Source organism: Noviherbaspirillum aridicola (assembly GCF_019656455.1).
Taxonomy (GTDB): domain Bacteria; phylum Pseudomonadota; class Gammaproteobacteria; order Burkholderiales; family Burkholderiaceae_D; genus Noviherbaspirillum; species Noviherbaspirillum aridicola.
Genome location: NZ_BPMK01000014.1, coordinates 1 through 55,662 on the forward strand (window position 1 = coordinate 1; position 55,662 = coordinate 55,662).

Genomic DNA, 55,662 nt, shown 5'->3' on the forward strand with positions numbered 1-55,662 from the left:
TCAATCGGGCATTCTTATGGATGTTCATTCGGTTGGCTTCTTTGAGAACTGGGGGTTTGGCGATTTCCAGTTTCTCAAATCCAATCCGAATGAACCAGAACAACCTATTGAAACATCACAGCTAGGCGGCGCCGCGCGTCACCGCGCGCAGCAGGTCGACCGAGACGCCGGTCAGCTCCCGCAGCCGTCCCACCCGCTCCTGCTCGATCGCGCGCAGCACGAGTTCATTGATGCCGCCGACCACGGCGAGCGCGAGGTCGGGCGAGAGCGGCTTGCGCTTGCCTTGTCCGTTCACCGTCTGCAGCATGAAGTCGGCCAGCTCGCGGTTGACCCGGCGGCGGGCGGCCAGTCCCTCGGCGCCGAGGCCGAGAATTTCCACGAACAGGGTGCGCATCAGCACCGGATTGCGCGACAGGCAGTCGAAATACGCCCCGAGCGCCGCCTCGGCCTGCTCCTCCCAGTCATGCGCCGGATCGATCGCCTGCCGCAGCACGTCGAGCGCGTTGCGGCTGGCGGCCTCGTACAGCGCCACGAGGCAGTCGGCCTTGGCGGGGAAATGCTCATAGAAAGTGCGGCGCGACACCGCCGCCGCGCGCACGATGTCGGCAATGGTGGTCTCGGCATAGCCTTTTTCGGCGACCGCCTGCGCCATGCCCTCGAGCAGGCGGTGGCGATGCAGCCGCTCGCTGGCGGAAATGTCTTGTTCTTGCTTCATGTCATCTCGCGTCTGGTACTTGACAGTACCATAAAGCGACCCCACACTGCGGTACTACTTCGTACCAAGGAGCTTACGATGACCGAACTCGTGGTCCGCCGCCTGCTGATCGACCTGGAAACTCCCTTCGACCGCCACTGGTGCGGCGGCGACGCCTTCCGCAGCGCGCTGTTCAATGCGCTGTCGATGAGCTTCCCGGTGGGGGAGCAGTTCTTCATCGACTCGGTGCGCAACGGCTTCAAGGCGCTGCCGGCGGAGAAGCAGGCGCAGTTCAAGGCCGAGGTGCAGGGCTTCGTCGGCCAGGAAGCGACGCATCGCCGCATCCACGGACTGTTCAATGCCCATCTCGAAAAGCAGGGACTGGTCAACGAGTGGGAGCCGCGCGCCCGGGAGCGGCTCAGGCTGATGGAAGGTCAGGATGCGCGGCACTGGCTGGCGATCACCGCGGCCAATGAGCATTTCACCGCGATCTTCGCGGACTGGATGCTGCGCAACCATCAATGGCTCGACGGTAGCGAAGCGCGGCTCAAGACCATGTGGCTGTGGCACAGCGCGGAAGAGTCCGAGCACAAGAGCACGGCCTTCGACCTGTATGTGGCGCTGGGCGGCGATTACGAGTGGCGCATCAAGTGGTTCCGCCGCGTGACCGTGATCTTCCTGAGCGACACGCTGCGCCAGACGCTCAGGAACCTCCAGCGCGACGGCACGCTGTGGAAGCTCGGCACCTGGAAAAGCGCCGCCAGCTACCTGTTCGGCCGGAATGGCCTGGTGCGGCAGACGTACAAGCCGTGGCGTGAATACCTGCGGCGCGATTTCCATCCCTCGCAGCAGGAGACCGGGCTGTCGGAGCGCTGGCTGCGGGATAACCGGGATGCCTATACGCCGGTTGGGGCCTGAGCGGCGGGGATATCGGCGGGGGCGGGAGGTCGGTCGGTTTGACCGTTGATTTCTGCGTAATTTCGGTCGTGCGGGCTCCGCTGGACCGGCACGGAGGCCGGCCCTACTTACGCTGAGTCGGTGGGGCCGGCGTCCCTGCCGGCCCGGACTGCGTGGGTCCGGAGAACGGTTGATGCGCGGGTCGCGCCGGGCAATACAGCTTGTGCCACCTCCGCTGGACCGGCACGGAGGCCGGCCCTACTTACGCCGGGTCGGTGGGGCCGGCGTCCCTGCCGGCCCGGACTACGTCGGTCCGGAGAATGGTTGATGCGCGGGTCGCGCCGGGCAATACAGCTTGTGCCGCCTCCGCTGAGCCGGCACGGAGGCCGGCCCTACTCACGCCGGGTCGGTGGGGCCGGCGTCCCTGCCGGCCCGGACTGCGTGGGTCCGGAGAACGGTTGATGCGCGGGCCGCGCCGGGCAATACAGCTTGTGCCGCCTCCGCTGGGCCGGCACGGAGGCCGGCCCTACTCACGCCAGGTCGGTGGGGCCGGCGTCCCTGCCGGCCCGGACTACGTGGGTCCGGAGAATGGTTGATGCGCGGGTCGCGCCGGGCAATACAGCTTGTGCCGCCTCCGCTGAGCCGGCACGGAGGCCGGCCCTGCTCGGGCTGGGTCGCCAACCCCGACTCGAACCACACCGCAAGTATTCTTTGGTAAAGTGTCCCGGCGCCATCCCGCGCATCGCATAAAACCGGGCCCGCCCATGCAGCGGCCGATACCCACCAAAGGAGCACATCTTGCGCAAGTCCCTCTTTGCCCTCGCGATCGGCGCTGCAATCGCCATCGCCGCACCCGTCCACGCCCAGCAGAAATACCAGCCCGAGTACCGGCTCTCGACCGTGCTCGGCACCGCCTTCCCGTGGGGGAAAGGCGGCGAGCGCTGGGCGGAGCTGGTGAAGGAGAAGACCCAGGGCCGCATCAACATCAAGATGTATCCCGGCACCTCGCTGGTCGCGGGCGACCAGACGCGCGAGTTCACCGCGATCCGCCAGGGCGTGATCGATCTCGCGGTCGGCTCCTCGATCAACTGGTCGCCGCAGGTGAAGGAACTGAACCTGTTCTCGCTGCCCTTCCTGCAGCCCGACTACAAGTCGGCCGACGCGCTGATGAACGGCGAGACCGGCAAGCTGATCTTCAAGGCGATCGAAAAGAACGGCGTGGTGCCGCTGGCCTGGGGCGAGAACGGCTTCCGCGAGATCAGCAACTCCAAGCGCGAGATCCGCACCCCGGCCGACATGAAGGGCATGAAATTCCGCGTGGTCGGTTCGCCGCTGTTCAACGACACCTTCACCGCGCTCGGCGCCAATCCGACGCAGATGAGCTGGGCCGACGCGCAACCGGCGCTGGCCTCCGGCGCGGTCGACGGACAGGAAAACCCGATCTCGGTCTTCCTCGGCGCGAAGATCAGCACCGTCGGCCAGAAGTACCTGACCCAGTGGGGCTACATGAACGATCCGCTGATCTTCGTGGTGAACCGCAAGGTCTGGGACAGCTGGAGCAAGGAAGACCAGGAAGCGGTGCGCGCCGCCGCCACCCAGGCCGGCAAGGAAGAAATCGCGCTCGCACGCAAGGGACTCACCGGCGGCGACAACGCGCTGTGGAAGGAAGTCGAGGCCCAGGGCGTGAAAGTGACCCGCCCGGGCGCGGCCGAGCTCGAAGAGTTCAGGAAACTGACCCGGCCGGTCTATGAGAAGTGGTCGAAGACCATCGGCGTGGACCTGGTGAAGAAAGCGGAAGCGGAAATCGCCGCCCGCAAGTAAGTCATCCGCCTCACGACCTCCCGCGCCGGCCGGCGCGGGAGCCCGCGTACGTTTTCTGCCCCATCATGAGCGACCTCCCCGACAGCGCCGAGTCCCGCGGCGAAGCCCCTCCACGCATACCCGTCAAGATCGAGGAAGCCTGCGCCGCGCTGGCGATGGCCCTGATCTGCTGCATCACCTTCGCCAATGTGATCGTCCGCTATTTCACCGACGTCTCGTTTGCCTTCACCGAGGAATTCTCGATCTTCCTGATGGTAGTGCTGACGCTGTTCGGCGCCGCCGCCGCCTTCGTGCGCGACACCCACATCCGCATGACTTTCCTCACCGAGCGCATGCCGCCCGCGCTGGCGCGCAAGGTCGAATACCTGGTGATGGCGCTGTCGGTGCTGATGTTCGCCATCATCGCCTGGTACGGCAGCTTCCTGTTCTGGGATGACTGGCAGTACGACACCACTTCGCCCGGCATCGGCATTCCGCAGTGGATCTACACGATCTGGCTGCCGCTGCTGTCGCTGGTGATCTGCCTGCGCGTCATCGGCCGCCTGGTCCGCCTCGTTCGCAACGCGCCCGGGAGGCAGGCATGATCGCGGAAGGCAGTGTCATCCTGTTTCTCGGCTTTGCGCTGCTGCTGGCGCTGGGCACGCCGCTGGCGGTGGCGCTCGGCATCGCCGGCAGCGCGGTGATCCTGATCGAGGGGCTCGGCATCATGTCGGTGCCCACCAATGCCTACAACGGCATCGCCAAGTATCCGCTGCTGGCGCTGCCGGTCTTCGTGCTGGCGGGGATGATGTTCGAGCGCGCGGGCGTGGCGCTGCGCATCGTGCGCTTCGCCTCGGCCGTGGTCGGCAGGCGGCGCGGCGCGCAGGGCATCGTCGCCATCCTGGTCTGCATGTTCCTCGGCGGGATTTCCGGCTCCGGGCCGGCCGATGCGGCGGCGGTGGCGATGGTGATGATTCCGGGCATGCTCAGGCAGGGCTATCCGAAGGAATTCTCGGCCACGCTGATCGCGGCCGCGGGCTCCACCGCGATTCTGATTCCGCCCTCGGTGGCGCTGATCGTCTACAGCGTGCTGGTGCCCGCCGCGTCGGTGCCGGCATTGTTCGCCGGCGGCGTCATCCCCGGCATCCTCGCCGGCCTGTCGCTGATCCTGCCGACGCTCTACTTCTCCTGGAAGAACGGCTGGGGCCAGAGCGACGGCGAACCCACGCCGCGCTTCTGGGACAGCTTCAGGGAAGCGATCTGGGGCCTGCTGGCGCCGGTGATCATTCTCGGCGGCCTGCGCACCGGCATCTTCACGCCGACCGAGGCGGCGGTGGTGGCGGCCTTCTATGGCCTGATCGTCGGCGTCTTCGTCTACCGCACGCTGTCGCTGCGCGACATCTACCGGGTGCTGGTGGAATCGGCCGAGATTTCGGCAGTGGTGATGATCATCATTTCGCTCGCCGGCGTGTTCGCCCATGCCGGTTCGACGCTCGGCGCCTTCGATGCCTTCGCCGCGATGCTGCTCGGCTTCACGTCGAGCGAGGCGGTGATGCTGGCGATGATCACCCTGATGCTGCTCATCGCCGGCATGCTGCTCGACGCGGTCTCGGTGTACCTGGTGTTCCTGCCCATCCTGCTGCCCATCATGGCGATCTACAAGTGGGATCCGGTCTGGTTCGGCATCATCATGACGATGAACATGGCGATCGGCCAGTTCACGCCGCCGATGGCGGTCAACCTGATGGTCACCACGCGCGTGGCCGGCATCACGATGGAATCCACGGTACGCTGGGCGCTGTGGATGGTGGCGTCGATGCTCGGCGCGCTGATCCTGGTGACCGCATTCCCGTCGCTGGCGATGTGGCTGCCGCGCACGCTGGGGTACTGACATGGATGACGACATTTTCTATCTCGACGCGGTGGACATGGCCGCCGGCATCCGCGCCGGGCGCTTTTCCGCGCGCGACCTGATGCAGGCCCACCTCGCCCGCATCGAACAGGTCAATCCGCGCCTCAACGCCATCGTCACCCTGCATGCGGAGCAGGCGATGGCCGCCGCCGCCGCCGCCGACAAGGCGCAGGCGCGCGGCGAGACGCTCGGCCCGCTGCACGGCCTGCCGGTGGCGCACAAGGACCTGATGCTGACGAAAGGCATGCGCACCACCTTCGGATCGAAGGTGCACGAGCATTACGTCCCGAGCCGCAACGCGCTGATCGTCGAGCGCCAGCAGCAGGCGGGCGCGATCAGCATCGGCAAGACCAACACGCCGGAATTCGGCGCCGGTTCGCAGACCTTCAATGAAGTGTTCGGCGCGACCCGCAATCCCTATGACCTGAGCAAGACCTGCGGCGGCTCCAGCGGCGGCTCGGCGGTGGCGCTGGCGGCCGGCATGGTGCCGCTGGCCGACGGTACGGACATGGGCGGCTCGCTGCGCTGTCCGGCGAACTTCTGCAATGTGGTCGGGCTGCGCCCGTCTGCCGGCCGCGTGCCGCAGCTGCCCTCGGCCGACGGCTGGAGCACGCTGTCGGTGAGCGGCCCGATGGCGCGCTCGGCGCGCGACCTCGCGCTCTATCTGTCGGTGATGGCCGGCCCCGACGCACGCGACCCGATCGCCATCGCCGAGGACGGCGCCCGCTTCCGCGAGACGCTGGCGCGCGATTTCAGGGGAGCGCGCATCGCCTGGAGCATGGACGTGGGCGGACTGCCGGTGGAGCGGCGGGTGAGTGCGGTCATCGATGCGCAGCGCAGTTTGTTCGAAGATCTCGGCTGCGTGGTCGAGGAAGCCTGCCCGGATTTCCGCGATGCCCACGACATCTTCATGACGCTGCGCGCGCATGCCTTCGAGTCCGGCCTCGGCGCCGTGATGGACAGGCATCCGGGCGTGCTCAAGGACACGGTGGTGTGGAACATCGAGGAAGGCCGCAAGCTGAGCGGACCGCAACTCGCGCGCGCCAACAAGCTGCGCACCGCGCTGTTCCTGCGCATGCATCACTTCATGCAGGAGTACGACTACCTGGTGCTGCCGGTGAACCAGGTCGCGCCCTTCCCGGTGGAGCAGCCCTACGTCACCGAGATCGACGGCGTGAAAATGGACAGCTACATCGAATGGATGAAGTCCTGCTACCTGATCACCGCCACCGGCCATCCCGCCATCTCGGTGCCGTGCGGCTTTACCGGCGACGGCCTGCCGGTCGGGCTGCAGATCGTCGGCCGGCACCAGGGCGAGTTCGCGCTGCTGCAGATCGCGCACGCGTTCGAGCAGGTGAACGGGGCGGGGCGCAGGCGGCCGGTGCTGTAGAGCAATCGGGCGGCGTTGCAATCGTCCTGCCGAGACCGTAAAGTCATGATGACGAAAACGGCAAGTCATTGCATTGAAAGGATGCTGCAAATGACGGCGAGAGAAGCTGCACACGCCATGTACATTGATATCAAAAGACGCCGCCTCGTACTCGCCGCATGCGGGTTGCCGCTCGCCCTGCCCGCGCTTCCCACCCTCGCCCAGCCCGTCGCCCCGCCCGGCCTCGATGTCCCCTACGAACCCTCGCCGCCCGAGGTGGTGGACGCGATGCTCAAGCTGGCCGGCGTCGGGCCGAACGACACCGTGTATGACCTCGGCTGCGGCGATGGCCGCATCGTGATCGCGGCGGCCCGGCGCGGCGCGAAGGGAGTCGGCATCGATCTCGATCCGAAGCGCATCGCCGAAGCGAAGGCCAATGCGGCCAAGGCGGGCGTCGCGGGCCGCACGCGCTTTCGCGTCGGCGATCTCTACGCGAGCGATTTCTCCGACGCCACCGTGGTCACGCTCTTTCTCTGGCCGCATGTGAACCTCAAGCTCAAGCCCATCCTGTGGCAGCAGCTGCGGCCCGGCACCCGGGTGGTTTCGCATATCTGGGAGATGGGACAGGACTGGCCGCCGGAGCGCAGCGAGACCCTCGGCCGCCGGCGCATCCACCTGTGGACGATACGCGACGCGCACAAGCGCGCGCGCTGAGCCTTGCCCTCCGTATAATCTGACCCGTCTTGCACGGCGGCATGCTTGCCGCCGGCACCGGTTGTCAGGAATTCATCTTGGAAGCACACACTCCTTCGCCGCGGCGGCAGCGCCTGCGGCAGCTCGCCGCGCGCGCCGCGCGCGACTTCGGCGGCGTCATCGACAAGTCCCTGGGCTGGCCGCGGCGGCTGCTGGCGCTGGCGCGCGCCCTGGCCTGGTGCGGCGCGGGCGGAATGCTCCTGCTCATCGTCTGGACCATCGTCCTGATCCCCTTCACGCCCGCCATCTCCGACCTGCGCAAGGCCAAGGCGGACGCTCCGGCCATCGTGCTGTCGGCGGACGGCCGGGAGCTGGCGGTGCTGCGGCGGATGAACCGGGAGTGGGTGGAACTGGACAGAATCTCGCCGCACGTGATCGACGCGCTGATCGCCACCGAGGACCACCGCTTCTACCAGCATTTCGGCGTCGATCTGAGACGCACCGCTGCCGGCATCCTGCGCACGCTGCAGGGCGACCCGGAGGGCGGGTCGACGCTGACGCAGCAGCTGGCGCGCAACCTTTATCCGGAAGAGATCGGCCGCCAGCGCACCATCAACCGCAAGCTCAAGGAGCTGATCACCGCGCTGAAGATCGAGATGGCGTATTCGAAGCAGGAGATCCTGCTCACCTATCTCAACACCATGCCCTTCCTCTACAACGCCTTCGGCATCGAGATGGCGGCACGCACCTATTTCGACAAGCCGGCGGCACGGCTGAACGTGCTCGAAAGCGCGACCCTGGTCGGCATGCTCAAGGGCACCAGCTACTACAACCCGGTGCTCAATCCGGAGCGCGCGCTGGCGCGGCGCAATGTGGTGCTGGCGCAGATGGTCAAGCGCGGCAAGCTCGGCCAGAACCAGTTCGCCGCGCTCAAGTCGCGTCCGCTGCACCTGGACTTCGAGCGCCAGCCCGAGCCGCTCGGCGAGATGCCGCATTTCACCAATCACCTGCGCAAGTGGCTGGTCGACTGGGCCGACCGCAACGACTACAACCTGTATGCCGACGGCCTGGTGATCCACACCACGATCGATTCGCGCCTGCAGGCGATGGCGCAACAGGCGGCCACGCGCCGTCTCGCAATGCTGCAGGCGGTGGCCGACGTCGAGTGGGGCATGGCGGGCGAGCGGCTGCTGTCGACCAGCGTGCACGGCTACGCGGGAATGCGACGCCAGGTCCAGCCCTTCGGCCATCTCTGGCGCAGCCGGCCGGAACTGGTCGATGCCTTCGTGCGCGAATCGGGCGCCTACCGCGCGGCGATCGCCGACGGCGCCGCGCCCGACGCGGCGCTGGCCGCGCTCAAGGCGGACGCCGCCTTCATGTCGAGACTGCGCGCCGACAAGACGCGGCTGGAGACCGGCATGGTGGCGCTCGACCCGCTGAGCGGCGCGGTCAGGGCCTGGGTCGGCAGCCGCGACTTCGACGTCGACAACTTCGACCACGTGGCGCGCGCGCGGCGCCAGCCCGGCTCCACTTTCAAGCCCTTCGTCTACGGCGCGGCGCTGGAACAGGGCATGGATCCGCAGCGCCGTTTTACCGACCGCGAAGTCGAAATTCCGATGGGGAACGGCAGCGTCTGGCGACCGACCGATGCCGCCGCGCCGAGCGGGCGCGAGATGAGCCTGCGCGATGCGCTCGCCTATTCCAAGAACACCATCACGGCGCAAGTGATGCAGGAAGCCGGGCCGCACGCGGTCGCCGCCTTCGCGCGCAAGCTCGGGGTGCGCGACAGCGTGCTCGATCCGGTACCGGCGCTCGCGCTCGGTACCAGCCCGGTATCGCTGCTGGAAATGGCGAGCGCCTACGGCACCATCGCCAGCGGCGGCGTCTATCGCGCGCCCCTGCTGGTGACGCACATCACCGGCAGCGACGGGCAGGAACTGGCGCGCTTCGCCTCCGAAGGCGAGCGTGTGGTATCCGCCGAGGTCGCGCACGAACTCACCGAGATGCTGCGCGCCGTGGTCGAGCGCGGCACCGGCCGCGCGGTCCGTTCGCAGTTCGGCGTACGCGGCGAAGTGGCCGGCAAGACCGGCACCACCCAGAACAACACCGACGGCTGGTTCATGCTGATGCATCCGCGCCTGGTGGCCGGCGCCTGGGTCGGTTTCAACGATGCCCGCATCGCCATGCGCAGCAGCCACTGGGGCCAGGGCGCGCAGACCGCGCTGCCGGTGGTCGGCGAGTTCGCGCGCCGCGCGCAGCAGGCCGGACTGATGGACAGCCGGGCGCATTTCCCGCAGCCGCCGGCCTCATGGTGGGACCGCACCATGCAGCAGGTGGCCGCCTGGTTCGGCTGGGAAGACGAGGCAGACAAGCCGCAGCCGGACAAGCCCCGCGCGCGCACCCGACCGGCCGCGCCGGCGCCGGCTCCGGCTCCGGCGCCCGTTCCGGCGCCGGACGACTTGCCGCCGCAGATGGATGAACTCGAACGCATCCGCCGCCAGGCATGGGAAGACGAGGCAGCCGCAGCGGCGGCGCCGGACGCGGCATCGATCCCGGCCGAGCAGACCGGGTCGGTGGAGAAGCTGCCGGAGGCGGTGCGTTAGCCGAATCAGACTGGCCATACGCAATGAGGCATGGCGGGATCGCCGGAACCGGGAGAGGCGCTACCCGCGCCATATCGGCGTTTCCTGCCAGCCTTCTCGAAATCCCGCGGCCTCAAGGCTCAACAGATCGGACTTGGGGAACGTCTCCACGTGCGTTTTGACGCGCTCTGCCCAGCCCGATAAGGGACTTATTCTGCGCAGCAGCAGCTGCAGACAGGTCAAGCCGCCAAACACCTTTTCTGTCGCGCGGGCTTCCCGGTGCAAGGGTTGTAGCCAACGACAGCGGTCGAGAGGTGGCAGTTTCAAGACATCGGGAAGTGTGCGGTTCCACAGCCGTGAATGGTGGGCGGTCACGTTTCGGATGAAGTTGAAACTTCGAAGCCAGCTCGCAAGGACGTGTCCGTCGAGCGAGCCGTACTCCTGCGCGATGGCATTCTGGTCGCGCATCTGCATGCCGGAGAAGAATCTGGATAGTAAACCAAAGTCCCAGAGTTCAATGGCCACCCATATTGGCATCCGGCCGTCGTAATCACGCCTGTGGTGCTTCACGAAGTCTTCTTTCGAGTCCACGCACGCTTTCTGGAAACGAGCGAGCCACTTGTCGTAGGCGCTCGCCTGATCATTCCCGGCCGGGCGGCGAGTGAATTTTCCGTCCAACAGCTCACGCTTGAGATGGGCCTCGGGGTGGAGCTTGCCCAACCTGTGGGCAATGGCTACTCGGACCGACACTTCGACAGCCTCAATCGCATCCATGGCGAGAAGGCGTAGTGTTTTGTCGAACTGAACCAGTCGAGCAACCAGTTCGAAAGACGCGCCATCGACAAAATCATCCAGCCGTCCGGGCTCCCCGCAGGGCTTTGTCTTACGCAAAGGATAGAAATATCCGGAGAGGCGGTAATAGCCGTGGTGCTGCAGGAATTGCAATGCGGCGGAGCGATTGGCAACCTGCAGGCCGCGCTCGATAAGCTGGTCGAGCTGCTGCTCCCGGCTGAGGTGTGGCTTCAGGGGGCGGAGCTGGCTAACCATTCCGGGCCCCGAAAAGAGAAACCCCCCACATGACACACCGCGCTTTCGCCGGGGCCAGAGGTGAGGGGCATATTGCGGGACATTCTGCCATCAATTATTTTGAGTGTCTAGCGCCCGGCGGAAGCATCTCCTACGGGCTCAACAATTAACTTTTCGACAATTCGGCAGGCAGTATACCGCAGGTGTTCAGCCTTTCATCCCCCTGCGACCATCAGGCGGTTCCTTCGCGCCCGGCGCGACCGCGTGCAGCTCCTCGCCGCAGCGACGGCGCCGGATGCGGCATCGATCCCGGTCGAGCAGACCGGGTCGGTGGAGAAGCTGCCGGAGGCGGTGCGTTAGCGCGAGCCCGGCGCTAGACCGTTACCGGGCTTTGCACCGGCGGCGTGCCTTCCTTGAAGTGCTGTTTCAGCAGCCCCCGCAGCTCGGGTGAATCCTGGTGGCGGTGCACGGTCACCGCATGCTGGACGGCCGCTTCCAGCAGCTCGTCTTCGGTGTCGGCCGCGATCGCGATCGAGCACTGGATGTCGCTCGGGACTTCGCGGCAGTCGATGTATCTGCGTGTCATGATGACCTCCGGGCGCGGCGCCGTGCCGCGTTCATTCACTATAGGGCGCGTGCGGCCGGCGGTCTGAGCTGGCGCAAGGGTCGGAGGCGTTCGGCGATGCCCGTCGCTCAGCGTGCGCCGTGCTCGTGCGCCAGGGTGTCGGCCGGCGCCAGGCCAAGGCCGAACAGTTCGCCGAGGGCGGCGCGATACTCGTCGGCCGCCATCCGCATGCTGTTGTTGTGGCTGGCGCCGTCGACCAGCAGCAGTTTCTTCGGCCCGCGCGCCGCGGCATGCAATTCCTCGCTGAAGCGCGGCGCCACGTAGCGGTCGTCGGTACCATGCACGAGCAGCACCGGCAGTTCCACCTCGGCGATCTTGGATACCGAGTCGAACTTCTGCGACAGCAGCAGTTGCACCGGAAGCCAGCGATAGCTGAGGCTGCGGGCGATGTCGGCCAGCGTGGTGAACGAGGATTCCACGATCAGGCCGCGCGCCGCCGGCAGGGTGTCGGCGCGCAGCCGGTGGGCCAGGTCCACCGCCACCGCACCGCCGAGCGAATGGCCGTAGATGAAGCGGCGCGACGGGTCCGGCTGCAGCGATGCGAGATGGCGCCAGGCCACGCGCGCGTCTTCATACACGGTCTCCTCGGACGGCAGCTGGCCGCCGCTCTTGCCGAAGCCGCGGTAATCGATGGCGAGCACCGAAAAGCCGAAATCGCGCAGCTGGCGGATGCGGAACAGGTGGCCGGTCAGATTCCAGCGCGCGCCGTGCAGATAAAGCAGCGCCGGCGCGTCGGCCCGCTCGGCCGGCCACCACCAGGCGTGCAGGCGTTCTTCGCCGCCCTCCTTCAGGGGCAGCCAGGTCTCGACCAGGCCCTCGGGCACGCCGCTGTACCAGCCGGCCGTGCCGGGTTCGATGCGGAAGGTCAGTTCGCGCTCCTTCTGCGATAGCTGGGCGCAGCCCGCGGCCAGCAGCGGGCCGATCGCCAGCAGGCAGGCAAGCGCGAGCGGACGGCGGCGCGTGAACCGGCGCAGGCCGTCGGATGGGAGTTTCTGGGACATGCTGGATCAGGGATCGGGTATCGGGATTGCGAAGCGGGATGAGACTTCGCTGGTGACGGAATGTTCGCAGATTAATCATTCCCTTGCTGGAACCGTCCCTCGCGGGACGAGTCAGAGCTGTTGCTTTTGACAAGTTTTTTCCCGACGACAAGGAGCATGACCATGAAACGCAGCGCATCGGCAGTCTGGCAGGGCGATCTCAAGGGCGGCAAGGGCAGCATTTCCACCGCCAGCACCGTCCTCAAGGACACGCAGTATTCGTTCGGCACCCGTTTCGAGAACGGCGCCGGCACCAATCCCGAAGAACTGATCGCGGCCGCCCATGCCGGCTGCTTCTCGATGGCGCTGTCGGCCGCGCTGGCCGGCGCCGGATTCACCCCCGAGCGCGTCGCCACCGAGGCCACCGTCTCGCTGGAGCAGGTGCAGGGCGGCTGGTCGATCACCACGGTGGCGCTCAGGCTCGACGCCCGCGTGCCCGGCATCGACCAGGCGAAGTTCGACCAGCTGGCCCAGGATGCGAAGCAGAACTGCCCGGTATCGAAGGTGCTGAACGCGGAGATCACCCTGGAGTCGACGCTGCAGACCTGAACCGGGACGAAAAAAAGCGGATGCTTCCCGCATCCGCCCCGCCGGTCTCTCAGGCCGAGGCCAGGGCCGGCGCGCTGCGCGCCTGGCCGAGCAGCGCCTTCCCCACCACATACTCGAGCGCGGTGCCCGCGCTCAGCACCGCCGCCCCCGTCACCAGCATCTGAAACGGCGTCATCCAGACCGACAGTACCCAGAACAGGCACAGCGACAGCATGCGCAGGCCCCACAGCACCAGTTCGCGCGCGAAGATGCGGTCGGGCAGCGCGCCGTGGATGTCGAGCGTACGCTGATTGAGCACCTGCTCGCTCGCCAGCAGGAAGGGCGAGCCGGCCGCCTTGAGGATGGAATAGGCCACGAACAATCCGGGCAGCCAGGCGCTGGCGCCCAGCAGCACGAACGCGGCGCCGACCACCAAGCAGGACAGGCCCAGCCACTGCGCGCGGTTGTCGACGTCGCGGCGGCGCCGGGTGAAGTACAGTGCGAGACCGCCGACCAGCCCGGCGCAGGTGCTGACCCAGCCGAAGTGGCTCGCGCTCGCCAGCGCCCTGGCCGCGCCGGTGGCATGCATGGCCTGGCCGATGCCGAACAGTCCGGACTCGAGGAAGAACAGCGGCAGGCAGGCGATGAACTGCGGCTGGCGCAGCACCGATACCGGGTCCTGCAGGCTCACCGGCCCGGTATCCGGGATCGCCCTGCCCAGCAGCAGCGCGCCGAGCAGGCAGAGCGCGCCGTACAGCCAGTACACGAAGCGCGCCTGCTCGCCAGAGGCGGCCAGCAGCAGCGTCGACAACAGGCTCATCGCGACGCCGAGCACCACCACCGCCGTGCAGGAACAGGCGGCATAGGTATCGCGCTCGCCGTCATCGAGCAGGGCCATTTCCAGCGCGTGACGTCCGCCCCAGGTCAGTCCGAGATAGCTGCCGAAGGCGATCGCCATCGTCGCCACCGACCCGTCGCCGAACAGCAGCAACAGGCCCGGCACCACGAAACCGAGCCGCAGCAGGCGGGCGCCGGACAGTTTCAGCCGGGGGCCGAAGCGATAGGCGAGGAAGGTGGCCAGCATGGCAACGGTGAGCATGGCCGCGCTGTAGCGGAAAATCGCATGCACATCGTCGCGGCCGACGACGAAGAAACCGATGAAACCGCCGAGTGAACCGACCGCGCCCTGCAGGCCGATCAGCGGAAGAATCGCTCGTTGATTGGGAGTCATGAAATACCGCGGGGAAGCTGAATGGCCGGTCAGACCGATTCTCCGCAGCAATAGTTCCAACTGGAAAAGTAGCGCCGGCCGCAGGCAGCCTACTCCGCGCCGCCGGCGCCGCCAGGCTCAAGCACGAGCGCCGGGTCGAACAGCGGATTCTCCCATTCGATATCGCCGGGACTGGCGGCCGCGTTGCGATTGCGGGCATAGCCGCGGGGATTGGCGACGACGCGCGTACCGTGGATCATGTAATCGAAACTGTCGTGCACATGCCCGTGCACCCACAGATCGGCCTTGCCCATCATCGGCGTCAGGTCGCTGACGAAGGCGGCGTTGACCGGCGATCCTGCATAGCGCGCATGGATCGACGAAGGGTGCGGGCCGTGATGCGTGACGACGACCGTGGGGCCGGCGAAGTGCCGGTCCAGTTCCGCCGCCAGCCAGGCGCGCGAGGCCTCATGTTCGCGCAGCGCGTCCGCCGCGAGGAACAGCCCTTCCCCGTGGCGTATCAACCGGTGGTCGTAGAGCATGCTGTTGGCCTGCGCCATCAGCGCCTCGCGCTCGCCGCCCATGACCCGGTAGTCGGTCCACAGGCAGCAGCCGAGGAAGCGCACGCCATCGATGACGACGCTGTCCCGCTCCAGGAAACGCACCGGCGTGCCCCTGCTGCGCTCGCGCAGCTGCGCGATCAGGGTGCCGTACTCATGGTGATAGCCCTCGTGATTGCCGATCACATACACCACCGGCACCGGCCAGTCCGCGAAGCAGTCGATGGCGCCGGCGCCGGAATGGATGTCGCCGGCAATCACCAGCACATCGGCGCCCGCGGGATCGATCACGCGATAGCCGGGGAAGCGTTGCTGCAGCAGGTCGAGATGCAGGTCGGATGCGATCTGTATTTTCATTCTTGTTCGCCGTGAAGGGTGGGTGGATGCGGCGCTGCGCCGGGTCTGTCCAGCGACCGATTCTAAACGCTGGCGGCATTCCGCGCCCGCGGCGTATCGCGCAACCGCACCCGGGAGTACGGACGAAAAAAAACCCGCGGATGAACCATCCGCGGGTGAAATCCAACTCTTGGAGAGTGGAGGAGACACTGTACGGGCCGCCGCGCAGGCAGCGGCCCTGAATGAGGAGCCGGGCAGGAGGCCCGGCCGGAACATCAGCTGCCGGAGCTTGTGCCGTTGGCGGCGCCGTTGCGCGCGGCAACCGCTTCCTGGCGCACTTCGTCGCGGCTGCGGGTCGAGGCGACCTGGGTGAACTCGACGAACTCGGGCGAGCGGTTGGACGCGTAGACGCCCCGCGCGTAGTCGCGCTCGAGTTCGGCCTGCACTTCGGCGCGGGTCTTGCCGGCGGTCGCGGCGGCCGTCGGTTCGACGAACTCCGGCGAACGCTGGGCGAGAGCGGGGGCGCCGTTCAGCTCGGCCCTGACTTCGGCGCGGCTCTTGGTGCCGACGAACTTGCTCTGGTCGACGTAGGGATAGGTGTCATCGGCGATAGCGGAGCCAGCGGCGAGAACGGCTGCAACAGCAATCAGATTCTTGATCTTCATTTTTCAACTCCTGTTCATTAAGGTCGTTGCGCTCGGTTGATGGAGCACAGTCTAGCGTTCGCGCGTTGCCGGAAAAACAGCAAATGTCGCAATGCACCATTCCTGTTTTGGAAACAATGCCGCATTGCTTTCCAGGGTCCGCGCACCCGTCTCCTCGTGCGGCGTCAGTCGCGCCGCACTGTATGTATTCATTGCCAGCCGCCGCCGAGGGCGCGTACCAGCGCCACCGTGTTGGCTGCCCTTGCGCCGCGCAGCTGCACCGCGGCGCGCTCGATACTGGCCAGGTTGCGCTGCGCGTCGAGCACATCCAGGTAGCCGGAACGGCCGGCCCGGTAGAGCTTGTCCGCCAGCTCCGCCGAGCGCCGCGCCGAGGCGAGCGCGGCGTCGATCGCCTCGGCCTGCTGCGACAGCGTGCGCAGGCCGGCCAGGTTGTCCTCGACCTCGGCGAACGCCGCCAGCACACTCTGGCGATAGGCGGCGGTCGCCTCTTCCAGCGCCGCTTCCGAGCGGGCGATGTTGGCGCGGTTGCGACCGCCGTCGATCACCGGCAGCGACAGCAGCGCGCCGATCACCCAGCTGCGGCTGCTCCAGCGGAAAACGTCCGCCAGCTCGCCCGACTCGCCGCCGCCGGCGGCCGTCAGCTGCAGCGCCGGAAAGATCGCAGAACGCGCCAGCCCGATGCGCGCGTTGGCGGCCATCATCGCCTGCTGCGCGGCGCTGATGTCGGGCCGCCGCTCGAGCAGCGCCGAGGGCAGGCCGGCCGGCACCTGGGGCAGGGCCGCCGACGCCGGCAGCGGATCGACAGCCGCCGAGAATCCGGATGCCGGGCGCCCCAGCAGCAGCGCCAGCGCATGCTCGAGCTGCGCGCGCTGACGCTCCAGCGCGATCGCATCGGAGCGCGTGGTCTCCAGTTCGGTCCGGGCACGCACCAGGTCGAGTTCGCCGAGGTCGCCCAGCTCGTAGCGGCGCTGGTTGATACGGACGTTTTCCTCGCGCAGCCTGACCGTCTCCCTCAGCAGCGCCAGCTCGGCATCCGCCGCGCGCAGCCTGAAGTAGGTCTGCGCCACGTCGGCCTGCAGCGCCAGCAGCACCGAGCGCATCGCCGCTTCGCTCGCCTGGGCGTCGGCCTGCGCCGCGCTGACATTGCTGCTGACCCGGCCGAAAAGGTCGACTTCATAACTCGCCGACAGCCGCGCCTGGTAGACGGTCGCCGGCGATACCGGCGTGCCCTCCGGCAGGCCGAGCGAGGCCGGGGATGAACGGCCGCGCCGCGCGCCCGCGTCGACTCCGACCTGCGGCACCCGGTCCGCCTCGGCGATGCCGGCGATCGCGCGCGCCTGCTTCATGCGCGCCACCGCCTGCGCCAGCCCGGGATTGGCCCGGGTGGCCTCATCGATCAGGCTGTCGAGCCGGCTGTCGCCGAAAGCCTTCCACCACAGCCCGCGCTCCTGCGCCTCGGCCGGCTGCGCGGTCTTCCAGCGGCCCTGCTCTTCCTTGAACGCGGCCGGCATGTCGATTTCCGGCATGCGCAGCTCGGGCGCGGCGCAGCCTGCCAGGACCAGTGCCGCCAGCAGCGGCGTGGCGAGTTTCCATTTCATGTTCTTCATGTCGTTTTCCCTGCCCTTGTTACGCAATGCGTGCCGGATCGGATTCAGGCGCGGACGGCGCCGGCGCTTTCCTGCGGTAGCGGAGGTCGAAACCGCGCAGCAGCACATAGAACACCGGCGTCAGGAACAGCCCGAACAGCGTCACGCCCAGCATGCCGGCGAACACCGCGATGCCCATCGCCTGCCGCATCTCGGCGCCCGCGCCGGAGGAGAACACCAGCGGCACCACGCCCATGATGAAAGCGATCGAGGTCATCAGGATCGGGCGCAGACGCAGCCGGCAGGCTTCCAGCGCCGCCTGCACCACGCCGCGGCCGTGCTGCTCCAGCTCGCGGGCGAATTCCACGATCAGGATCGCGTTCTTCGACGCCAGGCCGACCAGCACGAACAGCGCGATCTGGGTGAAGATGTTGTTGTCGCCGCCGGTCAGCTTGACGCCGAGCAGCGCGCACAGGATCGACATCGGCACGATCAGGATCACCGCCAGCGGCAAGGTCCAGCTTTCGTACTGCGCGGCCAGCACCAGGAAAACCAGCAGCACGCACAGCGGGAACACGATGATCATGGTGTTGCCCGCCAGGATCTCCTGGTAGGTCAGCTCGGTCCACTCGTAGCTGATCCCCTTGGGCAGCACTTCCCTGGCGATGCGCTCCATCGCCGCCTGCGCCTGGCCGCTGGAGACGCCGGGGGCGGCCGCGCCGTTGATGTCGGCGGAGACGTAGGCGTTGTAGCGCTGCACCCGGTCGGGGCCGTAGCTGTCGGAGACGCGCATCAGCGACGACAGCGGGATCATCTCGCCGCGGTCGTTGCGCACCTTCAGCTGCGCGATCTGCTCGGCCTGGGAACGGAACGGCGCATCCGCCTGCACCTTCACCTGGTAGGTGCGGCCGAACTGGTTGAAGTCGTTCACATACAGCGAGCCGAGATTGATCTGCAGCGTCTGGTGTATGGTCGCCAGCGGCACACCGAGCTGCTTGGCCTTGGTGCGGTCGATGTCGGCGAACAGCTGCGGCACGTTGATCTGGTAGCTGGAGAACACGCCCGTCAGCTCCGGCGTCTGCCAGGCCTTCGCCTGCAGTGCCTGCACCGCCTTGTACAGCTCGTCGAAGCCGAGATTGGCGCGGTCTTCCACCATCAGCTTGAAGCCGCCGATGGTGCCGAGGCCGTTCACCGGCGGCGGCGGAAACACCATGATGAAGGCATCCTCGATCGCGCCCAGCCTGGCGTTGATCTGCTGCGCGATCGCCGGGCCGGAAAGATCGGACGAGGTGCGCTTGTCGAAGCTGTCGAGGCCGACGAACACGATGCCTGCGTTCGGTGCATTGGTGAAGCCGTTGATCGACAGGCCGGGGAAGGCGATCGCATCCTTCACGCCCGGCACCGTTTTGGCGATGTCCGACATGCGGCGTATCACGGCGTCGGTGCGGTCGAGCGAGGCCGCGTCCGGCAATTGCGCGAAGCCCACCAGGTACTGCTTGTCCTGCCCCGGCACGAAACCGCCCGGAACCGCCTTGAACACCAGCAGCGCAGCCACCGACAGCAGCGCATACACCGCCAGCGACGCCGCCTTGCGGTTGAGCACCGCCTTCACGCCGCCCTCATAGCGCTGCGAGGCGCGACCGAAGAAGCGGTTGAACCAGTTGAAGAAGCGGCCGAACACGCGCTCCATGCCGCGGGTGAGGAAGTCCTTCGGCGCGTCATGCGGCTTGAGCAGCGCCGCGGCGAGCGCCGGCGACAGGGTCAGCGAGTTGAAGGCCGAGATCACGGTGGAGATCGCGATCGTCAGCGCGAACTGGCGGTAGAACTGGCCCGACAGTCCGGAGACGAAGGCGATCGGCACGAACACCGCGCACAGCACCAGCGCGATCGCGATGATGGGGCCGCTCACTTCCTTCATCGCCTGTACCGTGGCGTCGCGCGGCGACAGGCCGTTGTAGATGTTGCGCTCGACGTTTTCCACCACCACGATCGCGTCGTCGACCACGATGCCGATCGCCAGCACCAGGCCGAACAGCGACAGCGTATTGATCGAGAAGCCGAAGGCCATCAGCACCGCGAAGGTACCGACGATGGATACCGGCACCGCCACCAGCGGAATGATGGATGCGCGCCAGGTCTGCAGGAACACGATCACCACCAGCACCACCAGCGCGATCGCTTCCAGCAGCGTCTTGACCACTGCCTTGATCGATTCCCGCACGAACTGCGTCGGGTCGTACACCACGTTGTAGGCGACGCCTTCCGGGAAGTCGCGGCTGAGTTCTTCCATCTTCGCCCGCACATCGGACGACAGCTGCAGCGCGTTCGCCTGCGGCGCCTCGAAGATCGCGATCGCCGCCGCCGACTGGTTGTTGAGCAGCGAGCGCAGCGCATAGTCGCTCGAGCCCAGCTCCAGGCGCGCGACGTCGCGCAGGCGGGTGACCGAACCGTCGCTGCCGGTGCGCACGATGATGTCGCCGAACTCTTCCTCGGACTTCAGCCGGCCCTGGGTATTCACGGTCAGCTGGAATTCCGCGTGCTTCGACGGCGACTGTCCGATCACGCCGGCGGCCACCTGCACATTCTGTTCGCGGATCGCGGCCACCACGTCGGAGGCGGTCAGGTTGCGCGCCGCCACTTTCTGCGGATCGAGCCAGACCCGCATCGCATAGTCGCCGGCGCCGAACAGCAGCACTTCGCCCATGCCGGGAATGCGCTGCAGCTGGTCCTTGATGTTGAGCACCGCGTAGTTGCGCAGGTAGACGTCGTCATAGCGGCCGTTCGGCGAAGAAAGGTGCACCACCATGGTCAGGTTGGGCGAGCTCTTGGCGGTGGTGACGCCGATCTGGCGCACCTCTTCCGGCAGGCGAGGCAGCGCCCGCTGCACCCGGTTCTGCACCGCGGTCTCGGCCTGTTCGACGTCGGTGCCGATCTTGAAGGTCACGGTCAGCGCCAGCGCGCCGTCGGACGTCGCCTGCGACGACATGTAGAGCATGCCTTCGACGCCGTTGATCTGCTCCTCGAGCGGCGCGGCCACGGTTTCGGAAATGACCTTGGGATTGGCGCCCGGGTATTGCGCGCGCACCACCACCGACGGCGGCACCACGTCCGGATATTCGGACACGGGCAGCCTGAACAGCGCCAACACGCCGGCCACGAAAATCAGGATCGACAGCACGGCCGCGAAGATCGGGCGGTCGATGAAAAAGCGGGAGAAATTCATTTTGTGCTCTCTTGTTGCATGGTTTGGGCAACAACTCGCCCTGTCCCCCTCGTGGAGGGACCTGGCTGACTATGTCGGGGGTCGGGTCAGGACTTGGTGGCCGCGCCCTTGGCTTCGGCTTTCGCCGGCTGTCGTTCGCCGTCCATCGGCACCAGCTGCGCGGTCACCGGCTCGCCCGGCTTGACGCGCTGCAGTCCGTTGACGACGATCTTCTCGCCCGGCCGCAGGCCGTCGCGCACCACGCGCAGGCCGTCGATCACCGGGCCGAGCCGCACCGGCCGGTATTCCGCGCGGCCCTCGCCGTTGACCACGTAGACGAACTTGCGGTCCTGGTCGGTGCCGACCGCGCGCTCGGCGATCAGCGCGGCCGGCGTCCGGCCATCCTTGCCGCCGGCGGATTCGAGCTGCACCCGCGCGAACAGCCCGGGCGCGAGTGCGCCGTCCTGGTTCCTGAACACCGCCCGCATGCGCACGCTGCCGCTGGCGGGATCGACCCGGTTGTCGACGAACTCGAGTTCGCCCTGGTGCGGGAAGCCGGTTTCGTTGGCCAGGCCGATGCGCACCGTCACCGGTTTGCCCGACCGCGCATGCGCGCCGACCTGCAGGAAGCTCTGCTCGTCGCCCTCGAAGCTGGCGTAGATCGGGCTGCTGCTGACCACCGAAGTGAGCACGACGTTGCCGTCGACGAGATTGCCGGTGGTGACCTCGGCCTTGCTCACGCGTCCGCTGATCGGCGCATGCACGCGGGTGAAGCCGAGATCGAGCCTGGCCGCCTCATACGCTGCCTGGGCGGCGCGGGCGCTGGCCTCGAGCTCTTTGACGCTGGAGGCCTTTTCGTCGGCCTCCCGCTGCGCGATCGCTTTTTCGGCGACCAGCTTTTCCGCCCGCGTCAGCTCGGTGCGCGCGAGGTCGGCCCTGGCGCGTGCCGCCAGCGCCGCCGCTTCGAGGCGCCGCGCCTCGGCCTCGTAAGGACGCGGATCGATCACGAACAGCAGGTCGCCCTTCTTCACTTCCGCGCCCGGTTTGAAATGGATGGAGGCGATGAAGCCCGACACGCGCGGGCGGATCTCGACGCGCTCCACGGCTTCCAGGCGGCCGGAGAATTCGCGGGTTTCCACCACCTCGCGTCCGATCACTTCGGCCGTCGAGACCGGCGGCCCGCCGGCGGCGGCCTTCATTTCCTGCGCAGCCGGTTCGCTGCAACCCGTGAGCATTGCGCCGGAGGCGGCAAGCGTCAGCGCCGCGGCGGCCATCATGGATATCTTCTTCATGTTCTTTGCTTCCATCTGAATCGGTTGATCGGTGTGATGCTGAGGCCTCCCCCTGTGTCAGGGTCAAGCCATGTTTTTCGATTCCTTGCCCAGGCCGGCGAGAAACGCCGTCATCTCCTGCAGCACGTCTTCCTTGCGTGCGCACTGACATCGGGCCTGCGGCCGGCCAATGCCCGCCGCCGGCAGCTGCCGCACCCGCGCCTGCACGCCGGCCGCCTGCAGCTTCGCCCCGTACTGCACGGCTTCGTCGCGCAGCGGATCGTCGTCGGTCGACAGGATCAGCGCCGGCGGCAGTCCCCTGAGCCGGCTGGACTGCAGCGGGCTCGCATAGGGATGGATGCGGTCCATCGCGCGCGGCAGGTAGCCGCGATAGCCGAGCGCGCAGGCATCCGCGGCCCGCTCGGCCGCCCGGTCTTCCACGCTGCGCATCGAGCAGCTGGTCAGACCCGGGTCGAGCATCGGCATCAGCAGCATCTGCCCGGCCAGCTGCGGCCCGCCGCGATCGCGCGCCATCAGCGCCGAAACCGCCGCCAGGTTGCCACCCGCCTCGATGCCCGCGCTCACCAGCAGTTCGCCCTGGCATCCGAGCCGGCGCCGCTCGCGCCGGGCCCAGCGCAGCACCGCGTGGGCATCCTCGGCGGCGGCCGGGAAGGGACTGACGCGCGCCGTGGTATAGGCCGCGCCGAGCACCGCCCAGCCGGTGTGCGAGGCCAGCGCCTGCAGGAAGGGCAGCGCCTCTTCCAGCTCGCAATCGATGAAGCCGCCACCGGGAAAGAACACGATCAGCCCGGTCGCGGCCGCGGGTACCCAGAGCCTGGCGGCCAGGGGCAGGCTCGCTCCCCTGGCGATCAGGTCCTTGCCGGCAATCCCGGCGGCTTCGGTCTTTGCGCTATCCATGGCATGCATCAAGCTGTGTGCGGCTGATGCGTCGCACTATATCTTTGTTCTAGAATGTGAATAAACAGCAAGAATGCGAATTTACTGTTCAAACTTCTGAACAATCCGGAGGACAGGATGGACAAGTTGCAGGCGATGGAAGTCTTCGTACAGGTGGTGGATGCCGGCAGTTTCACCCGCGCGGCGGACATCATGAAGCTGCCGAAGGCGACAGTGTCGACGCTGGTGGCCAACCTCGAAACGACGCTGTCGGTCAGGCTGCTCAACCGCACCACGCGGCGCATCAGCCTCACCGCCGACGGTGCCGCCTACTACGAGCGCTGCCTCGGCATCCTGTCGGATGTGCGCGAGGCGGAAGACGCGCTGTCGAAGACCCGCGTGAGTCCTTCGGGCCGTCTTCGGGTCGACGTGCCCACCGGACTGGGGCGCCACCTGCTGGTGCCGGCGCTGCCCGACTTCCTGCGCCGCTATCCCGACATCCATCTCGAACTCGGCTGCAGCGACCGTCCGGTCGACCTGCTCGAGGAAGGTGTCGACTGCGTGCTGCGCGGCGGCGAGCTGGCCGATTCCTCGCTGATCGCGCGGCGCGTGGCATCGGTGCATTTCGTCACCTGCGCCGCGCCCTCCTACATCGCGCTGCACGGACGGCCGACCCATCCCGACGATCTGCTCAACCACGAGTGCGTGAACTATTTTTCGTCGAAGTCGGGCAAGATCATGGAATGGGATTTCGCGCGCGGCGAAGAGCGGGTGAGAATCCGGGTCCCGGGCCGCATCGCGGTCAACGACTCGGATGCCTACATGGCCGCGGTCCTGGCCGGCATGGGCGTGGCGCAGATGGCCGCATCCAATATCTGCCCCTTCCTGCAGTCGGGGCAGCTGGAACTGGTGCTGGAAGACTGGTGCGTCGACCCGCTGCCGCTGCACATCATGTATCCGCAGAACCGCCACCTGTCCGCCAAGGTGAGGGTATTCGTCGAATGGGTGGCGGAGCTGCTGGCCGATCATCCGGCGATGCAGATCCGGGCCGGCAACTGCCCGCTGCAGATGGCGGCGCAGGAAAAGCAGGCGCTGCAGATGGCGCCCGCCAAAACAAAAGCGCCCGCATTGGCGGGCGCGGAGAAAAGCGCGCGGGTGAAAGCGGCGCGCCCCTCGGGACGCGCCGGCTGAATCAGGCGGCGGCAGCGCTTTCGCCGGCGGCGCGCTTCTTGTCGGCGGCCTTGGCGCGCACGCGGGACGGCGGCAGGCGGCGCAGGGTGCGCAGCGACTGCAGATCGTGGATGACGATCGCGCGCTGGTCGACGGAGATCAGGCCGATCGCATTGAAGGCGGAGAAGGTGCGGGACACGGTCTCCAGCGTCAGGCCAAGGTAGTTGCCGATTTCCTGGCGGGTCATGCGCAGGTTGAACTGGGTGCCCGAGTAACCCATGTCGGAGAAACGCTCGGACAGGAACACCAGAAAGCGGGCGACGCGGGCCTCGGCGCTGAGCGAGCCGAGCGTGCTGATCATCGCCTGCTCGCGCACCAGCTCGCGGCTCATCACGGCGTAGATGGCGGCTTCCAGCTCGGCGTTGGTGCGGCCCAGGCCGGAGAAGATCTTGAACGGGACCAGGATCACGTCGCAGTTGGTCAGCGCCACGGTCTCGGTCGAATACTGCTTGCGGTGAATGCCGTCGATGCCGAACATGTCGCCCTTCATCGGGAAGCCGAGGACCTGTTCATTGCCGAGCTCGTCGATCATCACGGTCTTCAGGAAGCCGGAGTTGACGATGTAGAGCATGTCGAAGGGCTGGCCGATGGTGTGAATGCGCTGGCCGGCCTTGAACTGCATGTGCTGGAACTGGTAGTCGTCGTTTTGCACGCGCGCCTGGATGCGCAGCAGATCGCACACTTCCTTCAGGTTGGACCACAGTTTTGCCTGACGCTGCCATGCTGCACCGGCCGGAGACGGAGTGGCCAGCGACATCGAACCGGAACGAATATCGGAGAGTTGCGAAGTCAGCATTGTTTTCACCTTGTTTTCAATTTGTGTTTGTCGTTCATCGCAAGGACTCTTTGCGACAGGGCAATCAGTGGATTGAATTATGTCGATTTGACCAATTGCGGGAAATCAGCGGAAGGATGAAATGGAGTGTCGGCATTCACGCGCAGCCATTCGGATTTTTCCTACAGCGGTATCTGTAAGGAAATGTTGCTGAACGTAACGCGCACAGAGGGGAAAGAGCGGGAGGACGGTAACAGGCGCCGATCCCTTCCCTGTTTGTGGGTAGGGATTTTCCGAACGGGAATTGATCGACGAATAAGAGCCCGGAGTACCGCTCAGGAAGCGTCGGCGGAATTCGACGGGGTTGCCCGGTGCTGGCGGGCGAGCTTGATGACCGCGTTGCGGATCGACGCGATGACCGCCGAGCCGTTGAAGGGTTTGACGATGAAGCCGTGGACGCCCAAACCGGCGGCCTTCTGCACCGTCGGCGCGTCGAGCGTGCCGGAGACCAGGAACAGCAGCGACTTCGGCAGCTGCTCGCGCAGCCACGCGAGCCGGGCGAAGCCTTCCTCGTCGTGCGTGCCGATATCGATGCACACCAGCTGCGGCTGCAGCCTGACCAAGCCGGCCATCCCGGAAGAGCTGGTGTTGGAACCGCCCACCACCTCGAATCCGCCGCCGTCCAGCACCGACGTCAGCAGGCTGCGCGAGATCGCATTGGCATCGATGACGGCGACTTTAAGCATTCGGGATCCTCGGCAGACGGTTGCCCCCGCCGCGGAAGGCGGGGCCGTTGCATTTGAGCATTAAAGCCCGGGCGGCGCAAGAGGCTGCCCTTCGCCGGCCACGGCTGGCAGCGCCGGATGGCTTTGCATAGAATGACAGGGAAACATATTCCCGGAGACCGCCATGCCCCGCCTGACCGCCGCACTGCTCCTCGTCCTGCTGCCCGCGGCCGTCCAGGCACAGGATGCCTGCCCCGCGCTGCTCGACCAGAGCTTCAAGCGGCTCCAGGATGAAGCGCCGCAGAACCTGTGCCAGTACAAGGGGCGCGTGCTGCTGGTCGTGAACACGGCGAGCTACTGCGGCTTCACCAGTCAGTACGAGGGCCTGGAGGCGCTGCATGCGAAATACCAGCCGCGCGGCCTGACCGTGCTCGGCTTTCCCTCCAACGACTTCGGCAACCAGGAGCCGGGCGACAGCAAGCAGATCGCGGACTTCTGCTTCAACACCTATGGCGTGAAGTTTCCGATGTTCGCCAAGAGCGTGGTCAGCGGCGCCGCCGCCAACCCGCTTTACACCGAACTGGCCCGCCAGACCGGCAGCCCGCCGCGCTGGAACTTCCACAAATACCTCATCGACCGCAACGGCAAGGTAAGCGCCGCCTACGGCAGCCGCACCGCACCCGACGACCCGAAACTGATCGCCGACGTGGAGCGCCTGCTGAACCAGAAGCGGTGAAGGATTTGCGAAAAAAGAAATAGCGCGGGGCAATACACGGGCTATCATGCGCATGAACGATTCTGACCTCTGTCACCTGCCCTCTGACCTCTGACAAGGAGCGCACATGTACCGCAACATACTCGTGGCCTACAACGGCACTCCCGAGAGCCGTGTCGCCCTGCAGGAATGCATACGCCTGTCGCCCGGGCCGGGCGCGCAGATCCACCTGCTGGCGGTGGTGACGCCGGTGCCCATCGTGCTGGCGGGGGAATTCGTGGCCGCCGTGCCGACGGTGGACGAAGAGCAGGCGGAACGCGACGCGATGGAGCAGGTGCTCCAGGCCGGCCGCAAGATGCTGGCCGACGCCGGACTCAGCGTCTCCACCCATCTCGAAGTCGGCGAACCGGTGAACGTGATCGCGGGGACCTCCAGCCGCCTCGGCTGCGACCTGGTGATCGTCGGTCACTCGCGCCAGAAGCCGTTCGCGCTGCGCTGGTGGCGCGGCTCGACCGACTCGCTGCTGGCGGACAAGGTGCGCTGCAGCCTGCTGGTGGCGGCGGAAGCGAAGCTGTAACCGCCCGCGCACGGCCCGGCCGTCCGAAGAGAGTGCCGTCGCGCTCCCGGTGCCGCGGCGCCTAGAGGAAGCGGTCCAGTATCTTCCTGCTGCCCTTGTCGAGCGCCTGGGTATCCCGGATCAGGTACTGCACGCCGTGGGTATCGGCGATCAGCAGGGTCGACTCCGCCACCCGGCGGATGTCTTCCTCTCCCTTGAGCACGAAGCTCGCCTCGCCGCGGTCGGTATCGACTTCCCAGGTGCTCGGCACGGCGAAGGTCGACACGCTGCGGATGCGCCGGATCTCGGGCAGGAATTCCCGGTTCTTCAGTTCTTCCTCGATCAGGGCTCGGGTCCCGGGCGCAAGCTCGGACAGCTGCTCTATCCACGCCAGTTCATGGCCGTCCGCATCCACCAGCGCGATGCCGCGTTCCGGCGCCGCGATCGGGAATGCGCGCACCGGCACCACGCCCTCATGCTCGCCGTCTTCGTCGGCGAGCACCAGCTTGCCGAATGCATTACGGCTCAGTGTGAATCCGCTCATGCCGGGTTCTCCTCCATGGCGGCCAGGGCGTCCTGTTCCGCCTGCCGCTGTTGCGCCTGGTAGAGGCGGAAGTAATGGCCGCCGCACGCCAGCAGTTCCTCGTGCTTGCCGACTTCGACGATCTGTCCCTTGTCCAGCACGACGAGGCGGTCCGCCTGACGCAGGGTGGACAGGCGGTGGGCGATGGCGATCGTGGTGCGGCCGCGCACGAGGTTGTCGAGCGCCTTCTGGATTTCCTTCTCGGTGGTGGTGTCGACCGAGGACGTCGCTTCATCGAGGATCAGCAGCTGCGGATTGATCAGCAACGCGCGGGCGATGGAGATGCGCTGGCGCTCGCCGCCGGACAGGGTCTGTCCGCGCTCGCCCACCATCGAGTCATAGCCGTGCGGCAGGCGCAGGATGAATTCATGCGCATTGGCCGCGCGCGCGGCGGCGATGATTTCCTCGCGCGTCGCATCCGGCTTGCCGTAGGCGATGTTGTCGGCGATCGTGCCGAAGAACAGGAAAGGCTCCTGCAGCACCAGGCCGATGTGGCGGCGGTACTCGGCCACCGGCAGCGAACGGATGTCGACGCCGTCGACCATGATCGCGCCATCCGACACATCGTAGAAACGGCAGATCAGGTTGACCAGGGTGCTCTTGCCGGAGCCGCTGTGGCCGACCAGGCCGATCATCTCGCCCGGCTTGATGGAGAGGTCGACGCCGCGCAGCACCGCCCGGTTGCCGTAGCGGAAACCGATGTTGCGGATGTCGATGCGGCCTTCGATCTTTTCCAGGTGCACCGGGTTGCGCGTCTCCGGCACGCTCGACACATGGTCGAGGATGTCGAAGATGCGCTTGGCGCCGGCGGCCGCCTTCTGCGTCACCGAGACGATGCGGCTCATGGAGTCGAGCCGGGTGTAGAAGCGTCCGATGTAGGCGAGGAAGGCGGTCAGCACGCCGACCGTGATATCGCCCTTGGAGACCTGCCAGATGCCGACCGCCCACACCACCAGCAGGCCGATCTCGGTCAGGAAGGTGACGGTCGGCGAGAACAGCGACCACACCTTGTTGACGCGGTCGTTGATCAGCAGGTTGTGGCGGTTGGCTTCGCGGAAGCGCGCGGCTTCGCGCTTTTCCTGGGCGAAGGCCTTGACCACGCGGATGCCGGGGATGGTATCGGCCAGCACGTTGGTGACCTCGCCCCAGACGCGGTCGATCTTTTCGAAGCCGTGGCGCAGGCGGTCGCGCACCACGTGGATCATCCACGCGATCACCGGCAGCGGCAGCAGCGTCACCAGCGCCAGCCAGGGATTGATCGAGAACAGGATGATCGCGGTCATCGTGATCATCAGCACGTCGGTGGCGAAGTCGAGCAGGTGCAGCGACAGGAACACGCAGATGCGGTCGGTCTCGGAGCCGATGCGCGCCATCAGGTCGCCGGTGCGGCGCCCGCCGAAGTATTCGAGCGAGAGCCGCAGCAGATGCTCGAAGGTGGTGGTGCGCAGGTCGGCGCCGATGCGCTCGGACACCAGCGCCAGGATGTAGGTGCGCGCCCAGCCGAGTATCCACGCCAGCAGGGCGGCGCCGAACAGGCCCGACAGATAGAGCGCGACCAGCCCGCGGTCGATCTGCTGGCCGTTCTGATACGGGATGAGCACATTGTCCATCAGCGGCATCGACAGATAGGGCGGCACCATGGTGGCCGCGGTCGATGCCAGCGTCAGCAGGAAGCCGGCGAGCAGCTGGCCCCTGTAGGGCCGCGCGAAGCGCCACAGGCGGAACAGGGTCCAAGTCGAGGGCGGGGTGTGCTGCTCGCGGGTGCAGACCGGGCAGTCTTCCTGGTCGTCCGGCAGCGGCGCCTTGCAGCTCGGGCACAGCGCGTGTTCCGGCTCCAGCGGACGGCGGCCGGCGACGGCGGCCTCGCACTGGCGGCTGAACTGCTCGATCAGGCGCAGCGCATCCGGATTGTGGCCGAGGGTGTAGCGCCAGGAAGCCAGGCGCGACTGCGCGTCGAGCAGCTCCAGGGTGCCGACGCCGGCATGGTCGTGGTGGCCGAGCCGGAGCCCGTCGCGGTAATGCCATTCGGTCCAGTTTTCTTCGCCGGGCGACTTCGCCAGCAGGCGGCGGTCGGTGACGACCACGACGCCGGCGCCGAAACGCAGCGCGCGATCGAGGTCCAGCTCGACCGCGGCCAGCGCGGCTTCATCCGCGGCCAGGCGGCCTTGCACATCGTGCTGCCAGCGCGCAGGAACGGCGTTCCTGGCCGGCGGCACTAGGGGGAGATCATTGTTCATCGAGGCTCAACAGAGGCGCAAACGCGACAGCGTGTTTGCAGAAAGTAAATTTTTATTGACGCGGGGTACGCGTTACCGCGGAAGAAACGCGCGAATGTGGCGGCAAGTTTACCGAGCGGCGATAATGTTATTGGCCGGTGCCGCATTGTGCACCATAATTTTTTTCCGCGTTAAGTAAACCGCCGACTCCCGCAAACGTTATTTCCGGGCATGGCCACGACCGAGCAAGACGCCCGACCGCCCTTATCTTTCAGCCCCTCGTACTAAATGAACAACAAAACCATTGAGATCGTCAATGTGCTGTCACTGCGCGGTCCGAACATCTGGACCTACCGGCCGGCCCTGGAAGCATGGGTGGACATCGGCGACCTCGAGGACTTCCCCTCCAATACCCTCCCCGGATTCTATGAGCGACTGACGGCCTGGCTGCCCGGGCTGGAAGAGCATCACTGCGGCGTCGGCGAGCGCGGCGGCTTCCTGCTGCGCCTGCGCGAAGGCACCTGGCCGGCGCACATCATGGAACACGTGATGATCGAGCTGCAGAACCTGGCGGGCGTGCAGACCGGCTTCGGCAAGGCGCGCAGCACCAGCAGGCGCGGACTCTACAAGCTGGTGGTGCGGGCGCGCTACGAGCAGGTCAGCCGCGTGGCGCTGCAGGCCGCGCGCGACATCGTGATGGCCGCCATCGAGGACAAGCCCTATGACGTCGCCGCCATGGTGCAGGAGCTGACCGACCTGGCCGAGCGTGTCGGCCTCGGCCCGAGCACCGCCAACATCGTCGATGCGGCAGTCGACCGTCGCATTCCCTCGCTGCGCCTGAACGAGGGCAACCTGGTGCAGCTCGGCTATGGCGCGCGCTCGCGCCGCATCTGGACCGCCGAGACCGACCAGACCAGCGCCATCTCCGAAAGCATTTCCAGCGACAAGGATCTGACCAAGCGCCTGCTGCAGTCCTGCGGCGTGCCGGTGCCGGAGGGCCGCATCGTGCGCGACCCGGAGGACGCGTGGGACGCCGCGCAGGACATCGGCATCCCGGTGGTGGTCAAGCCTTCGGACGCCAACCACGGCCGCGGCGTGTCGACCGACCTCAAGACCCGCGAACAGGTCGAGGCGGCCTTCCGGCTGGCCGATGAGGAAGGCAGCGACGTCATCGTCGAGCGCTTCGTGCGCGGCGACGAGCACCGGCTGCTGATCATCGGCGGCAAGCTGGCGGCGGCGGCCAAGGGTGAAGTCGCCACCATCACCGGCGACGGCAAGTCGACCGTGACCGAGCTGATCAACTCCCAGATCAATACCGACCCGCGCCGCGGCGATCTCGAGGAATTCCCGCTCAACCTCATCACCTACGAGGAAGATCCGACCGTGCTGCTGGTGCTGGAACGCCAGGGCTACGGGCCCGACTCGATCCCGGAAGAAGGCAAGATGGTGCTGGTGCAGCGCCACGGCAACGTTGCCTTCGACTGCACCGACGATGTCCATCCCGATGTCGCCGCCGCCGCCGAGCTGGCCGCGCGCGTGGTCGGCCTGGACATCGCCGGCGTCGACCTGGTGTGCGAAGACATCTCGCGTCCGCTCGACGAGCAGGGAGGCGCCATCGTCGAAGTCAATGCCGGCCCGGGCCTGCTCATGCACATCAAGCCGGCCACCGGCAAGCCGCGCAATGTCGGCCAGGCGATCGTCGCCCACCTGTTCCCGGGCGAGGAAGACGGCCGCATCCCGCTGGTGGGCATCACCGGCAGCCGCGGCAAGACGCTGGTGGCGCGCCTGACCGGACTGATGCTCAAGCTGCACGGCTCGACGGCCGCGGTCGCGTGCAGCGACGGCCTGTTCATCGACCAGCGCGCGACCGACACCCGGGACTGCGCCAACTGGACCGCCGCGCACCGTGTGCTGATCAACCGCGCGGTGCAGGCCGCCGTGCTGGAGCACAGCCTGCGCGGCATCGTCACCGAGGGCATCGCCTACGACCGCTGCCAGGTCGGGGTGGTGACCAATATCGACGCCGACGCCGCGCTGCCCGACCTGTACATCGAAGACGCCGACGACATGGTCAAGGTCGCACGCACCCAGGTCGACCTGGTGCTGCCCGAGGGCGCCGCGGTGCTCAACGCCGACGATGCGCGGGTAGCCGCGATGGCCGAGCTGTCGGACGGCGCGGTGATCTTCTTCGCGCGCACCGCCGAAGCAGCGCCCCTGGCCGCGCACCGCGCCGCCGGCGGCCGCGCCGTATTCCTGCGCGGCGATGCGCTGGTGCTGGCGGAAGGCCCGGCCGAGACCGAGCTGACGCGGCTGTCGGCGCTGCCGCCCGGCCTCGCTCCCCATGTCACCGACAACATTCTCGCCGCCGTCGGCGCCGGCCTCGCGCTGGGGCTGTCGCGCGATGTGATACAGGCGGCAATCGAGACCTTCGACTACAGCGTCGCCCGCTGACCCGGGCAGGCAGGAAATCAGACGGCCGCGCGACCGCGGCCGGATCAACAAGGAAACAGCAGATGGAAATTTCGCGACTCCGCGCCCTGCGCGGTCCCAACCTGTGGAGCCGTCACACCTCGCTCGAGGCGGTGGTGTCATGCAGCGAAGCCGAACGGGATATCAGCGCACTGCCGCAGTTCGAGCTGCGTCTGCGCCGGCGCTTCCCCGAGATCAAGTTCCAGGAACCCTCGGACGAGAACGTGCCCGTCTCGCTCGCGCATGCGCTGGAAGCCGCGGCGCTGTGCCTGCAGGCGCAGGCCGGCTGCCCGGTCACCTTCAGCCTGGCGGTGGAGACGGTGGAAAAGGGCACCTACCAGGTGGTGGTCGAGTACAGCGAGGAAGACGTGGGCCGCCTGGCATTCGAGCTGGCGGAGCAGCTGTGCCGCAGCGCGCTCGACGACACTCCCTTCGATCTCGACGGCGCGCTGGCGAAACTGCGCGAGCTGGACGAGGACATCCGCCTCGGCCCGAGCACCGGCGCCATCGTGCAGGCCGCGCTCGCGCGCGGGATTCCGTATCGCCGCCTGACCGAGGGCAGCATGGTGCAGTTCGGCTGGGGCAGCAAGCAGCGCCGCATCCAGGCCGCCGAAACCAGCAAGACCAGCGCCATCGCCGAATCCATCGCGCAGGACAAGGAGCTGACCAAGATGCTGCTGCACGCGGCCGGCGTGCCCGTGCCCAACGGCCGCTCCGTCACCGATCCGGAAGACGCCTGGAAGGCCGCCTGCGAAATCGGCGGGCCGGTGGTGATCAAGCCGCGCGACGGCAACCAGGGCAAGGGCGTCGCGGTCAACATCCGCACCCGCGAAGAAGTGCTGGCCGCGTTCGCGGTGGCGTCGGCGATCAGCAGCGACGTCATCGTGGAGCGCTACCTCTCCGGCCATGACTACCGCCTGCTGGTGGTCGGCAACAAGCTGATCGCGGCGGCGCGCCGTGCGCCGCCGCAGGTGACCGGCGACGGCGAGCACACCATCGCCCAGCTCATCGACGAGGTCAACAAGGACCCGCGCCGCGGCGATGGCCATGCGACCTCGCTGACCAAGATCCGGGTCGACGACATCGCCCGCGCGGTGCTGGCCAAGCAGGGCTACACCACCGACAGCGTGCCGCCCAAGGGCGCGCTGGTGGTCCTGCGCAACAACGCCAACCTGAGCACCGGCGGCACCGCCACCGACGTCACCGAGGACGTGCATCCCGACATGGCCGCGCGCGCGGTGGAAGCCGCGCAGATGGTCGGCCTCGACATCTGCGGCGTGGACGCGGTGTGCGAAACCGTGCTCAAGCCCTTCGAGGAACAGGGCGGCGGCATCGTCGAAGTCAATGCGGCGCCGGGACTGCGCATGCACCTGCAGCCGTCATTCGGCAAGGGCCGGCCGGTGGGCGAAGCGATCATCGATTCCATGTTCGAGGACGGCGACAACGGCCGCATCCCGGTGGTGGCGGTGGCCGGCACCAACGGCAAGACCACCACCGTGCGCCTGATCGCCCATATCCTGGCGGCCGTCGGCCATCGCGTCGGCATGACCGGCACCGACGGCGTCTATATCAGCGGCAAGCGCATCGACACCGGCGACTGCAGCGGACCGCGCAGCGCGCGCAACGTGCTGATGCACCCGGACGTCGACGCGGCGGTCTTCGAGACCGCGCGCGGCGGCGTGCTGCGCGAGGGACTCGGCTTCGACCGCTGCGACGTCGCGGTGGTGACCAACATCGGCGCCGGCGACCATCTCGGCCTGAACTACATCACCACCGTCGACGAACTCGCGGTGGTCAAGCGGGTGATCGTGCAGAACGTCGCGCCCGCCGGCTACGCGGTGCTCAACGCCGCCGACCCGATGGTCTCGAAGATGGCAAGCGTGTGCCCGGGCGGCGTCATCTATTTCGCGCATGACATCCATCATCCGGTCATGACCGCGCACCGCGCGCAGGGCCGCCGCCTGATCCATGTCGAGGGCGGCGCGATCGTGGCGGCGGAAGGACGCTTTTCGGAACGCTTCGAACTGGCCGACATTCCGCTCACCCGCAACGGCACGATCGGCTTCCAGGTCGAGAACGTGATGGCGGCCATCGGCGCCGCCTGGGGCGCCGGCGTGGACTGGAACGTCGTCCGCGCCGCGCTCAGGAGCTTCGTCAGCGACGCGCAGACCGCGCCCGGCCGCTTCAACCTGTTCTCCTACCGGGGGGCGACGCTGATCGCCGACTACGGCCACAACCCGGACGCGATCGCCGCGCTCGTCGGCGCCATCGACAGCATGCCGGCGCGCCGCCGCTCGGTCGTCATCAGCGCCGCCGGCGACCGCCGCGACATCGACATCAAGCGTCAGACCGAGATTCTCGGCGACGCCTTCGACAGCGTGGTGCTGTATGAAGACCAGTGCCAGCGCGGCCGCGCCGACGGCGAGGTCATCGGGCTGCTGCGCGAAGGTCTGGCTCACGCCAGGCGCGCGAAGTCGGTCAGGGAAGTGCGCGGCGAGTTCGTCGCCATCGACACTGCCCTGGCCGAACTCGGCGAGGGCGATCTCTGCCTGATCCTGATCGACCAGGTAGACGAGGCGCTGGCGTATATCGGGAAGCTGGCGGACTGAGTCCGCCGCGGGCATCCCGCGGGTCGAGGCCGGCAGTGCAGGCACCCGCCCGCACTGCCTTTCCTGGACGCGGGCGCCCGGGAAAGGCGTTCAGGCGTTCAACGCGCGGGCAGCAGGCGGATCAGCTGCCCTTCCGGGGAATCGGTCAGCACATACAGCAGGCCGTCCGGCCCCTCCCGCACGTCGCGGATGCGCTGCTTGAGGTCTTCCAGCAGCTTTTCCTCCCGCACCACCTTGCCATCCCGCAGCACGATACGGTCGAGATAGCGGAACTTGAGCGCGCCGACGAACAGATTGCCCTGCCAGTCGCGGCCGTACTTGTCGCTGCGCAGGAAGCTCATGCCGGAGGGCGCGATCGACGGCGTCCAGTAATGGACCGGCTGCTCCATGCCTTCCTTTTCGCTCAGGCCTTCGCCGATCTTGCCGCCGCCGTAATCCTGGCCCCAGCTGATGACCGGCCAGCCGTAATTCTTGCCGGGGTCGGGGCGGTTGATTTCGTCGCCGCCCTGGGCGCCGTGTTCATGAATCCACAGCCTGCCGTCCGGGCCGAGCGCGGCGCCCTGCACATTGCGGTGACCGTAGCTCCAGATTTCCGGCAGCGCGCCGCGCCGGCCGACGAAGGGATTGTCCTTCGGCACCGAGCCATCCTTGCTCACGCGCACCACCTTGCCGTGATGATTGCCGAGCGTCTGCGCATCGTCCTTGCGCTTGTAGCGGTCGCCCAGCGTCAGGAACAGCGTGCCGTCCTTCGCCTCGACGATGCGGCAGCCGAAGTGCGCGTCGCTGCTGTACTTGGGTTTCTGGCTGAACAAGACCTTCAGCTTCTCGAGCCGGCGCGCGTCATCCGATAAGCGGGCCGACGCGAGCGCAGTGGAATTGCCGGAGCCGGACGAAGCCGGCTCGGAATAGCAGAAATACACGGTGCGGTTGCGCGCGAAATCGCTGTCGGCAACGACGTCGAGCAGGCCGCCCTGGCCGCCGGCGTCGATCTTCGGCAGACCCTCCAGCGGTTCGCCCAGCTTGCCGTCGGCGCTCACCGTCCGCATGCGGCCGGGACGCTCGGTGACGAGCATGCGGCCATCGCCGATGAAGGCCAGGCCCCAGGGATGTTCGAGCTGGCTGGTGAGGATTTCAGGGCGCACCGACTGCGCGGCGGCGGGCAGGCTTATCAGAGCGGAAACGGCGCACAGCGTCAGCAGCGCGCCGCGGGCAGGCGGGCAAAGCGAGGTCATTTTTCTTGTTCCCCTGTAAGTGACGACGCCGCCGATGCTACGCGATGCAGCCGATTGCTGCTCGATCTTAATCAAGTACGCGGAACGCCTTGACCGACAGCGCGGCCAGCTGGGGGTCGAGGGGATTGCCGGTCTCCTGGTCGATCCAGCCGGACGGCGACACATGGTCCACGCGCACCCGGCGCATCACGTGCCGCTCCTGGCCGCCGAAGGGCACGCGGCCGAAGGCGATCTCATAGGTCTTGCCCGCCTGCGGAATGAAGTCTTCATCGACCACCCAGCGCGTGACGTGGCCACCTCCCGCCTCGTGCCCTTCATCCGCGCCCGCGTGGCCGGCGCCGCGCTCCGGATGCATGTCCGGGTTTTCTATGCCGAGTTCGGCGAGTATGCCGTGCAGTGTGCCCATGATTCCTCTATCGTGTCTTGTCCTTGTCCCGGTTCCCGGGCCGGTCCTTGTCCTTGTCCTCCGACAGCCGGCGGTTCCTGCGGTCGACATCGCCGGTGGCGTCATCGATCGCGGGGTCGACGTTCTTCGGCGGCGTCTTGACGATCTCTTCATTGCCGGTGGACGGCGGCACCACCACCGCGCCGCTGTTGGCGGGCGAGCGGCTCATGCCCGGATCGGCCGGACGCCTGATCGGCGCGTCGCCCGGCGACGGGGCCGGCACGGCCATCTGCGCCTGGGCGGAGGCGGCAAGCGCCGTCAGCAGGACGAGGGCGACGGTTTTCATGATTCAGTGCAGCGGCGCGGCCGAGGCGGTCTCGTTGCTGACGCTTTCGCGCGGCTCGCCGATGCGAGTCAGCTCCTGCTGGCGCGCCAGCATCTGCTGCGCCAGCGACTGGCGGGTCGCCTCGTCGAGAATCTTCAGCACCGCGGGGAAGAGATGCTCTTCCTCTTCGCGATGGTGATGCTCGGTCTGCTCCTTGAGCACCTTGAATTTCGGTTCGAAGGCTTTCTCGGTCGGATCCAGTTCCAGCAGGTCCGCCAGCAGGCGCTTGAGCGAGAGGTGCTCTTCCAGCGATTCGAGCAGGTCGTCCTCGGTGCGCGCGCGGTGCACGGCGGGATAGAAGATTTCCTCCTCGGACTTGATGTGCACGGTCAGCTGGTCCGCGGCCCGCACGAAAAGATCCTTCTTCGCGCCGTCCTCCGCTTCCGCGACCTGCTTGAGCATCGCTTCCATTTCGCGATGCTGCACGGTGAGCATGGTCACCGCGTCGTTTGCTTCTTGTTCAGTCATGCCAGCGGCTCCTTTGTTCGTCTAACAAGTTTAGAGACGGGGCGGTGCAACTGGTTCAGGCCGGCGCGCGCTTTCTGCGCGGGCGGTGATCGGGCGCAAAAGTACCGGGCGACAACGCCGTGCGCCTGCTTTCATTACAATGACCGCTTCCCCTTTCCGGTGCACGCCCATGAACGCCCGCAAACCGCTCGATGCCCTCGCCCTGTCCACCATGCTCGGGCTGTGCCTGCTGTGGGGCATGCAGCAGGTGGCGGTGAAGCTGGCGGCGCACGGCATGTCGCCGGTGATGCAGATCGGCCTGCGCTCGGCGATCGCGGCGCTGCTGGTCTGCGGGCTGATGCTGGCGCGCCGCCAGCGCTTTTCATTCGGCAACGGGCTGCTGCTGCCCGGCCTGGCCGCCGGCGTGCTGTTCGCGCTGGAATTCCTGCTGGTGGCGATCGGCCTGCAGTTCACGACCGCCTCGCACATGTCGGTGTTCCTCTACACGGCGCCGGTGTTCACCGTGCTCGGGCTGCACTGGCTGGTGCCGGGGGAACGTCTCGGCACGCTGCAATGGAGCGGCGTCGCGGCGGCCTTCATCGGCATCGCGGTGGCCTTCTCCAACGGACTCGACGCGCCGGGGCGGGACTGGCTGCGCATGCTCGCCGGCGACGTGCTGGGCGTGCTCGGCGGACTGTTCTGGGCCGCCACCACGCTGCTCATCCGCAAGTCGGCGCTAGCGGAAGCGCCGCCGGCGACCACCCTGCTCTACCAGCTCGGCACCTGCGGCGCGATCCTGCTGGCGGTGGGCGTGCTGTCGGGGCAGGCGGTCGATATCGAGATGACGCCGGCGGTCTGGGGCAGCCTCCTGTTCCAGTCGGTGCTGGTCGCCTTTCTCAGCTTCCTGGTCTGGTTCTGGCTGCTGCAGCGCTACCTCGCCTCGCGGCTGTCGGTGTTTTCCTTCCTGACCCCGCTGTTCGGCGTGGGTTTCGGCGTGCTGCTGCTCGACGATCCGCTCGACCCGCGCTTCGTCGCCGGGGCCGCGCTGGTGATGGCCGGCGTGATCATGGTGAACATCCGGCGCGGTTGAAAATTACTATGGCACTTTGGGGCGCGCGGCCGGCCTAACCCGGGCTGCATTTGCAGTCTTCATTCTGGAAAAAAACTGCCATGTTCTTTCGTCTTGGACGCATCTTCCGCTCGGTCGGCCGCGATATCGTGGTGCTGTTCTACGCGTGCCGCAATCCGGCCACGCCGATCCACCTGAAACTGCTCGCGCTGGTCGCCGCGTTTTATGTGATCAGCCCGCTGGATGTCGTGCCGGACTGGCTCGCGCTGCTCGGCATCGCCGACGACGTGACGCTGATCGCGCTCGGCGTGCCGCTGCTGCTCAAGCTGCTGCCGCAGCCCGCCCTGCAGCAGGCCCGCAGCAGCGCCGAGGGCTTTCTTGCCCGGATGCGGTTCGGGCGGTCGTAAGCCGCGCGCCGCGCCCGCGCGCGGCCGTCTGACTCAGACGTCGATGGCCGCCGCGGCCCCTACCCTCTCCCGCAGCGCGAACTTCTGGATCTTCCCGGTGGAGGTCTTGGGCACCTCCCCGAACACCACCGCGCGCGGCACCTTGAAACCGGCCAGATGCGCCTTGCAGTGCGCGACGATCTCTTCGGCCGACACCGTGGCGCCGGGCTTGAGTTCGACGAACGCGCACGGCGTCTCGCCCCACTTCGGGTCGGGCTTGGCCACGACCGCCGCCGACATCACCGCCGGATGCCGGTACAGCACATCCTCCACCTCGATGCTGGAAATGTTTTCGCCGCCCGAGATGATGATGTCCTTGCTGCGGTCCTTGATCTTCACATAGCCGTCGGGATGCATGACCGCCAGGTCGCCGGTATGGAACCAGCCGCCGGCGAAGGCTTCGGCGGTGGCCTTTTCATTCTTCAGGTAACCCTTCATGGTGATGTTCCCGCGGAACATGATCTCGCCCATGGTCTCGCCGTCGGCGGGTACCGGCTGCATGGTATCGGGATCGAGCACGGTGACCGCCTGCTGCAGGTGGTAGCGCACGCCCTGGCGCGCGTTGAGCCGCGCACGCTCGCCGATGTCGAGATCGTTCCAGTCCTCGTGCCTGACGCACACCGAAGCCGGGCCGTAGACCTCGGTCAGGCCGTACACATGCGTGATGTCGAAACCCATCTGCTCCATGCCCTCGATCATGGCCGCCGGCGGCGCCGCGCCCGCGACCATCGCCTTCACCTGGTGATCGATGCCGGCCTTGAGTTCGGCGGGCGCCGCCAGCAGCAGGCTGTGCACGATGGGCGCGCCGCAATAGTGGCTGACCTTGTGCTCGCGGATCAGGTCGAGAATGGCGCGGGCATCCACCTTGCGCAGGCAGACGTTGACGCCGGCGCGCGCGGCCACGGTCCAGGGGAAGCACCAGCCGTTGCAATGGAACATGGGCAGCGTCCACAGGTAGACCGGATGCTTGCCCATGTCCCATTCCAGGATGTTGGAAATCGCGTTGAGATAGGCGCCGCGATGGTGATAGACCACGCCCTTGGGATTGCCGGTGGTGCCGGAGGTGTAGTTCAGGCAGATTGCCTGCCACTCGTCGGCCGGCGGCTGCCATTCGAAGTCGGGCCTGCCGCTGCCGACGAAGATGTCGTACTCGACCACCCCGATGGCCTCGCCGGGGCCGGTGTATTCCGGGTCGTCGACATCGATCACCAGCGGCCGGCGCTCGCACAGCGCCAGCGCCGCCTTCATCACGCCCGAAAACTCGCGGTCGACGATCACCACCTTGGCTTCGCCGTGGTCGAGCATGAAGGCGATCGACTCGGCGTCGAGACGGGTGTTGAGCGCATTGAGCACCGCACCGGTCATGGGCACGCCGAAGTGCGCTTCCACCATCGGCGGCGTATTCGGCAGCATCACGGCCACCGTGTCGCCGAGGCCGACGCCGCTGGCCGACAGCGCCGAGGCGAGCCGGCGGCAGCGCGCATAGGTCTGGCTCCAGGTCTGGCGCAGCGCGCCGTGCACGATGGCGAGCCGGTTGGGATAGACGGCGGCGCTGCGCTCGATGAAGCCGAGCGGCGACAGCGGGGCATGATTGGCGGCGTTGCGATCGAGGCCGATCTCGAAGATGCTGGACATGGCGGTCTCCTTCTGTGTTCTGGCTCTACTGTGCGTCAAATCCTGGCCCGCGGCTGTCGCCCGGCCGACATTGGGTTGCGAGCATAACGCGCTGCCCGCCGACGGAATAGTAGGCTGGTAGAACTACGGTATCCGGAGCGCCGCCCCTGGTGCCGGAGAGAAAAATCCGGCCTCAGGCGCCCTCGTCCAGCTCGGGATAATGGCGGAACAGGTCGTCCTCGCTGAAGGACAGCCGCCGCTCCGATTTCAGGTAGGCCTTCACATGCGGCCGGGCCGCCACCCGGTCGTGCAGCGCACCCACCAGCGGGTGGCTGTCGCCAAGCCGCTGCATGGCGCGGGGGAAAGCGTAGCGCAGCCAGGCCACCACCTGGAACAGCGACAGATCGGCGTAGCTGACCCTGTCTCCCACCAGCCATTCGCCGCCCGCGCGCGCCAGCACGGTTTCGAAATAGCCGAGGAATTTCGGGATCCGGCTCTCGATGAAATCGGCGGCCCGGCGCCGCGCCTCGTCGCGCTGGTCCTCGTAGTACAGGTTGACGCTGACCGGATGATGGACATCGTGCCCTTCGGCGGCGAAATCGGCCAGAGTCAGCTGCAGCTGATGCACCCACAGCCGGCCGGCCTCGTCCTCCGGCGCCAGCCCGAGCCGCGGCCCGAGAAACAGCAGGATGTTGGCGGTCTGCCCGATCAGCAGGTCGCCGGTCTTGAGGAAGGGCGGCGCGAACGGCGGCCGCGCCACGTCCTCCCCCTCCAGCAAGGCCATCAGCCGCTCCATGCCGCCCGCCTCGCGCGCGACATCGACGTAGTCGGCGCCCGCTTCCTCCAGCGCCAGCCGCACGAATTCCCCGCGTCCCTGTATGCCGGGCCAGTAGTACAGTTCGTAATGCATTGCATCTCCTTTCGAGTCCATGCCGTTAGCTCAGGGACTGCGCCGCCGGCGCGCGGTTCAAACCGGGCCCGCTGGGCACAATGACAGCGCAATCCGGTCATATCCCCATGCGTGGACGTCCGCTTGCCGCCTTGCCAACTTTCGCCGGCGATCCCTGCCGGTAATATGCTTAGCGCATAAAAATATTTGGTTTGCGCCCGCCGCGTGTCTAGAGTAGCCATGCAATAACGGAATGGGCCTGCGATAATGCCGCCTCGCCCGCGCATGCAGGCGCAATGCCAACCCCGGCGCCGCCGGAAGATCGGATACCGATGAAGCTGCAATTCAAGAATATCGCCAAGAATTTCGGCGGCCTGAAAGTCATCGAGGACTTCAGCCGCGACATCGAGGAAGGCCAGCTGGTCGCGCTGGTCGGCCCCTCCGGCTGCGGCAAGTCGACGCTGCTGCATATCGCCGCCGGCCTGGAAAAGCCGAGCGCGGGTCAGATCCTGGCCGCCGGCAAGCCGGTCGAGGGACCGCACCCGGAGCGCATGCTGATGTTCCAGGAAAACGCCCTCTATCCCTGGCTGACGATTGCGCAGAACGTGGCCATGGCGCTGGAGCTGCAGAAGGTCGACAGGAAGCAGGCGCGCGAGCAGGCCTTCGCCTGGCTGGAAAAGGTCAAGCTCAAGGGTTTCGAGGATTACTACCCGCACCAGGTCTCGGGCGGCATGCGGCAGCGCGCCGCGCTGGCGCGGGCCTTCATCTCGAATCCCAAGGCGCTGCTGCTGGACGAGCCTTTCGGCGCGCTCGACGCGCTCACCCGCATGACGCTGCAGGATGCGCTGCGCGAACTGATCCGCGAGACCCGTCCGACGGTGCTGCTGGTGACCCACGACGTGGACGAGGCGCTGTTCCTGGCCGACCGCATCCTGGTGTTTTCCAACCGGCCGGCCACGGTGCTCAGGGAATTCAATCTCGCGCATTACGAAAAGACGCACGACCTGTCCGATTTCGCGGATGTGCGCAGGCAGATTTTAGGATTGCTCGGCATCCACGCCGAGCACGGAGACATGACAATGACCGAAGGAGCAGGAATATGAAAAAGTTCGCCATCGCGGCACTGGCAGCCCTCGCGTTCGCCGGCCAGGCCTACGCCCAGGAAAAATTCAAGGTCGGCTACCTGCGCGTCATGGACGACGCCCAGGCGATCGTCGCGCATGAGGCCGGCCTGTACAAGAAATACGGCCTCGATGTCGAACTGGTCGAGTTCAAGTCCGGCACCGACCTGATCAAGGCCATCGTCGGCGGACAGCTCGACTCCGGCGTGCTCGGCTTCACCAACGCGGTGGCCTGGGCCTCCAAGGGCGCCGACCTGAAGGTGGTGTCCGGCGCCCAGCACGGCTATCACGCGATCGTCGCGCGCAACGACGCCAACATCAGCAAGGTCGCCGACCTCAAGGGCAAGACCCTGGCCTCGCAGGCCGAGGGCAGCACCGCCGACACCGTGCTCAAGGGCGTGGTGCTCAAGCAGGCCGGCCTCAAGACCGACGACGTCAACGTGATGGGCGTGAGCCCGCAGGTGGCGGTGCAGTCGCTGGTCGGCAAGCGCGTCGACGCCGCCTTCCTGTTCGAGCCGCAGGCCTCGATCGCCCAGCTGATCGCGCCGGTCAAGCAGATCTACGAGATCGGCGAAGTCTGGCCCTTCCCCTGCATGGTCACCGTCACGTCCGGCGAGACCCTGAAGAAGCGCAAGGACGCGGTCTGGAAATCCCTCGACGCGCAGCGCGACGCGATCGACATGCTGCAGAAGAAGCCGCAGGATGCGTCCAAGCTGATCGCCGGCTACTTCATCTCCGAGCCCACGCTCAAGACGCTGACCAAGGGCGAGGTGCCGCGCGAGGCCGTCATCACCGACGCCATCAAGAGCCAGACCTTCTCCGCCGCGCTGACGCCGAAGGAACTGGCCCGCATGCAGGAAATCGCCGACATCCTGCAGGAGCAGGGTTCGCTCAAGACGCGCGACGGCAAGCCCTTCGACGTCAACAGCATCCTCGACCTGTCGTGGCAGAAGGAACGCAAGCTGTAATCGGCTTGAATTCCAGGAAAAACACCGGCCGGCATCACGCCGGCCTTCGCATTTGTAAAACATGAGCACCAGAACCCGCCTTTCCGGCAACAGCAAGAAACTCGCCTTCGCCCTGGCGGTGGTTTTCATTCTCCTGATGTGGCAGGTCGCCGCCTGGATCCTGCCCGACTTCCTGATGCCGGACGTGCCCACGGTGATCGCGCGGCTATGGGAAGAAACGCAGTCGGAGAACTTCCGCGCGGCGCTCTGGGGCAGCCTTGGCCGGCTCGGCGCGGGCTACGGCTCGGCGATGCTGTTCGGCGTCGGCTTCGGCCTGATCGGCGCCATCCTCTTCTTCTTCCGCGAAGTGCTGAAGTCGGCGATCATCATCCTGCAGTCGATTCCGTCCATCGCCTGGGTGCCGCTGCTCCTGATCGTGATGGGCTTCGGCAGCCTGCCGATCATCGTGGTGGTGGCGATCGCCGCCTTCTTCCCCGCCGCGCTGTCGGTGATGAACGCCACCGAAAGCGTGCAGCAGGTGCATGTGTCGGCCGCGCGTGTGATGGGCGCCTCGCGCTGGGAAATGATCAAGCGCGTCTATCTGCCGGCGGTGATGCCGGAACTGATCACTGGCGCCCAGCTCGCCTTCGGCAATGCCTGGCGCGCGCTGATCTCGGCCGAGATGCTGGTCGGCTTCGGCAAGGGCCTCGGCCGCTCGCTGTCCTACGCCGGCGAGACCGCCGACATGGTCGGCGTGATGACCAACATCCTCGCCATCGCGATCCTGGCGCCGCTGATCGACCAGCTGCTGCTGGAAAAGCTCAAGCATCGCGTGCTGCGCTACCAGTATGTGTGAGTGACGCCATGACCCGCCTGCCGGCTTCCTCCCTGTTGTGCGCGCTGCTGATGGCGGCCGGCGCCGCCTGCGCCGCACAGCCGGAGCGCGCGGCACAGCCGGGCCGGCTGCCGGCGGGTATCGCCTATCCGGTGCCGGAGTACAAGGGCGGCATGAAATTCCGCACGCCCGACGCGCTCGACCAGCAACTGCTGACCGAGGCCGCCAGGCGCATGAAGCTCACGCCCGCGATCGTGCGCAGCGACGCGTCGCAGGTCGGCGCGCAGCTCGCTTCAGGCCAGGTCCGGCTGGCGCTGCTGGCGATCGATCCGGCGAGGGCGCCGGCCGGGACCACCCTCGTTCCGACCGGTTACGTCGCCGCGCCGATGGCCGTCATGCGCACCGACACCGACATCAGGCGCTGGGAGCATCTGAAGGGGCGCAAGGTCTGCCTGTCCGAGGGCGGGCTGTATGTCGGCACGCTGGCGGCGAAGTACGGCGCCGTCGAGATCGTGCAACGCGCGCCGGCCGACTCGCTGCTGGCGGTGCGCACCGGCGCCTGCGACGCCGCCGTGCACGACAGCGCGATGCTGGAAGAACTCGTCAGGCTGCCGGAATGGAAGAAGTTTTCCGCCCGCCTGCCGGCCGGCCCCGGCGTGCCGCTGTCCTTCGTGGTGCCGTCGGCCGATGCCCGCACCATAAACATGCTCAGGCAGGCCGCGTCCGAGTGGAAATCATCCGGGTATCTGGAGCAGGCGATGAAGTCGGCGGTGCGGCATATCGCGTTCGAGGTGTATCTGGATCAGGATGTGCCGGATTGTCACTAGCCTCCGAGTGCGGCGGTAAGGGGGTCGCCGGTCAACTCATCAACGCGCTGGATATTCAGCCGGATATGCACACGCACGAGCGCGCACTGGTTCGGCACTACCGCGGTTGATCGGCTCACTGTGGTGGGTGATGACAAAGCGCTCCCCTTTCCTGACCTCCTGCATGACCTCGGACGAGTAAGTTCGCGCTTCATAAGTACCAATTCTCTTAGACATAGCTGCTCAGCATCTTCCACGTCACCCCCAGCCGCACATCCGTCCTCAGCGTCACCAGATGACGCGACAAATCCAGATTCGCCCGTTCGCGCCGCAGCCGCTCCCCGAGCGGGTTCATGAGGATGCCGGCGCCGGCCAGCACGCCGTCGAGATTGCCGTAGGTCTGCAGCAGCCTGGCCGCGGTCTTCATGCCGACCTTGGACACGCCCGGCACGCCGTCGGCCTTGTCGCCGACCAGCGCCAGCAGCTCGGGCAGCTGTTCCGGCGTGACGCCGAAGCGGTGCTCCACCCAGGCGCGGTCGTGCCACTCGCCCTTGAAGTGGTCCCACAATAATGCGCCGTGGGCGATCAGGCCATGCAGGTCGTGGTCGCTCGATGCGATCACCGCTTCGCCGCGGTTCTCCTGCAGCCAGCGCATGACGACGGTGGCGATCGCATCGTCGGCCTCGAAGCCGGGCACGCTGACCACCGCCAGCGGCAGGGCGCGCAGCTGTTCCTGGAAGTCCGGCAGACGCTGCGCCAGCTCCGGCGGCGGCGGCGCGTGGCCGGCGCGGTATTCGGGATGCAGGGCATGGCGCCAGGTCGGGCCGGGCCCGTCGAACACGGCCAGCGCGTGGCTGGGATGATGGGTGGCCAGCAGCTTGCGGAAGGATGAGAGCGCGTGGCGAAGCGCGGTCTCCGCCTTCAGGACGGGATCGGTTTCGTTGTTGGCCTCATAGACGCGGCGCAGGATGTTGAGGCCGTCGATGGCGAGCAGTCGGGACATGGCGGCAGCGGGCACGAGCGGACAGCCTGCATTGTATACCGCGCCCTCAGGCGACCACCGTGTCGGCCGCCGTCATCAGCCGGGCCACTTCCGATGCCGCCACCGGCCGGCCGAGCAGGAAGCCCTGGGCCACGTCGCAGCCGGCGGCCTTGAGAAACTCCGCCTGCTGCGCCGTCTCCACGCCCTCGGCCACCACCTTCAGGCCCATCTTGTGGGCGATGGCGATGATGGCTTCGGTGATGGCGACGTCGTCGGCGTCGTGCGGCACGCCCTTGACGAAGCCGCGGTCGATCTTGAGGCTGTCGAGCGGATACTGCTTGAGGCTGGCGAGCGAGGAATAGCCGGTGCCGAAATCGTCGATCGACAGGGCCACGCCCATGTCGCGTATGCGGTCGAGCAGCTCGATCGCCTCGCCCGGGTTGTGCATGATCGCGCTTTCGGTCAGTTCCAGCTCCAGCATCGAGGGCGGCAGGCCGCTGTTGTCGAGCGCCTCGCGGATGGTGTCGAGCAGGTCGTCGGCGGCGAACTGGCGCGCCGACAGGTTGACCGCGATATGGCCGAAGCGGCGGCCCTCGTCGAGCCAGGCCTTGCCCTGCCGGCAGGCTTCCTTCAGCACCCAGGCGCCGATCGGCACGATCAGGCCGTTCTGCTCGGCGAGGGCGATGAAGGTGCCGGGGAAGACCATGCCCAGCTCCGGGTGGCGCCAGCGGATCAGGGCCTCGACCCCGGCCAGCCTGCCGGTGGCGGTGGCGAACTGGGGCTGGTAGTGCAGCTCGAACTCGCCGCGTTCCAGCGCGCGTCGCAGGCTGTTCTCGAGCAGCATCTGCTCGAAGGCCTGGTGGTTCATGTCAGCGGTGAAGAACTGGAAGGTGTTGCGGCCGCGTTCCTTGGCGCGGTACATCGCGACATCGGCGTTCTTGAGCAGGGTGGGCGCATCCTTGCCGTCCGACGGATAGCAGGCGACGCCGACGCTGGCGGTGATGTACATCTCCTGGCCGTCGATCGAGAACGGCTGGGACAGCGTGCGGATGATGCGGTCGGCCAGCTTGGCGGCGCTGCCGCCGCCGGGCGTGTCGAGCGTGAGGATGGTGAATTCGTCGCCGCCGAGGCGGGCGATGATTTCATTGCCGGAGAGCTGCTGGCGCATGCGCTGGGTGGCGGCGACCAGCAGCTGGTCGCCGGCGGTATGGCCGAGGGTATCGTTGACGGTCTTGAAGCGGTCGAGGTCGATGAACAGCAGCGCCAGCTGCCGGCCCTCGTCCTGGGCATGCGCGATCTCCCGCGCGAAGCGGGCCATCATGCCGCTGCGGTTGAGGGTGCCGGTCAGGCTGTCGTGGCTGGCGAGGAAGCGCAGGCGGGTTTCGTCTTCCTTGCGCCGGGTGTTGTCGGTGAATACGCCGACATAGTTCGTCACGCGCTGCTCGGCGTCGCGCACCGTGGAAATCGACATCCAGGCGGGATACCAGTTGCCGTTCTTGCGGCGGTCGCGCACTTCGCCCTGCCAGAGGCCGTCGCGCCTGAGCTGGGCCAGGATTTCCTTGTTGGCTTCCGCGCCGCGTCCGGTGAGCATGCGCGACAGCTTGCCGGTGGCTTCCGCGGCGGAATAGCCGGTGATGCGGGTGAAGGCGGGGTTGACGGCCTCGATCCGGTGTTCGGCGTCGGTGATGATGATGCCTTCAGTGGCCGATTCGAACACCCGGTTCGCCAGCCGCGACTGGTGCTCGAAGGCGACCTGGCGGCTGACGTCGAGCGCCACGCCCATCACCGCCGGCCGGCCCTCGTATTCGCAGGCGCTGCCGTGGACATCGGCCCACATGACGCTGCCGTCCCGGCGCAGCGCGCGGTAGGTATAGCGGATGCTGGTGACCTCGCCTTCCAGCCGCAGCCGGTGGTTTTCGGTCAGGAGGGAAATGTCGTCCGGATGGGTGAGGTCGGCCACGGGCAGGCCGATCAGCTGCTCCGGCTCGTCATAGCCGAGCAGCTCGGCCGACTTGCGGTTGGCGTAGGCGACCTTGCCATCCTGGACCACGTACAGGCCGACCAGCGACTGCTCGACGAAATTGCGGAACTTGCGCTCGGACTCGCGCAGCGCGAGGTCGCTCTGCAGGCCCGGCGCGGTGACCACGCGCCAGATCAGCACGCCGACGGCGGGCGCCAGCACCAGCACTGCCAGCGGCGGCAGCGCCAGTCCCGCCAGCACCATGGCCGAAGCCGCTACCGCGCCCAGCGCCGCGCCTGTCCAGTGGCGCGAACTCCTGAGCTTCCTGCGCAAGTGGTCCGACCACTGCATCATGCCGACGTCTCCAATGGCTGGAGGCGCGCCGCGGGCGGCGATCCCCCTGTTGCTTGATTTGTGGGCGTTGATATTAGCAGCGGGGATGCAAATCCGAAACCTTTGTCGCTCCGCTCAGGAAAATCGTGTGGCGGAAAACGGCGCGAAGCGGTCGCCGCCGGTATCTCCGGCGATGGCCGCCGCCAGCCATTTCCCGGTATTGGCGGAGGCGGTCAGCCCGAGGTGGCCGTGGCCGAACGCGCACCACAGGCCGGGCAGCGACGGCACCGGGCCGAGCACCGGCAGGGAGTCCGGCAGGCAGGGGCGGTGCCCCATCCAGGTCGCCGGACGCTCGCCGAGCTTCAGCTGCGGAAAGCCGGCCAGCGCGGCGGCGCCGAGCAGCTGCGCGCGGCGCGCCGTCGGCGGCATGTCCAGGCCGCCGAACTCCACCGTGCCGGATATGCGCACCCCGGTCTCCATCGGCGCCAGGAAAACCTTGCGGTCCGCCAGCACCACCGGCCGCCCGAGCGACACGCCCGGCTCGGCCACGTGCAGGTGGTAGCCGCGCTGGCTCTCCAGCGGCACGCGCAGTCCGAACGGACGCAGCAGCGGGGCCGACCAGGCGCCGGCGGCGATCACCACGTCCGCCGCCGCGTAGGCGCCCGCCTCGCCGCGCACGGTCCAGCCGTCCACCCCCCTCTCCAGCCCCCGCACGCGGTCGCGGATGAAGGCCGCGCCACGCGCGCGCAGCGCCTCGGCCAGCGCGCCCGCATACCGGAAGGGCTCTGTGACCGCGCCCTGCCCGGGCATGAACACCGCGACCCGGTAATCCGGGCTGACCGACGGCTCCAGCGCCCGGATCGCGGCGGCGTCGATGACCTCGGCGGCCACGCCCCGTTCGCGCCGCAACCGCCAGCTGCCCGCATCCTTGGCCAGCGCCTGTTCATCCCGGTAGAGATGCAGCTGCCCGTTCTGCACCACCCGCTGCGGGCAGCCGATCTCGGCCGCGAGCGCCCGGTGGTTGTCCAGCGCGCCGGCAAACAGTGTGCTCAGCGCATCCGCGATGCCTTCGATCCGCGCCGGGTCCGCCGCCCGCACGAAGCGCAGCAGCCAGGGCGCGGCGCGCAGCCAGTAACGCGCCGGCACATGCAGCGGGCTGTCGGCATCGAGCAGCATCGCCGCCGCGTTGCGCATCACGCCGGGCATGGCCAGCGGCGCGACCGATCCGGAGGAAATCGCGCCCGCGTTACCGTACGAGCATTGCGAGCCGGGCGCTTCCGGGTCGATCAGGCGCACCTCGCGCCCCGCCTTGCGCAGCTCCCAGGCCACGCACAATCCGACGATGCCGGCGCCGATCACGATCACCGGCGGGTTTGCTGTGTCTTGCATGCTTGCTCCGTGTCCAACGACCCGACATCGTAGCGCGTCGGCGCCCATGGCGCTCTCCGCAAAACCACGGCACACTGGCGCGATCATGGAAAAACCCGACCTCGACACCATCCGCCGCCGCCTCGAAACCTTCCGCGACGAACGCGACTGGCGCCAGTTCCACACGCTCAAGGACCTGATCATCTCGGTCAACCTGGAGGCGGCCGAACTGCTGGAGCTGACGCAATGGAAGCGCGACGACGAACTGTCCCGGCTGCGAAACGATCCCGCGTTCCAGGAGCGACTGCGCGAGGAATGCGCGGATGTCTTTCTCTATCTGCTGCTCGTGGCCGGGGAAGCGGGCTTCGACCTGCTGCAGGCGGCGGCCGACAAGATCGAGAAGAATGCGGTCAAGTATCCGGTTGAGCGGGCGCGGGGGTCGGCGCGGAAGTATAGTGAGTTGGGGGATGAGGATTGAGGGTGCGGTGCAGGCCGGGCGTCTCCGTCGGGGGCGTGGTGGCATGACCCGGCAGGTCTTACCCATGTGACTGAGGCTGTACAGCCTCTCGTTCCGGTTTTCTCTCCGGTGCTGCGGTTCGGCAGCCACTTCGTGGACACAAGCCGGGACTGGCCCCGGCAAGCATCCACGGAGTGACTACCGCTTTGAAGCACCGAAGAGAAACAAGAAACGAGAGGGCCGCCCCCTCACCCCGGTAACCTCACCGCATACTGCCCCGTCTTCTCATCCTTACTCATCACCAGCAACTGCCGCTGCTGCGCATCCTCGATCAAATCCTTGAACGACCGATACCCGAAAGCCGCCTCATTGAAGCCAGGCCTGCGCCGCTTCATGGTCTGCTTGACCATCGAGGCCCAGATCTTTTCATCGCTGCCGCGCTCGGTGATCAGCGCTTCCACCGTCTCCACCGCGAAGTCGAGCACTTCCTGCCGGCGGTCGTCCTCGGTCTTTTCTTCGGTCTTTTCTTCGGTCCTGGCCTCGGCCTTGTCTTCAGCCTTCGGTTGCGCCTTGCCGGCCGGCTTCTTCGGCTGCGTCTTCTTCTCGGCCGGCTTGCGCCGCGCCTTCTGCTCGCGCACGAGATCGTCGTAGAAGATGAATTCGTCGCAGTTAGCGGCGAGCAGATCCGAGGTCGAATCGCGCACGCCGATGCCGATCACGTACTTGTTGTTCTCGCGCAGCTTGGACACCAGCGGAGAGAAATCGGAATCGCCGGAGATGATCACGAAGGTGTCCACATGCGCCTTGGTGTAGCACAGGTCAAGCGCGTCGACGACCATGCGGATGTCGGCGGAGTTCTTGCCGGACTGGCGCACGTGCGGGATCTCGATCAGCTCGAACGAGGCTTCGTGCATTGCCCCCTTGAACTCCTTGTAGCGCTCCCAGTCGCAGTAAGCCTTCTTGACCACGATGCTGCCCTTGAGCAGCAGGCGCTCGAGTACGCGTCGGATGTCGAAGTTCGCATAGCGCGCGTCGCGCACGCCGAGCGCGATGTTCTCGAAGTCGCAGAACAGGGCCATGCTGGTGATTTCGAATTGTGAGGCCATGGGATGGTGATGATTTGCAAAACGGATAAAGCGCGATTGTGCCGGGGAATCGCCGCGGCGTCGACCTCGGCCATCCCGCGGGGGGCTTGAGCAAACACAAGGCCGGCTTGCGCGGCCTTTGATCTGATGTGATGGCCGTACAGCAGATACGGCCAACAACAATCGGAGACAAACATGACCATCCTGCGCAAGCCAAGCCGCCTGCTGGCGGTACTCGCACTGACCGCATCCGTCGCTTCCCTCACCGGCGTCGCCCACGCCCAGGCCCAGACCCAGGACTGCTTCCCCTCGAAGTTCGGTCCCAATGACCAGATCGGCAATCTCAACTACGTGACGCCGCAGAAGACGCTGGAGGCGTCCAAGCTGATCAAGACCGGCAAGAGCTACCGGCTGGGTATCGAGACCAACCGCAACACCCCGGCCTACGCGCCGCGCACCTTCGAGCTCACGGTGGTGCAGCCCGGCCAGGAGAACGGCCCGATCGGCCCCTCGCGCACCACCTACAACGACGACATCATCAACGGCTGGGTCGGCATCGGCTCGCAGCTCGACGGCCTCGGCCATCTCGGCATCAATGGCGTCTACTACAACTGCAACCGGGCCACCGATTTCGTGCGCAAGGAAGGCCTGCAGAAGCTGGGCATCGAGACCGTGCCGCCGATCGCCACCCGTGCCGTGCTGCTCGACATGACCGCCTACTTCAACGCCAATCCGGTCAAGGAGGGCACCGCCTTCAACCGCGCCGAGATCGAGGGCGCGATGAAGAAGCAGGGCATCAAGTCGATCGAAAAGGGTGACGTGGTGCTGTTCTACACCGGCTGGAGCAAGCTGGTCGGCCAGGACAATGCGCGCTACAACGCGGGCGAGCCCGGCCTCGGCGTGGAAGGCGCGCGCTATCTCGCCTCGCTCGGGGTGGCCATGATCGGGTCCGACAGCTGGGGCCTGGAAGTGCTGCCGGCCGAGCCGAACGCGGGCGTGTTCGAGGTGCACCAGATCCTGCTGGCGATCAACGGCATCTACATCCTCGAAAACATGAACACCGAGGAGATGGTGCGCGACCAGGCCTGGGAAAGCTTCTTCACGCTGGGGCCGTCCCGCATCACGGGCGCGGTGCAGGCGATCATCAATCCGATCGCCATCCGCTGACGGCCCTGCAGCGCTCCGCGTTATCGCGCATACTGGCCGCAAACGAACCCGGGGGGCCGCGCCTCCCGGAATAACCGGAGACGCCGATGATCGACCTCTACACCGCGGCCACGCCGAACGGCCACAAGATATCCATCGTCCTCGAAGAACTCGCGCTGCCCTACACGCTGCACGCGCTGGACCTGTCGAAGAACGAACAGAAGCAGGACTGGTTCCTCGCCATCAACCCCAACGGCCGCATTCCGGCCATCGTCGATCGCGACGCCGGCGATTTCGCGGTGTTCGAATCCGGCGCCATCCTGATCTACCTCGCGGAGAAGACGGGCCGGCTGATGCCCGCCGACGCGAAGGGCCGTTCGCGCGTGCTGCAATGGCTGATGTTCCAGATGGGCGGCGTCGGCCCGATGATGGGGCAGGCCAATGTCTTCTACCGCTACTTCCCGGAGAAGATCCAGCCCGCGATCGACCGCTACCAGGGGGAGAGCAGGCGATTGTTCCGCGTGCTCGACGGCCACTTGAAGAACAACGAATACCTGGCCGGCGATTACTCGATCGCCGACATCGCCAACTGGGCGTGGGTGCGCACCCATCGCTGGTCGGGTGTCGAGATCGACGACCTGCCGCATCTCGCGCGCTGGGTGCAGGCGATCCGCGCGCGGCCCGCGGTGCAGAAGGGCATCGAGGTGCCGCCGTCGACCATCAACCTCGGCAAGGCGGACGACAAGGAGGTCGAGCGGTTTTCCGCCGAGGCGCGCAAGATGGTCGAGACCGGCCAGTCGCGCCGGGAGGGCGTATGAGCATGAAGCTCTATACCGCGCCGCGCGCGCCCAACCCGCGCCGGGTCACCATGTTCATCGCCGAGAAAGGCATCCCGGACATCGAACTCGTGCCGGTGGACCTCAACGGCGGCGAACACCGCGGCACCGCCTTCCGCGCGCGCAATCCCGTCGCGCGCGTGCCGGTGCTGGAACTGCCCGACGGCCGCTGCCTCGCCGAGAGCCGCGCGATCTGCACCTATCTCGAGGGCCTGCATCCCGCGCCCAACCTGATGGGGGAAAGCGTCGAGGAGCGCGCCTTCATCGAAATGGCCGACCGCCAGGTCGAGCTGCATTTCTTTTTCCTGGTCGCAAACTGCATCCGCCACACCCATCCGGGGCTGGCGGTGCTGGAGCAGCCGCAGTTCGCCGATTTCGGCCGGGCGCAGGGAGACAGGGTGCTGGAGGCGGCACGCGTACTGGACGAGCAGCTGGCGCGCCATGCCTGGCTCGCCGGCGCGCGCTTCACCATCGCCGACATCACCGCCTACTGCGCGCTGGAGTTCGCGCGCGGCCTGATGAAGTTCCGTCCCGGCGATCACGGCCTGGCGCGGCTGCAAGCCTACCGCGACCGCATCGCCGAGCGGCCCTGCGCCGCCTGAAACCGCTTCAGAGGCGCCGGATCAGCGGCGCGTAGAACCGGTTGGCCACGCTCTCCAGCACGGCCACCGCGCGCCGCCGCGCCGGCGGCAGGTGACGGGTGAGCACCGCGCTGTATTCCAGCATCGGACGGCCGCCGCGCTCGCGCTTGTACGCGGTCTGGCCGGGGCCGAGACAGAGCGTGGCATTGCCGAGCATGGTTTCTTCCAGCAGGCGGGTCATCAGCAGGCGGTAGACCTGGGTGGCGCGCGGCAGGGCGGGATTGCAGCCGAGGATGGGGACGCTGATGCTGTCGCCGATGCGGAAGATGCCGGCCACCGCCTGCAGGCGCCCCTCGTCGTCGCGGAAGCCGCGGAATTCCATCAGGCCCGCCTGATGCCAGTACTGCATGAAATGCGCGGTGTAGTGCGGATGGGCCCAGCCGTGGGGCGCGGTGTCCATCGCCGCGTGCAGCGCGGCGATGCGCGGAAAATCCGCCGGGTAGATGTCGTTCCTGCCGACCGTCCACATCGAGGTGCGCTGCAGGCGCGCCAGGTCGCGTTCCAGGCCGGCGCCCATGCGCAGCTTGAGGCCGATGCCGTCGAATACCCAGACCTGCCGCGTCGGCAGCAGCGCGAAACCGGCGTCCCTGAGCGAGGCGATGAGTGCGGCATTGCGTTCGGCGTTGAGCGAACGGATCCAGAGCGCGTGCTGCGGCCAGCGCCCGACCGCGCGCTCGATCATCGTGTTGAGCGTGCGCCGCGACATGACGGGATGGAAGCAGGTGTCGATCAGCCAGTTGTTGACGAAGACCGCGCGGTCGATCGATGCGCGGTCGAGCATGCCGCCGAACAGGCCGAACAGGCCGGCGCTGCAGCGCGACAGCGCCGGCCCGAGCCGCTCCCGCAGCATGTGCGGCATGCCGTCGCCCCAGGTGGCGCGCGGCGAGCAGATCCAGGCATTGCCCGGTTCGCCGTAAGTGATGGTGGCGGGGAGAATGACATCGTCGACGCGCAGGATATCGATGTCGGCCGTGACATTGCGGATGAAGGGACGGGTGTCGCGCCGGGCGTGGATCATGCCGAACAGCTCGGCGCGCAGCGCATGCCCGCCGCGATTGACCAGCGCCGGCAGTTGATTCATGAATGGACCCAATGCTCGCCCTCCGTCCGCCGCCCTCGCCTGCTTCCCGCAGGCGGGGGCAATTGTTTTCCCGAGCTGCGATTAATAATCCTTTTGTTAATCAAACTGCAAGATGATTTGCAAGTTGCAACACGATCCCGGCGATTTGCCGGCGAAATGATGCAGGAAGGCGACACGAGACAAGGCCTGCACGGCTGCCCGACAAGCGGTCGACTGTGCACCGGCGATTGAGCTTCGCCCGCGCTTTGCGCAGAATGCCGGTATGTCCCGCCACGCCGTCACCGCCGGTGCGCTCCGGCCGCCCTCATGCTGAAGACACTCATTCACCGTCTCCTCCGCCGCCGCGCGGAACCGGCGGCGGCGGAAGAGCCGCTCGTCAGTCCGCTCACCGTGCTCGCCGTCGACCCGGCGCCCGCCGTCGAGCTGATCGACGTCGACCATCTCTGGCTGCCCTGGCTGCTCGGCGCGGGCGAGGCGGTGGCGCAAGACCTCGGCGAGGCGGAAAGCCGCACCCTGCGCGCCCTCAAGCGCGTGGCCGACGAGGCCGACCCGGCCACCGCCGAGCTGGTGCCGCGCCTTCCCGCCATCATTCCGGTCCTGCTGCGCAGCCTGCGAGACCGCAATGTCTCGCAGTCGCAGCTGGCGGCCCAGGTGGAGCAGGACGCGGTGCTGGTGGCGGCGATCCTGCGCCAGGTGAACAGCGCCTGGTTCCAGCGCGCGGCGCCGGTGCGCACCATCGAGGAGGCGCTGGCGATGATCGGCCAGAACGGCCTGCGCATGCTGGTCGCGAGCGTCGCGTTCAAGCCGCTGTTCTCCGCCGGCCTCG

Annotated in this window: 49 protein-coding genes and 1 pseudogene (1 of these 50 only partly in view); 24 read left to right on the plus strand and 26 right to left on the minus strand. The window is 67.1% G+C overall.

Annotation, left to right across the window (positions count from 1 at the left end; translation table 11 throughout):
• Nucleotides 1-121: 121 nt before the first annotated feature.
• A complete protein-coding gene (locus NCCP691_RS15395; protein WP_220809442.1) occupies nucleotides 122-715 on the minus strand; it encodes a TetR/AcrR family transcriptional regulator in 594 nt (197 codons plus the stop codon).
• 78 nt (nucleotides 716-793) lie between these two features.
• On the opposite strand from NCCP691_RS15395, the gene NCCP691_RS15400 reads away from it, so the two are divergent.
• From NCCP691_RS15400 to NCCP691_RS15430, 7 genes are all read left to right on the plus strand, one after another.
• Nucleotides 794-1,612: a metal-dependent hydrolase gene (locus tag NCCP691_RS15400; protein WP_220809443.1), complete on the plus strand. Its 819-nt coding sequence runs from the start codon at nucleotides 794-796 to the stop codon at nucleotides 1,610-1,612.
• Nucleotides 1,613-2,389: 777 nt separating this feature from the next.
• Nucleotides 2,390-3,412, plus strand: a complete 1,023-nt coding sequence (locus tag NCCP691_RS15405) for a DctP family TRAP transporter solute-binding subunit (RefSeq protein WP_373870365.1) — start codon at nucleotides 2,390-2,392, stop codon at nucleotides 3,410-3,412.
• 65 nt (nucleotides 3,413-3,477) lie between these two features.
• A complete protein-coding gene (locus tag NCCP691_RS15410; RefSeq protein WP_220809444.1) occupies nucleotides 3,478-3,996 on the plus strand; it encodes a TRAP transporter small permease in 519 nt (172 codons plus the stop codon).
• Nucleotides 3,993-5,282: a TRAP transporter large permease gene (locus NCCP691_RS15415; RefSeq protein ID WP_220809445.1), complete on the plus strand. Its 1,290-nt coding sequence runs from the start codon at nucleotides 3,993-3,995 to the stop codon at nucleotides 5,280-5,282. Before NCCP691_RS15410 ends, NCCP691_RS15415 begins: the two co-directional genes overlap by 4 nt.
• Nucleotide 5,283: 1 nt before the next feature.
• Nucleotides 5,284-6,693 (plus strand): amidase, encoded by a 1,410-nt coding sequence (locus tag NCCP691_RS15420; RefSeq protein WP_220809446.1) that lies wholly within the window; start codon nucleotides 5,284-5,286, stop codon nucleotides 6,691-6,693.
• Between the two features lie 117 nt (nucleotides 6,694-6,810).
• Nucleotides 6,811-7,386, plus strand: coding sequence for a class I SAM-dependent methyltransferase (locus NCCP691_RS15425; protein WP_220809447.1), 576 nt, complete (start codon nucleotides 6,811-6,813; stop codon nucleotides 7,384-7,386).
• Between the two features lie 188 nt (nucleotides 7,387-7,574).
• Nucleotides 7,575-9,968, plus strand: coding sequence for a penicillin-binding protein 1A (locus NCCP691_RS15430; RefSeq protein ID WP_238482467.1), 2,394 nt, complete (start codon nucleotides 7,575-7,577; stop codon nucleotides 9,966-9,968).
• A 60-nt stretch (nucleotides 9,969-10,028) separates the two neighbouring features.
• Here the strand turns inward: NCCP691_RS15430 and NCCP691_RS15435 are convergent, their stop codons facing one another.
• From NCCP691_RS15435 to NCCP691_RS15445, 3 genes are all read right to left on the minus strand, one after another.
• Entirely contained in the window at nucleotides 10,029-10,994 is a 966-nt protein-coding gene (locus NCCP691_RS15435) for an Abi family protein (RefSeq protein ID WP_220809449.1), read from the minus strand.
• Nucleotides 10,995-11,346: 352 nt separating this feature from the next.
• Nucleotides 11,347-11,559, minus strand: coding sequence for a DUF1059 domain-containing protein (locus tag NCCP691_RS15440; protein ID WP_220809450.1), 213 nt, complete (start codon nucleotides 11,557-11,559; stop codon nucleotides 11,347-11,349).
• A gap of 107 nt (nucleotides 11,560-11,666) precedes the next feature.
• Nucleotides 11,667-12,599 (minus strand): alpha/beta hydrolase, encoded by a 933-nt coding sequence (locus NCCP691_RS15445; RefSeq protein ID WP_220809451.1) that lies wholly within the window; start codon nucleotides 12,597-12,599, stop codon nucleotides 11,667-11,669.
• A gap of 162 nt (nucleotides 12,600-12,761) precedes the next feature.
• Here NCCP691_RS15445 and NCCP691_RS15450 point away from each other — a divergent pair, with 162 nt between their 5' ends.
• Complete coding sequence (locus tag NCCP691_RS15450; protein ID WP_274387239.1) at nucleotides 12,762-13,187, plus strand: OsmC family protein; 426 nt, start codon at nucleotides 12,762-12,764, stop codon at nucleotides 13,185-13,187.
• 49 nt (nucleotides 13,188-13,236) lie between these two features.
• Here NCCP691_RS15450 and NCCP691_RS15455 read toward each other — a convergent pair whose 3' ends face one another.
• From NCCP691_RS15455 to NCCP691_RS15485, 7 genes are all read right to left on the minus strand, one after another.
• Entirely contained in the window at nucleotides 13,237-14,397 is a 1,161-nt protein-coding gene (locus tag NCCP691_RS15455; protein ID WP_220809453.1) for a hypothetical protein, read from the minus strand.
• Nucleotides 14,398-14,486: 89 nt separating this feature from the next.
• Nucleotides 14,487-15,293: a metallophosphoesterase gene (locus NCCP691_RS15460; RefSeq protein ID WP_220809454.1), complete on the minus strand. Its 807-nt coding sequence runs from the start codon at nucleotides 15,291-15,293 to the stop codon at nucleotides 14,487-14,489.
• A 254-nt stretch (nucleotides 15,294-15,547) separates the two neighbouring features.
• Nucleotides 15,548-15,937, minus strand: coding sequence for a DUF4148 domain-containing protein (locus NCCP691_RS15465; protein WP_220809455.1), 390 nt, complete (start codon nucleotides 15,935-15,937; stop codon nucleotides 15,548-15,550).
• 188 nt (nucleotides 15,938-16,125) lie between these two features.
• Nucleotides 16,126-17,544, minus strand: a complete 1,419-nt coding sequence (locus NCCP691_RS15470; RefSeq protein ID WP_238482459.1) for an efflux transporter outer membrane subunit — start codon at nucleotides 17,542-17,544, stop codon at nucleotides 16,126-16,128.
• A gap of 19 nt (nucleotides 17,545-17,563) precedes the next feature.
• Nucleotides 17,564-20,746, minus strand: coding sequence for an efflux RND transporter permease subunit (locus tag NCCP691_RS15475; RefSeq protein WP_220809456.1), 3,183 nt, complete (start codon nucleotides 20,744-20,746; stop codon nucleotides 17,564-17,566).
• 86 nt (nucleotides 20,747-20,832) lie between these two features.
• Nucleotides 20,833-22,017, minus strand: coding sequence for an efflux RND transporter periplasmic adaptor subunit (locus NCCP691_RS15480; RefSeq protein ID WP_220809457.1), 1,185 nt, complete (start codon nucleotides 22,015-22,017; stop codon nucleotides 20,833-20,835).
• A gap of 63 nt (nucleotides 22,018-22,080) precedes the next feature.
• On the minus strand, nucleotides 22,081-22,914 hold the full coding sequence (locus tag NCCP691_RS15485) for an alpha/beta hydrolase fold domain-containing protein (protein ID WP_238482460.1): 834 nt from the start codon (nucleotides 22,912-22,914) through the stop codon (nucleotides 22,081-22,083).
• Nucleotides 22,915-23,031: 117 nt separating this feature from the next.
• Between NCCP691_RS15485 and NCCP691_RS15490 the strand changes: the two genes are divergently transcribed.
• Nucleotides 23,032-24,084 (plus strand): LysR family transcriptional regulator, encoded by a 1,053-nt coding sequence (locus tag NCCP691_RS15490; protein WP_220809459.1) that lies wholly within the window; start codon nucleotides 23,032-23,034, stop codon nucleotides 24,082-24,084.
• 1 nt (nucleotide 24,085) lies between these two features.
• Here the strand turns inward: NCCP691_RS15490 and NCCP691_RS15495 are convergent, their stop codons facing one another.
• Both NCCP691_RS15495 and NCCP691_RS15500 read right to left on the minus strand, forming a co-directional pair.
• Nucleotides 24,086-24,919 (minus strand): Crp/Fnr family transcriptional regulator, encoded by an 834-nt coding sequence (locus tag NCCP691_RS15495; RefSeq protein ID WP_220809460.1) that lies wholly within the window; start codon nucleotides 24,917-24,919, stop codon nucleotides 24,086-24,088.
• Between the two features lie 314 nt (nucleotides 24,920-25,233).
• Nucleotides 25,234-25,644 (minus strand): ANTAR domain-containing response regulator, encoded by a 411-nt coding sequence (locus NCCP691_RS15500; RefSeq protein WP_220809461.1) that lies wholly within the window; start codon nucleotides 25,642-25,644, stop codon nucleotides 25,234-25,236.
• A 163-nt stretch (nucleotides 25,645-25,807) separates the two neighbouring features.
• Here NCCP691_RS15500 and NCCP691_RS15505 point away from each other — a divergent pair, with 163 nt between their 5' ends.
• Both NCCP691_RS15505 and NCCP691_RS15510 read left to right on the plus strand, forming a co-directional pair.
• On the plus strand, nucleotides 25,808-26,359 hold the full coding sequence (locus NCCP691_RS15505) for a glutathione peroxidase (RefSeq protein ID WP_220809462.1): 552 nt from the start codon (nucleotides 25,808-25,810) through the stop codon (nucleotides 26,357-26,359).
• A 106-nt stretch (nucleotides 26,360-26,465) separates the two neighbouring features.
• Complete coding sequence (locus tag NCCP691_RS15510) at nucleotides 26,466-26,915, plus strand: universal stress protein (protein ID WP_220809463.1); 450 nt, start codon at nucleotides 26,466-26,468, stop codon at nucleotides 26,913-26,915.
• Nucleotides 26,916-26,976: 61 nt separating this feature from the next.
• On the opposite strand, the gene NCCP691_RS15515 is transcribed toward NCCP691_RS15510, so the two are convergent.
• Both NCCP691_RS15515 and NCCP691_RS15520 read right to left on the minus strand, forming a co-directional pair.
• Entirely contained in the window at nucleotides 26,977-27,438 is a 462-nt protein-coding gene (locus tag NCCP691_RS15515; protein WP_220809464.1) for a cyanophycin metabolism-associated DUF1854 family protein, read from the minus strand.
• Nucleotides 27,435-29,714, minus strand: a complete 2,280-nt coding sequence (locus NCCP691_RS15520) for a cyanophycin metabolism-associated ABC transporter (RefSeq protein ID WP_220809465.1) — start codon at nucleotides 29,712-29,714, stop codon at nucleotides 27,435-27,437. The genes NCCP691_RS15515 and NCCP691_RS15520 overlap by 4 nt, the downstream gene beginning before the upstream one ends.
• 267 nt (nucleotides 29,715-29,981) lie before the next feature.
• Between NCCP691_RS15520 and NCCP691_RS15525 the strand changes: the two genes are divergently transcribed.
• Together NCCP691_RS15525 and cphA are read left to right on the plus strand one after the other, a co-directional pair.
• Nucleotides 29,982-32,144, plus strand: a complete 2,163-nt coding sequence (locus NCCP691_RS15525; protein WP_220809466.1) for a cyanophycin synthetase — start codon at nucleotides 29,982-29,984, stop codon at nucleotides 32,142-32,144.
• A gap of 62 nt (nucleotides 32,145-32,206) precedes the next feature.
• Entirely contained in the window at nucleotides 32,207-34,771 is a 2,565-nt protein-coding gene (cphA, locus tag NCCP691_RS15530) for a cyanophycin synthetase (RefSeq protein WP_220809467.1), read from the plus strand.
• Nucleotides 34,772-34,869: 98 nt separating this feature from the next.
• Here cphA and NCCP691_RS15535 read toward each other — a convergent pair whose 3' ends face one another.
• From NCCP691_RS15535 to NCCP691_RS15550, 4 genes are all read right to left on the minus strand, one after another.
• Nucleotides 34,870-36,003: a PQQ-dependent sugar dehydrogenase gene (locus NCCP691_RS15535; RefSeq protein ID WP_220809468.1), complete on the minus strand. Its 1,134-nt coding sequence runs from the start codon at nucleotides 36,001-36,003 to the stop codon at nucleotides 34,870-34,872.
• A 67-nt stretch (nucleotides 36,004-36,070) separates the two neighbouring features.
• On the minus strand, nucleotides 36,071-36,409 hold the full coding sequence (locus NCCP691_RS15540; protein WP_220809469.1) for a hypothetical protein: 339 nt from the start codon (nucleotides 36,407-36,409) through the stop codon (nucleotides 36,071-36,073).
• Nucleotides 36,410-36,416: 7 nt separating this feature from the next.
• The gene (locus tag NCCP691_RS15545; protein ID WP_220809470.1) at nucleotides 36,417-36,734 is read right to left on the minus strand and encodes a hypothetical protein; all 318 of its coding nucleotides are present in this window, start codon (nucleotides 36,732-36,734) and stop codon (nucleotides 36,417-36,419) included.
• Nucleotides 36,735-36,737: 3 nt separating this feature from the next.
• Nucleotides 36,738-37,241, minus strand: a complete 504-nt coding sequence (locus tag NCCP691_RS15550; protein ID WP_220809471.1) for a hemerythrin domain-containing protein — start codon at nucleotides 37,239-37,241, stop codon at nucleotides 36,738-36,740.
• A 169-nt stretch (nucleotides 37,242-37,410) separates the two neighbouring features.
• Here NCCP691_RS15550 and NCCP691_RS15555 point away from each other — a divergent pair, with 169 nt between their 5' ends.
• Nucleotides 37,411-38,310, plus strand: coding sequence for a DMT family transporter (locus NCCP691_RS15555; RefSeq protein ID WP_220809472.1), 900 nt, complete (start codon nucleotides 37,411-37,413; stop codon nucleotides 38,308-38,310).
• 80 nt (nucleotides 38,311-38,390) lie between these two features.
• A complete protein-coding gene (locus NCCP691_RS15560; protein ID WP_220809473.1) occupies nucleotides 38,391-38,696 on the plus strand; it encodes a YkvA family protein in 306 nt (101 codons plus the stop codon).
• Nucleotides 38,697-38,729: 33 nt separating this feature from the next.
• Here the strand turns inward: NCCP691_RS15560 and NCCP691_RS15565 are convergent, their stop codons facing one another.
• A complete protein-coding gene (locus tag NCCP691_RS15565) occupies nucleotides 38,730-40,370 on the minus strand; it encodes an acyl-CoA synthetase (RefSeq protein ID WP_220809474.1) in 1,641 nt (546 codons plus the stop codon).
• A 172-nt stretch (nucleotides 40,371-40,542) separates the two neighbouring features.
• Nucleotides 40,543-41,259 (minus strand): glutathione S-transferase, encoded by a 717-nt coding sequence (locus NCCP691_RS15570; protein ID WP_220809475.1) that lies wholly within the window; start codon nucleotides 41,257-41,259, stop codon nucleotides 40,543-40,545.
• Nucleotides 41,260-41,570: 311 nt separating this feature from the next.
• Between NCCP691_RS15570 and NCCP691_RS15575 the strand changes: the two genes are divergently transcribed.
• The 4 genes from NCCP691_RS15575 to NCCP691_RS15590 all read left to right on the plus strand — a co-directional run bounded on the left by NCCP691_RS15575 (nucleotide 41,571) and on the right by NCCP691_RS15590 (nucleotide 44,968).
• Nucleotides 41,571-42,341, plus strand: a complete 771-nt coding sequence (locus NCCP691_RS15575; RefSeq protein WP_220809476.1) for an ABC transporter ATP-binding protein — start codon at nucleotides 41,571-41,573, stop codon at nucleotides 42,339-42,341.
• Nucleotides 42,338-43,327: an ABC transporter substrate-binding protein gene (locus NCCP691_RS15580; protein ID WP_220809477.1), complete on the plus strand. Its 990-nt coding sequence runs from the start codon at nucleotides 42,338-42,340 to the stop codon at nucleotides 43,325-43,327. Before NCCP691_RS15575 ends, NCCP691_RS15580 begins: the two co-directional genes overlap by 4 nt.
• A 61-nt stretch (nucleotides 43,328-43,388) precedes the next feature.
• The gene (locus NCCP691_RS15585) at nucleotides 43,389-44,162 is read left to right on the plus strand and encodes an ABC transporter permease (RefSeq protein ID WP_220809478.1); all 774 of its coding nucleotides are present in this window, start codon (nucleotides 43,389-43,391) and stop codon (nucleotides 44,160-44,162) included.
• 8 nt (nucleotides 44,163-44,170) lie between these two features.
• Entirely contained in the window at nucleotides 44,171-44,968 is a 798-nt protein-coding gene (locus NCCP691_RS15590; protein ID WP_220809479.1) for a type 2 periplasmic-binding domain-containing protein, read from the plus strand.
• A 208-nt stretch (nucleotides 44,969-45,176) separates the two neighbouring features.
• Here the strand turns inward: NCCP691_RS15590 and NCCP691_RS15595 are convergent, their stop codons facing one another.
• The 3 genes from NCCP691_RS15595 to NCCP691_RS15605 all read right to left on the minus strand — a co-directional run bounded on the left by NCCP691_RS15595 (nucleotide 45,177) and on the right by NCCP691_RS15605 (nucleotide 49,611).
• On the minus strand, nucleotides 45,177-45,950 hold the full coding sequence (locus NCCP691_RS15595) for a 5'-3' exonuclease (protein WP_220809480.1): 774 nt from the start codon (nucleotides 45,948-45,950) through the stop codon (nucleotides 45,177-45,179).
• 46 nt (nucleotides 45,951-45,996) lie between these two features.
• On the minus strand, nucleotides 45,997-48,243 hold the full coding sequence (locus NCCP691_RS15600) for a putative bifunctional diguanylate cyclase/phosphodiesterase (RefSeq protein ID WP_220809481.1): 2,247 nt from the start codon (nucleotides 48,241-48,243) through the stop codon (nucleotides 45,997-45,999).
• 114 nt (nucleotides 48,244-48,357) lie between these two features.
• Nucleotides 48,358-49,611 (minus strand): NAD(P)/FAD-dependent oxidoreductase, encoded by a 1,254-nt coding sequence (locus NCCP691_RS15605; protein ID WP_220809482.1) that lies wholly within the window; start codon nucleotides 49,609-49,611, stop codon nucleotides 48,358-48,360.
• 85 nt (nucleotides 49,612-49,696) lie between these two features.
• On the opposite strand from NCCP691_RS15605, the gene NCCP691_RS15610 reads away from it, so the two are divergent.
• Nucleotides 49,697-50,068 carry a nucleotide pyrophosphohydrolase gene (locus NCCP691_RS15610; RefSeq protein WP_220809483.1) on the plus strand — a complete coding sequence of 124 codons (372 nt, stop codon included), beginning with the start codon at nucleotides 49,697-49,699 and terminating at the stop codon, nucleotides 50,066-50,068.
• Between the two features lie 604 nt (nucleotides 50,069-50,672).
• Here NCCP691_RS15610 and NCCP691_RS21635 read toward each other — a convergent pair.
• Nucleotides 50,673-51,153 (minus strand): annotated as a pseudogene (locus tag NCCP691_RS21635) (NYN domain-containing protein); the annotation flags it as partial.
• A gap of 174 nt (nucleotides 51,154-51,327) precedes the next feature.
• On the opposite strand from NCCP691_RS21635, the gene NCCP691_RS15620 reads away from it, so the two are divergent.
• The 3 genes from NCCP691_RS15620 to NCCP691_RS15630 all read left to right on the plus strand — a co-directional run bounded on the left by NCCP691_RS15620 (nucleotide 51,328) and on the right by NCCP691_RS15630 (nucleotide 53,716).
• A complete protein-coding gene (locus tag NCCP691_RS15620; protein WP_220809485.1) occupies nucleotides 51,328-52,299 on the plus strand; it encodes a cyclase family protein in 972 nt (323 codons plus the stop codon).
• Between the two features lie 86 nt (nucleotides 52,300-52,385).
• A complete protein-coding gene (locus NCCP691_RS15625; RefSeq protein ID WP_220809486.1) occupies nucleotides 52,386-53,096 on the plus strand; it encodes a glutathione S-transferase family protein in 711 nt (236 codons plus the stop codon).
• Nucleotides 53,097-53,098: 2 nt separating this feature from the next.
• Complete coding sequence (locus NCCP691_RS15630) at nucleotides 53,099-53,716, plus strand: glutathione S-transferase family protein (protein ID WP_220809561.1); 618 nt, start codon at nucleotides 53,099-53,101, stop codon at nucleotides 53,714-53,716.
• Between the two features lie 7 nt (nucleotides 53,717-53,723).
• On the opposite strand, the gene NCCP691_RS15635 is transcribed toward NCCP691_RS15630, so the two are convergent.
• Nucleotides 53,724-54,836 carry a GNAT family N-acetyltransferase gene (locus NCCP691_RS15635; RefSeq protein WP_220809487.1) on the minus strand — a complete coding sequence of 371 codons (1,113 nt, stop codon included), beginning with the start codon at nucleotides 54,834-54,836 and terminating at the stop codon, nucleotides 53,724-53,726.
• Nucleotides 54,837-55,142: 306 nt separating this feature from the next.
• Between NCCP691_RS15635 and NCCP691_RS15640 the strand changes: the two genes are divergently transcribed.
• Nucleotides 55,143-55,662, plus strand: the 5' portion of a protein-coding gene (locus tag NCCP691_RS15640; protein ID WP_220809488.1) for an HDOD domain-containing protein. Its footprint extends 509 nt past the window's final position; the window shows 520 of its 1,029 coding nt (coding positions 1-520); it begins with the start codon at nucleotides 55,143-55,145; the stop codon falls past the right edge of the window.

What these genes read in the sequence shown, in the direction of transcription:
- NCCP691_RS15465 (WP_220809455.1), bottom strand. Translation starts at nt 15,937, where the DNA reads ATGAAGATCAAGAATCTGATTGCTGTTGCAGCCGTTCTCGCCGCTGGC.
- NCCP691_RS15485 (WP_238482460.1), bottom strand. Translation starts at nt 22,914, where the DNA reads ATGGATAGCGCAAAGACCGAAGCCGCCGGGATTGCCGGCAAGGACCTG.
- NCCP691_RS15600 (WP_220809481.1), bottom strand. Translation starts at nt 48,243, where the DNA reads ATGATGCAGTGGTCGGACCACTTGCGCAGGAAGCTCAGGAGTTCGCGC.
- NCCP691_RS15575 (WP_220809476.1), top strand. Translation starts at nt 41,571, where the DNA reads ATGAAGCTGCAATTCAAGAATATCGCCAAGAATTTCGGCGGCCTGAAA.
- NCCP691_RS15440 (WP_220809450.1), bottom strand. Translation starts at nt 11,559, where the DNA reads ATGACACGCAGATACATCGACTGCCGCGAAGTCCCGAGCGACATCCAG.
- NCCP691_RS15510 (WP_220809463.1), top strand. Translation starts at nt 26,466, where the DNA reads ATGTACCGCAACATACTCGTGGCCTACAACGGCACTCCCGAGAGCCGT.
- NCCP691_RS15400 (WP_220809443.1), top strand. Translation starts at nt 794, where the DNA reads ATGACCGAACTCGTGGTCCGCCGCCTGCTGATCGACCTGGAAACTCCC.
- NCCP691_RS15540 (WP_220809469.1), bottom strand. Translation starts at nt 36,409, where the DNA reads ATGGGCACACTGCACGGCATACTCGCCGAACTCGGCATAGAAAACCCG.
- NCCP691_RS15590 (WP_220809479.1), top strand. Translation starts at nt 44,171, where the DNA reads ATGACCCGCCTGCCGGCTTCCTCCCTGTTGTGCGCGCTGCTGATGGCG.
- NCCP691_RS15435 (WP_220809449.1), bottom strand. Translation starts at nt 10,994, where the DNA reads ATGGTTAGCCAGCTCCGCCCCCTGAAGCCACACCTCAGCCGGGAGCAG.
- NCCP691_RS15460 (WP_220809454.1), bottom strand. Translation starts at nt 15,293, where the DNA reads ATGAAAATACAGATCGCATCCGACCTGCATCTCGACCTGCTGCAGCAA.
- NCCP691_RS15500 (WP_220809461.1), bottom strand. Translation starts at nt 25,644, where the DNA reads ATGCTTAAAGTCGCCGTCATCGATGCCAATGCGATCTCGCGCAGCCTG.
- NCCP691_RS15555 (WP_220809472.1), top strand. Translation starts at nt 37,411, where the DNA reads ATGAACGCCCGCAAACCGCTCGATGCCCTCGCCCTGTCCACCATGCTC.
- cphA (WP_220809467.1), top strand. Translation starts at nt 32,207, where the DNA reads ATGGAAATTTCGCGACTCCGCGCCCTGCGCGGTCCCAACCTGTGGAGC.
- NCCP691_RS15620 (WP_220809485.1), top strand. Translation starts at nt 51,328, where the DNA reads ATGACCATCCTGCGCAAGCCAAGCCGCCTGCTGGCGGTACTCGCACTG.
- NCCP691_RS15425 (WP_220809447.1), top strand. Translation starts at nt 6,811, where the DNA reads ATGTACATTGATATCAAAAGACGCCGCCTCGTACTCGCCGCATGCGGG.
- NCCP691_RS15415 (WP_220809445.1), top strand. Translation starts at nt 3,993, where the DNA reads ATGATCGCGGAAGGCAGTGTCATCCTGTTTCTCGGCTTTGCGCTGCTG.
- NCCP691_RS15570 (WP_220809475.1), bottom strand. Translation starts at nt 41,259, where the DNA reads ATGCATTACGAACTGTACTACTGGCCCGGCATACAGGGACGCGGGGAA.
- NCCP691_RS15605 (WP_220809482.1), bottom strand. Translation starts at nt 49,611, where the DNA reads ATGCAAGACACAGCAAACCCGCCGGTGATCGTGATCGGCGCCGGCATC.
- NCCP691_RS15480 (WP_220809457.1), bottom strand. Translation starts at nt 22,017, where the DNA reads ATGAAGAAGATATCCATGATGGCCGCCGCGGCGCTGACGCTTGCCGCC.
- NCCP691_RS15535 (WP_220809468.1), bottom strand. Translation starts at nt 36,003, where the DNA reads ATGACCTCGCTTTGCCCGCCTGCCCGCGGCGCGCTGCTGACGCTGTGC.
- NCCP691_RS15635 (WP_220809487.1), bottom strand. Translation starts at nt 54,836, where the DNA reads ATGAATCAACTGCCGGCGCTGGTCAATCGCGGCGGGCATGCGCTGCGC.
- NCCP691_RS15420 (WP_220809446.1), top strand. Translation starts at nt 5,284, where the DNA reads ATGGATGACGACATTTTCTATCTCGACGCGGTGGACATGGCCGCCGGC.
- NCCP691_RS15395 (WP_220809442.1), bottom strand. Translation starts at nt 715, where the DNA reads ATGAAGCAAGAACAAGACATTTCCGCCAGCGAGCGGCTGCATCGCCAC.
- NCCP691_RS15545 (WP_220809470.1), bottom strand. Translation starts at nt 36,734, where the DNA reads ATGAAAACCGTCGCCCTCGTCCTGCTGACGGCGCTTGCCGCCTCCGCC.
- NCCP691_RS15490 (WP_220809459.1), top strand. Translation starts at nt 23,032, where the DNA reads ATGGACAAGTTGCAGGCGATGGAAGTCTTCGTACAGGTGGTGGATGCC.
- NCCP691_RS15455 (WP_220809453.1), bottom strand. Translation starts at nt 14,397, where the DNA reads ATGACTCCCAATCAACGAGCGATTCTTCCGCTGATCGGCCTGCAGGGC.
- NCCP691_RS15630 (WP_220809561.1), top strand. Translation starts at nt 53,099, where the DNA reads ATGAAGCTCTATACCGCGCCGCGCGCGCCCAACCCGCGCCGGGTCACC.
- NCCP691_RS15565 (WP_220809474.1), bottom strand. Translation starts at nt 40,370, where the DNA reads ATGTCCAGCATCTTCGAGATCGGCCTCGATCGCAACGCCGCCAATCAT.
- NCCP691_RS15475 (WP_220809456.1), bottom strand. Translation starts at nt 20,746, where the DNA reads ATGAATTTCTCCCGCTTTTTCATCGACCGCCCGATCTTCGCGGCCGTG.
- NCCP691_RS15580 (WP_220809477.1), top strand. Translation starts at nt 42,338, where the DNA reads ATGAAAAAGTTCGCCATCGCGGCACTGGCAGCCCTCGCGTTCGCCGGC.
- NCCP691_RS15495 (WP_220809460.1), bottom strand. Translation starts at nt 24,919, where the DNA reads ATGCTGACTTCGCAACTCTCCGATATTCGTTCCGGTTCGATGTCGCTG.
- NCCP691_RS15595 (WP_220809480.1), bottom strand. Translation starts at nt 45,950, where the DNA reads ATGTCCCGACTGCTCGCCATCGACGGCCTCAACATCCTGCGCCGCGTC.
- NCCP691_RS15550 (WP_220809471.1), bottom strand. Translation starts at nt 37,241, where the DNA reads ATGACTGAACAAGAAGCAAACGACGCGGTGACCATGCTCACCGTGCAG.
- NCCP691_RS15450 (WP_274387239.1), top strand. Translation starts at nt 12,762, where the DNA reads ATGAAACGCAGCGCATCGGCAGTCTGGCAGGGCGATCTCAAGGGCGGC.
- NCCP691_RS15505 (WP_220809462.1), top strand. Translation starts at nt 25,808, where the DNA reads ATGCCCCGCCTGACCGCCGCACTGCTCCTCGTCCTGCTGCCCGCGGCC.
- NCCP691_RS15470 (WP_238482459.1), bottom strand. Translation starts at nt 17,544, where the DNA reads ATGAAGAACATGAAATGGAAACTCGCCACGCCGCTGCTGGCGGCACTG.
- NCCP691_RS15560 (WP_220809473.1), top strand. Translation starts at nt 38,391, where the DNA reads ATGTTCTTTCGTCTTGGACGCATCTTCCGCTCGGTCGGCCGCGATATC.
- NCCP691_RS15585 (WP_220809478.1), top strand. Translation starts at nt 43,389, where the DNA reads ATGAGCACCAGAACCCGCCTTTCCGGCAACAGCAAGAAACTCGCCTTC.
- NCCP691_RS15520 (WP_220809465.1), bottom strand. Translation starts at nt 29,714, where the DNA reads ATGAACAATGATCTCCCCCTAGTGCCGCCGGCCAGGAACGCCGTTCCT.
- NCCP691_RS15625 (WP_220809486.1), top strand. Translation starts at nt 52,386, where the DNA reads ATGATCGACCTCTACACCGCGGCCACGCCGAACGGCCACAAGATATCC.
- NCCP691_RS15410 (WP_220809444.1), top strand. Translation starts at nt 3,478, where the DNA reads ATGAGCGACCTCCCCGACAGCGCCGAGTCCCGCGGCGAAGCCCCTCCA.
- NCCP691_RS15610 (WP_220809483.1), top strand. Translation starts at nt 49,697, where the DNA reads ATGGAAAAACCCGACCTCGACACCATCCGCCGCCGCCTCGAAACCTTC.
- NCCP691_RS15525 (WP_220809466.1), top strand. Translation starts at nt 29,982, where the DNA reads ATGAACAACAAAACCATTGAGATCGTCAATGTGCTGTCACTGCGCGGT.
- NCCP691_RS15445 (WP_220809451.1), bottom strand. Translation starts at nt 12,599, where the DNA reads ATGTCCCAGAAACTCCCATCCGACGGCCTGCGCCGGTTCACGCGCCGC.
- NCCP691_RS15515 (WP_220809464.1), bottom strand. Translation starts at nt 27,438, where the DNA reads ATGAGCGGATTCACACTGAGCCGTAATGCATTCGGCAAGCTGGTGCTC.